61 protein-coding genes (2 of these 61 cut by a window edge) are annotated in these 57,313 nt (G+C 39.4%); 37 read left to right on the forward strand and 24 right to left on the reverse strand.

The window, feature by feature from the left end:
- From QHT84_RS04715 to QHT84_RS04730, 4 genes are all read right to left on the reverse strand, one after another.
- A protein-coding gene (locus tag QHT84_RS04715) for a hypothetical protein (RefSeq protein WP_407649233.1) crosses the window boundary here: on the reverse strand, positions 1–691 show its 5' portion. It extends 149 nt beyond the left edge of the window; 691 of the gene's 840 nt are visible here — the first part of the coding sequence; it begins with the start codon at positions 689–691; its stop codon lies off the left edge, out of view.
- Between the two features lie 20 nt (positions 692–711).
- Complete coding sequence (gene kdsA / locus QHT84_RS04720; protein WP_283238399.1) at positions 712–1,530, reverse strand: 3-deoxy-8-phosphooctulonate synthase; 819 nt, start codon at positions 1,528–1,530, stop codon at positions 712–714.
- A 68-nt stretch (positions 1,531–1,598) separates the two neighbouring features.
- The gene (locus tag QHT84_RS04725; RefSeq protein WP_407649235.1) at positions 1,599–2,054 is read right to left on the reverse strand and encodes a 2-dehydro-3-deoxyphosphooctonate aldolase; all 456 of its coding nucleotides are present in this window, start codon (positions 2,052–2,054) and stop codon (positions 1,599–1,601) included.
- A 44-nt stretch (positions 2,055–2,098) separates the two neighbouring features.
- Positions 2,099–2,590: a DUF4199 domain-containing protein gene (locus QHT84_RS04730; RefSeq protein ID WP_283238401.1), complete on the reverse strand. Its 492-nt coding sequence runs from the start codon at positions 2,588–2,590 to the stop codon at positions 2,099–2,101.
- Positions 2,591–2,681: 91 nt separating this feature from the next.
- On the opposite strand from QHT84_RS04730, the gene QHT84_RS04735 reads away from it, so the two are divergent.
- Both QHT84_RS04735 and QHT84_RS04740 read left to right on the forward strand, forming a co-directional pair.
- On the forward strand, positions 2,682–3,239 hold the full coding sequence (locus QHT84_RS04735) for a YeeE/YedE family protein (protein WP_283238402.1): 558 nt from the start codon (positions 2,682–2,684) through the stop codon (positions 3,237–3,239).
- 3 nt (positions 3,240–3,242) lie between these two features.
- The gene (locus QHT84_RS04740) at positions 3,243–3,656 is read left to right on the forward strand and encodes a DUF6691 family protein (RefSeq protein WP_283238403.1); all 414 of its coding nucleotides are present in this window, start codon (positions 3,243–3,245) and stop codon (positions 3,654–3,656) included.
- 14 nt (positions 3,657–3,670) lie between these two features.
- Here QHT84_RS04740 and QHT84_RS04745 read toward each other — a convergent pair whose 3' ends face one another.
- Positions 3,671–4,357 (reverse strand): lysoplasmalogenase, encoded by a 687-nt coding sequence (locus QHT84_RS04745; protein ID WP_283238404.1) that lies wholly within the window; start codon positions 4,355–4,357, stop codon positions 3,671–3,673.
- Positions 4,354–5,622, reverse strand: coding sequence for a sterol desaturase family protein (locus QHT84_RS04750; protein ID WP_283238405.1), 1,269 nt, complete (start codon positions 5,620–5,622; stop codon positions 4,354–4,356). Before QHT84_RS04750 ends, QHT84_RS04745 begins: the two co-directional genes overlap by 4 nt.
- Positions 5,623–6,033: 411 nt before the next feature.
- Between QHT84_RS04750 and QHT84_RS04755 the strand changes: the two genes are divergently transcribed.
- Positions 6,034–8,856 carry an Ig-like domain-containing protein gene (locus QHT84_RS04755; protein WP_283238406.1) on the forward strand — a complete coding sequence of 941 codons (2,823 nt, stop codon included), beginning with the start codon at positions 6,034–6,036 and terminating at the stop codon, positions 8,854–8,856.
- A gap of 69 nt (positions 8,857–8,925) precedes the next feature.
- Here the strand turns inward: QHT84_RS04755 and QHT84_RS04760 are convergent, their stop codons facing one another.
- Positions 8,926–9,606, reverse strand: coding sequence for a Crp/Fnr family transcriptional regulator (locus QHT84_RS04760; protein ID WP_283238407.1), 681 nt, complete (start codon positions 9,604–9,606; stop codon positions 8,926–8,928).
- A gap of 108 nt (positions 9,607–9,714) precedes the next feature.
- On the opposite strand from QHT84_RS04760, the gene QHT84_RS04765 reads away from it, so the two are divergent.
- The 9 genes from QHT84_RS04765 to QHT84_RS04805 all read left to right on the forward strand — a co-directional run bounded on the left by QHT84_RS04765 (position 9,715) and on the right by QHT84_RS04805 (position 18,623).
- Positions 9,715–12,090 (forward strand): heavy metal translocating P-type ATPase, encoded by a 2,376-nt coding sequence (locus QHT84_RS04765; protein ID WP_283238408.1) that lies wholly within the window; start codon positions 9,715–9,717, stop codon positions 12,088–12,090.
- 71 nt (positions 12,091–12,161) lie between these two features.
- Entirely contained in the window at positions 12,162–12,356 is a 195-nt protein-coding gene (ccoS, locus tag QHT84_RS04770) for a cbb3-type cytochrome oxidase assembly protein CcoS (protein ID WP_121313422.1), read from the forward strand.
- A 2-nt stretch (positions 12,357–12,358) separates the two neighbouring features.
- Positions 12,359–14,536: a cytochrome-c oxidase, cbb3-type subunit I gene (ccoN, locus tag QHT84_RS04775; RefSeq protein WP_283238409.1), complete on the forward strand. Its 2,178-nt coding sequence runs from the start codon at positions 12,359–12,361 to the stop codon at positions 14,534–14,536.
- A gap of 8 nt (positions 14,537–14,544) precedes the next feature.
- Positions 14,545–14,712 carry a CcoQ/FixQ family Cbb3-type cytochrome c oxidase assembly chaperone gene (locus tag QHT84_RS04780; protein WP_283238410.1) on the forward strand — a complete coding sequence of 56 codons (168 nt, stop codon included), beginning with the start codon at positions 14,545–14,547 and terminating at the stop codon, positions 14,710–14,712.
- A 24-nt stretch (positions 14,713–14,736) separates the two neighbouring features.
- On the forward strand, positions 14,737–15,678 hold the full coding sequence (locus QHT84_RS04785) for a cbb3-type cytochrome c oxidase N-terminal domain-containing protein (RefSeq protein ID WP_283238411.1): 942 nt from the start codon (positions 14,737–14,739) through the stop codon (positions 15,676–15,678).
- Between the two features lie 74 nt (positions 15,679–15,752).
- On the forward strand, positions 15,753–17,174 hold the full coding sequence (gene ccoG, locus QHT84_RS04790) for a cytochrome c oxidase accessory protein CcoG (protein ID WP_283238412.1): 1,422 nt from the start codon (positions 15,753–15,755) through the stop codon (positions 17,172–17,174).
- A 12-nt stretch (positions 17,175–17,186) separates the two neighbouring features.
- The gene (locus QHT84_RS04795) at positions 17,187–17,633 is read left to right on the forward strand and encodes a FixH family protein (RefSeq protein WP_283238413.1); all 447 of its coding nucleotides are present in this window, start codon (positions 17,187–17,189) and stop codon (positions 17,631–17,633) included.
- A 33-nt stretch (positions 17,634–17,666) separates the two neighbouring features.
- A complete protein-coding gene (locus tag QHT84_RS04800; RefSeq protein WP_283238414.1) occupies positions 17,667–18,368 on the forward strand; it encodes a sulfite exporter TauE/SafE family protein in 702 nt (233 codons plus the stop codon).
- 24 nt (positions 18,369–18,392) lie between these two features.
- Positions 18,393–18,623 (forward strand): YdcH family protein, encoded by a 231-nt coding sequence (locus QHT84_RS04805; RefSeq protein ID WP_283238415.1) that lies wholly within the window; start codon positions 18,393–18,395, stop codon positions 18,621–18,623.
- Positions 18,624–18,671: 48 nt separating this feature from the next.
- Here the strand turns inward: QHT84_RS04805 and QHT84_RS04810 are convergent, their stop codons facing one another.
- From QHT84_RS04810 to hemN, 4 genes are all read right to left on the reverse strand, one after another.
- Complete coding sequence (locus QHT84_RS04810; RefSeq protein WP_283238416.1) at positions 18,672–19,403, reverse strand: sulfite exporter TauE/SafE family protein; 732 nt, start codon at positions 19,401–19,403, stop codon at positions 18,672–18,674.
- 224 nt (positions 19,404–19,627) lie between these two features.
- Positions 19,628–19,819 (reverse strand): cold-shock protein, encoded by a 192-nt coding sequence (locus tag QHT84_RS04815; protein WP_283238417.1) that lies wholly within the window; start codon positions 19,817–19,819, stop codon positions 19,628–19,630.
- A gap of 307 nt (positions 19,820–20,126) precedes the next feature.
- Positions 20,127–20,543: a hypothetical protein gene (locus QHT84_RS04820; RefSeq protein WP_283238418.1), complete on the reverse strand. Its 417-nt coding sequence runs from the start codon at positions 20,541–20,543 to the stop codon at positions 20,127–20,129.
- Between the two features lie 34 nt (positions 20,544–20,577).
- Positions 20,578–21,942 carry an oxygen-independent coproporphyrinogen III oxidase gene (hemN, locus tag QHT84_RS04825; RefSeq protein ID WP_283238419.1) on the reverse strand — a complete coding sequence of 455 codons (1,365 nt, stop codon included), beginning with the start codon at positions 21,940–21,942 and terminating at the stop codon, positions 20,578–20,580.
- Between the two features lie 191 nt (positions 21,943–22,133).
- On the opposite strand from hemN, the gene QHT84_RS04830 reads away from it, so the two are divergent.
- A complete protein-coding gene (locus QHT84_RS04830; RefSeq protein ID WP_283238420.1) occupies positions 22,134–25,046 on the forward strand; it encodes a T9SS type B sorting domain-containing protein in 2,913 nt (970 codons plus the stop codon).
- A 286-nt stretch (positions 25,047–25,332) separates the two neighbouring features.
- Here QHT84_RS04830 and QHT84_RS04835 read toward each other — a convergent pair whose 3' ends face one another.
- A complete protein-coding gene (locus QHT84_RS04835) occupies positions 25,333–25,863 on the reverse strand; it encodes a YceI family protein (protein WP_283238421.1) in 531 nt (176 codons plus the stop codon).
- 120 nt (positions 25,864–25,983) lie between these two features.
- Positions 25,984–26,334, reverse strand: a complete 351-nt coding sequence (locus tag QHT84_RS04840) for a hypothetical protein (RefSeq protein ID WP_283238422.1) — start codon at positions 26,332–26,334, stop codon at positions 25,984–25,986.
- A 251-nt stretch (positions 26,335–26,585) separates the two neighbouring features.
- Between QHT84_RS04840 and QHT84_RS04845 the strand changes: the two genes are divergently transcribed.
- From QHT84_RS04845 to QHT84_RS04870, 6 genes are all read left to right on the forward strand, one after another.
- A complete protein-coding gene (locus QHT84_RS04845; protein WP_283238423.1) occupies positions 26,586–27,689 on the forward strand; it encodes a sensor histidine kinase in 1,104 nt (367 codons plus the stop codon).
- Positions 27,686–29,023 (forward strand): sigma-54-dependent transcriptional regulator, encoded by a 1,338-nt coding sequence (locus tag QHT84_RS04850; RefSeq protein ID WP_283238424.1) that lies wholly within the window; start codon positions 27,686–27,688, stop codon positions 29,021–29,023. Before QHT84_RS04845 ends, QHT84_RS04850 begins: the two co-directional genes overlap by 4 nt.
- A gap of 171 nt (positions 29,024–29,194) precedes the next feature.
- On the forward strand, positions 29,195–29,422 hold the full coding sequence (locus tag QHT84_RS04855; protein ID WP_283238425.1) for a hypothetical protein: 228 nt from the start codon (positions 29,195–29,197) through the stop codon (positions 29,420–29,422).
- A 7-nt stretch (positions 29,423–29,429) separates the two neighbouring features.
- Entirely contained in the window at positions 29,430–30,704 is a 1,275-nt protein-coding gene (locus tag QHT84_RS04860) for a Glu/Leu/Phe/Val family dehydrogenase (RefSeq protein WP_283238426.1), read from the forward strand.
- Positions 30,705–30,730: 26 nt separating this feature from the next.
- Complete coding sequence (locus tag QHT84_RS04865) at positions 30,731–31,135, forward strand: GreA/GreB family elongation factor (protein ID WP_283238427.1); 405 nt, start codon at positions 30,731–30,733, stop codon at positions 31,133–31,135.
- Positions 31,132–31,551: a hypothetical protein gene (locus QHT84_RS04870; RefSeq protein ID WP_283238428.1), complete on the forward strand. Its 420-nt coding sequence runs from the start codon at positions 31,132–31,134 to the stop codon at positions 31,549–31,551. The genes QHT84_RS04865 and QHT84_RS04870 overlap by 4 nt, the downstream gene beginning before the upstream one ends.
- Before the next feature lie 351 nt (positions 31,552–31,902).
- Here QHT84_RS04870 and QHT84_RS04875 read toward each other — a convergent pair whose 3' ends face one another.
- Together QHT84_RS04875 and QHT84_RS04880 are read right to left on the reverse strand one after the other, a co-directional pair.
- Positions 31,903–32,535, reverse strand: a complete 633-nt coding sequence (locus tag QHT84_RS04875; protein WP_283238429.1) for a hypothetical protein — start codon at positions 32,533–32,535, stop codon at positions 31,903–31,905.
- Positions 32,525–32,989 (reverse strand): DoxX family protein, encoded by a 465-nt coding sequence (locus tag QHT84_RS04880; RefSeq protein ID WP_283238430.1) that lies wholly within the window; start codon positions 32,987–32,989, stop codon positions 32,525–32,527. The genes QHT84_RS04875 and QHT84_RS04880 overlap by 11 nt, the downstream gene beginning before the upstream one ends.
- A gap of 121 nt (positions 32,990–33,110) precedes the next feature.
- Here QHT84_RS04880 and QHT84_RS04885 point away from each other — a divergent pair, with 121 nt between their 5' ends.
- A complete protein-coding gene (locus tag QHT84_RS04885) occupies positions 33,111–33,692 on the forward strand; it encodes a Crp/Fnr family transcriptional regulator (protein ID WP_283238431.1) in 582 nt (193 codons plus the stop codon).
- On the opposite strand, the gene QHT84_RS04890 is transcribed toward QHT84_RS04885, so the two are convergent.
- The 5 genes from QHT84_RS04890 to QHT84_RS04910 form a co-directional block, all read right to left on the reverse strand.
- A complete protein-coding gene (locus QHT84_RS04890) occupies positions 33,689–34,159 on the reverse strand; it encodes a RidA family protein (RefSeq protein WP_283238432.1) in 471 nt (156 codons plus the stop codon). The genes QHT84_RS04885 and QHT84_RS04890 overlap by 4 nt on opposite strands.
- Positions 34,160–34,199: 40 nt before the next feature.
- Complete coding sequence (locus QHT84_RS04895) at positions 34,200–35,378, reverse strand: helix-turn-helix domain-containing protein (RefSeq protein WP_283238433.1); 1,179 nt, start codon at positions 35,376–35,378, stop codon at positions 34,200–34,202.
- A 40-nt stretch (positions 35,379–35,418) separates the two neighbouring features.
- Positions 35,419–37,110, reverse strand: a complete 1,692-nt coding sequence (locus tag QHT84_RS04900; RefSeq protein WP_283238434.1) for a T9SS type A sorting domain-containing protein — start codon at positions 37,108–37,110, stop codon at positions 35,419–35,421.
- Between the two features lie 125 nt (positions 37,111–37,235).
- Entirely contained in the window at positions 37,236–37,658 is a 423-nt protein-coding gene (locus QHT84_RS04905; RefSeq protein WP_283238435.1) for a hypothetical protein, read from the reverse strand.
- Between the two features lie 25 nt (positions 37,659–37,683).
- Positions 37,684–38,871 (reverse strand): T9SS type A sorting domain-containing protein, encoded by a 1,188-nt coding sequence (locus QHT84_RS04910; protein ID WP_283238436.1) that lies wholly within the window; start codon positions 38,869–38,871, stop codon positions 37,684–37,686.
- Positions 38,872–39,205: 334 nt separating this feature from the next.
- On the opposite strand from QHT84_RS04910, the gene QHT84_RS04915 reads away from it, so the two are divergent.
- From QHT84_RS04915 to QHT84_RS04940, 6 genes are all read left to right on the forward strand, one after another.
- Positions 39,206–39,604: a hypothetical protein gene (locus QHT84_RS04915; RefSeq protein WP_283238437.1), complete on the forward strand. Its 399-nt coding sequence runs from the start codon at positions 39,206–39,208 to the stop codon at positions 39,602–39,604.
- Positions 39,605–39,873: 269 nt separating this feature from the next.
- Positions 39,874–40,137 (forward strand): hypothetical protein, encoded by a 264-nt coding sequence (locus QHT84_RS04920; protein WP_283238438.1) that lies wholly within the window; start codon positions 39,874–39,876, stop codon positions 40,135–40,137.
- 3 nt (positions 40,138–40,140) lie between these two features.
- On the forward strand, positions 40,141–41,889 hold the full coding sequence (locus QHT84_RS04925; RefSeq protein WP_283238439.1) for a tetratricopeptide repeat-containing sensor histidine kinase: 1,749 nt from the start codon (positions 40,141–40,143) through the stop codon (positions 41,887–41,889).
- Positions 41,886–42,632 carry a LytR/AlgR family response regulator transcription factor gene (locus QHT84_RS04930; RefSeq protein WP_283238440.1) on the forward strand — a complete coding sequence of 249 codons (747 nt, stop codon included), beginning with the start codon at positions 41,886–41,888 and terminating at the stop codon, positions 42,630–42,632. The genes QHT84_RS04925 and QHT84_RS04930 overlap by 4 nt, the downstream gene beginning before the upstream one ends.
- An 11-nt stretch (positions 42,633–42,643) precedes the next feature.
- The gene (locus tag QHT84_RS04935) at positions 42,644–43,348 is read left to right on the forward strand and encodes a CPBP family intramembrane glutamic endopeptidase (RefSeq protein WP_283238441.1); all 705 of its coding nucleotides are present in this window, start codon (positions 42,644–42,646) and stop codon (positions 43,346–43,348) included.
- 7 nt (positions 43,349–43,355) lie between these two features.
- Entirely contained in the window at positions 43,356–43,862 is a 507-nt protein-coding gene (locus QHT84_RS04940; RefSeq protein WP_283238442.1) for a nuclear transport factor 2 family protein, read from the forward strand.
- 540 nt (positions 43,863–44,402) lie between these two features.
- Here the strand turns inward: QHT84_RS04940 and QHT84_RS04945 are convergent.
- From QHT84_RS04945 to QHT84_RS04960, 4 genes are all read right to left on the reverse strand, one after another.
- A complete protein-coding gene (locus QHT84_RS04945; protein WP_283238443.1) occupies positions 44,403–44,843 on the reverse strand; it encodes a hypothetical protein in 441 nt (146 codons plus the stop codon).
- A gap of 686 nt (positions 44,844–45,529) precedes the next feature.
- Positions 45,530–45,904, reverse strand: a complete 375-nt coding sequence (locus tag QHT84_RS04950) for a hypothetical protein (protein ID WP_283238444.1) — start codon at positions 45,902–45,904, stop codon at positions 45,530–45,532.
- A gap of 157 nt (positions 45,905–46,061) precedes the next feature.
- Complete coding sequence (locus QHT84_RS04955; RefSeq protein WP_283238445.1) at positions 46,062–46,514, reverse strand: hypothetical protein; 453 nt, start codon at positions 46,512–46,514, stop codon at positions 46,062–46,064.
- A 306-nt stretch (positions 46,515–46,820) separates the two neighbouring features.
- Positions 46,821–47,216, reverse strand: a complete 396-nt coding sequence (locus QHT84_RS04960; protein WP_283238446.1) for a hypothetical protein — start codon at positions 47,214–47,216, stop codon at positions 46,821–46,823.
- Between the two features lie 759 nt (positions 47,217–47,975).
- Between QHT84_RS04960 and QHT84_RS04965 the strand changes: the two genes are divergently transcribed.
- The 11 genes from QHT84_RS04965 to QHT84_RS05015 all read left to right on the forward strand — a co-directional run.
- On the forward strand, positions 47,976–48,143 hold the full coding sequence (locus QHT84_RS04965) for a hypothetical protein (RefSeq protein WP_283238447.1): 168 nt from the start codon (positions 47,976–47,978) through the stop codon (positions 48,141–48,143).
- 225 nt (positions 48,144–48,368) lie between these two features.
- On the forward strand, positions 48,369–48,839 hold the full coding sequence (locus tag QHT84_RS04970; protein WP_283238448.1) for a TlpA family protein disulfide reductase: 471 nt from the start codon (positions 48,369–48,371) through the stop codon (positions 48,837–48,839).
- A 3-nt stretch (positions 48,840–48,842) separates the two neighbouring features.
- Positions 48,843–49,361, forward strand: a complete 519-nt coding sequence (locus tag QHT84_RS04975) for a heavy-metal-associated domain-containing protein (protein ID WP_283238449.1) — start codon at positions 48,843–48,845, stop codon at positions 49,359–49,361.
- A 1-nt stretch (position 49,362) separates the two neighbouring features.
- Positions 49,363–50,196: a hypothetical protein gene (locus tag QHT84_RS04980; RefSeq protein WP_283238450.1), complete on the forward strand. Its 834-nt coding sequence runs from the start codon at positions 49,363–49,365 to the stop codon at positions 50,194–50,196.
- Positions 50,197–50,214: 18 nt separating this feature from the next.
- Positions 50,215–50,760 carry a DUF3347 domain-containing protein gene (locus tag QHT84_RS04985; RefSeq protein WP_283238451.1) on the forward strand — a complete coding sequence of 182 codons (546 nt, stop codon included), beginning with the start codon at positions 50,215–50,217 and terminating at the stop codon, positions 50,758–50,760.
- Positions 50,761–50,778: 18 nt separating this feature from the next.
- A complete protein-coding gene (locus QHT84_RS04990) occupies positions 50,779–51,051 on the forward strand; it encodes a heavy metal-binding domain-containing protein (protein WP_283238452.1) in 273 nt (90 codons plus the stop codon).
- Positions 51,052–51,164: 113 nt separating this feature from the next.
- Positions 51,165–53,654: a multicopper oxidase domain-containing protein gene (locus QHT84_RS04995; protein ID WP_283238453.1), complete on the forward strand. Its 2,490-nt coding sequence runs from the start codon at positions 51,165–51,167 to the stop codon at positions 53,652–53,654.
- A gap of 6 nt (positions 53,655–53,660) precedes the next feature.
- The gene (locus QHT84_RS05000) at positions 53,661–54,167 is read left to right on the forward strand and encodes a GNAT family N-acetyltransferase (protein WP_283238454.1); all 507 of its coding nucleotides are present in this window, start codon (positions 53,661–53,663) and stop codon (positions 54,165–54,167) included.
- A gap of 57 nt (positions 54,168–54,224) precedes the next feature.
- Positions 54,225–54,788: a helix-turn-helix domain-containing protein gene (locus QHT84_RS05005; RefSeq protein ID WP_283238455.1), complete on the forward strand. Its 564-nt coding sequence runs from the start codon at positions 54,225–54,227 to the stop codon at positions 54,786–54,788.
- Positions 54,789–54,869: 81 nt separating this feature from the next.
- Positions 54,870–55,466 carry an AraC family transcriptional regulator gene (locus QHT84_RS05010; protein ID WP_283238456.1) on the forward strand — a complete coding sequence of 199 codons (597 nt, stop codon included), beginning with the start codon at positions 54,870–54,872 and terminating at the stop codon, positions 55,464–55,466.
- A gap of 61 nt (positions 55,467–55,527) precedes the next feature.
- A protein-coding gene (locus tag QHT84_RS05015) for a heavy metal translocating P-type ATPase (RefSeq protein WP_283238457.1) crosses the window boundary here: on the forward strand, positions 55,528–57,313 show its 5' portion. 473 nt of this gene lie beyond the right edge of the window; 1,786 of the gene's 2,259 nt are visible here — the first part of the coding sequence; its start codon is at positions 55,528–55,530; its stop codon lies beyond the right edge, outside the window.

Consider the following 57,313-nt stretch of genomic DNA (forward strand, 5'->3'; position numbering starts at 1 on the left):
AAAAGGTGAGGTTTAATCCTATTTTAGCCGACACACCATATCCGGAAATATGGAAATCGTCATGACGTTCTTTACCCATTAACATGGCATTTGTCTTCGGATATAAAAATCCGGCACCGATTCCTTCGGTGATGTTAACTTGAAACTTATCGGTGTTTCTGATTTTAAAGATTTTTGAAATATCATCCACCCGACAAAACTCAGTGTTTACATAATTTAAACCGTCTGTATGTTCAAATGTTAAAAACTCTTCGGTTAAAACAATCGGATCATGGTTGTACACACCGTCAAAAGGGCCGCCTTCATTGATGGTGCCGGTTATGTTAACAGTTTGATTTTGTTGCATAACGTACTTCATATGATCTAATCCTATAGATATGTTGTAGTGATCACTTACATAATATCCTATTCTGAAATTCGTCTGGGGAATAGTCATTCTCAACGGATTAATATAATCTATTTGCCATCCCTTGGGTTTGTCTCCGGCTCCCACATTGTCAAGAGTAAAATCATAATTGTCTCCTTTAAAACGAATGTCTGATTTTGAAAAACTCTCTCGATTTCCTCCCCAGTAAATATAAAATTTTCCTTTGTTGTGTGCTGTATACTTATCAGGCTTTATACTTTGTTCTTGTGCTGTTATGTTTTGTGTTAAGGCATAAAAAATAACGAATAAAAATATCTTTTTCAAGGCTTGGATTGTCTAATGTATTAAAATGAGTTTATTGTTTTTCGGATTGCGGTTAAACGTGTCATTAATCCTTCAAAATAGTCCAAATGCAACATATTAGCGCCATCACTTTTGGCATTGGCCGGATCAAAATGGGTTTCAATAAAGATACCGTCAACACCAACAGCAATTCCTGCTTTGGCTATGGTTTCAATCATATCGGGTCTACCGCCGGTAACTCCGGTTGTTTGATTGGGTTGCTGTAACGAATGAGTAACATCCAGCACAGTGGTAGCGTAGTTTTGCATGGTTGGTATACCTCGGAAATCTACAATCATATCTTGGTAGCCAAACATAGTTCCTCTGTCGGTTACCATCACATTTTCGTTTTGGCAATCCAATACTTTTTGAACAGCATGCTTCATGCTTTCCGGACTCATGAATTGTCCTTTCTTCAAATTAACGGTTTTTCCTGTTTTGGCGGCAGCGACTACCAAGTCGGTTTGTCGGACTAAGAAGGCCGGAATTTGTAAAACATCCACATATTGAGCCGCCATGGCTGCGTCTTCATTAGTGTGAATGTCTGTTATGGTAGGAATTTGAAACGTTTCAGAAACTTTTCGGAGTATTTTCAGCGCTTTTTCATCGCCTATGCCCGAAAAACTGTCAATTCGAGAACGATTTGCTTTTTTGAAAGATCCCTTGAAAACATAGGGGATTTGGAGTTTGTCGGTAATACCGACTAATTTTTCGGCAATTTTCATTGCCATTTCTTCGCCCTCTATGGCACAGGGTCCGGCTAGGACGAAGAAGTTTCCACTCTCAATATGCTTGATTTGTGGAATGTTACTGATATTCATAAACTTTTAGATTTAAAAATCGCTAAGTTATGAAATTTTTTAGTAAATTTTAAAGATATTTTTTGAAGCTATTTTTTGGCTGAAAGGCCCATTGGAATTAACAAATATCCTCTTTCATAAATATTTAGATAAAGACGGATCGGATTTTTTTGTCCATCCCAAGTTAGTTCATAGATGTCCAGGAAACCGGCTCCCATTTCAAATCTTTTGGTAGGAAACGGGCAGCAACTTTCTACTTTAGTGTATGTGATTTTTTCACCATTGGGTCCGGCCAATGCTCTCAAAAAACGCTCGGCATTGAGGTTTTCGTCTTTGGCATTTTTGTAAAAAACATTAATCGGATAATCGGGGTCATAGCCGTATTTTTTGTCTTTGCTGTATTCGGTAACCAAAAAGGCATTGTCTTTTGTTAAGGTAGGCGTTGGGGCATTGTCATCTACATTTTTGAGTGTTGATTTGGTGCTGATACATGAAGTACAAAGTAAAATCAATAGGCTCAATGCGACTGCTTTAGACGGATTCATCATGATAAAAGACTTTTTTAAAAGAATAGCAATAACCGTGCAAATTATTTTTTGTTTTTAATCATCAGGGAAACCAAAGCTCCTGCGGTGCTTCCCATGGACAAGGTGTTGAATATACTTTGGATAATATAGCTTTTTAAATTAAAATAGCTTTCGGCATCTTTCTCTGAAATATGGAATTTGAGATTCTGACTTTTCGTTTTGTACTCGATTATCGTTTCAAAAAAATGTGGTGTGATACTTTTGTAAATAACCAATTGGGCAACCGGCATGAGTATGGCAATAAAGAAGGACAAAATGATACCGCTCACAAACCCTTGCCGCCATGTAATTTGATTGTTGAAAAAGTATTTTTTCTTTTCGGATAGTGCCAAATAGTAGAACAAAAAAGCAGGAAGTGCAAATAGATTGGTATACAAGGCATATCGGTCAATGTATTGATCGTGCAAACCGGTAAATTTTTCTCCGATAGCCCAAGCTAAGACCAATAATATAAAGCGAAGTGTCCATCTTATTTCGGTGCTGAAGTTTTTCATTGGTGCTGAAATTTGAATCCAAAAGTACTTCATTTCACTTAAAATAGTGGTAAACATTTTTATATTTCTATTTTTGTAAAAAAAATCATTTATGGAACTGATAACACATACTTGGCACTGGGCACTGTCCGGTTTTTTAATCGGTATGATTATGTTGACCCTGACTTATTTCGGAAAAGCCTTCGGGATGTCTTCTAATTTACGCTCACTTTGTGCCATGACCGGTATCGGAAAGCGTTTTTCTTTTTTTGATTGGGATTGGAAGTCACAGCGTTGGAATCTGGTGGTTGTTTTTGGAGCCATGATTGGCGGTTATGTGGCTGTACATTTTATGAGTGATGCTTCCAATGTAGCTCTCAATCCGAAAACCGTAATGCAGTTAAGTGACATGGGTATCGAGGCCCCAAATGGGAAATTATTACCTGAAAAACTCTTCGGAGAATCTGTTTTTAAATCTCCCAAAATGATTTTTATACTGGCTTTGGGTGGAATCTTAATCGGCTTTGGGTCTCGCTATGCGGGTGGTTGTACTTCCGGTCATGCTATTTCGGGACTGAGTAATTTACAATGGCCTTCTCTGAAAGCCGTTATCGGATTCTTTATAGGGGGCTTGCTCATGGCTCATATGATTTTACCTTTAATTTTTTAAGCGATGAATTTTATTAAATACATTATAGTGGGTTTTGTTTTTGGTGTGGTTTTGACCAAAGCCGAAGCCGTTTCCTGGTACCGAATTTATGAAATGTTCCAATTTCAGTCGTTTCACATGTACGGTATCATTATGACGGCCGTTGCTACGGGTTTGATTGGGATACAAATCATCAAGCGAAAACAATTGAAAGATATTAAAGGAAATCCGATAGTGATTTTAGACAAAGAAAAAGGAAATGCCCGATACTGGATTGGCGGAACTTTGTTTGGTCTGGGATGGGCTATGGTAGGTTCGTGTCCGGGTCCTATTTTTATATTATTTGGTTCCGGTTTTTGGAGTGTGGGAATTATATTGTTGGGCGCTATCTTCGGCACTTTTTTATATGGCGCCATCAAAGACAATCTGCCACATTAAATAACAAGTTCTTCTTAATGAAGCGTTATTTGTTTTTTGTTCATTTTTAAAATGCCGTAGGTCAGCAACAATTGTGCCGTGAGGTAGGTAGTCATAATCCAAAAAGTGGCTAAAGGCACGGTCACATAAAATTTGTCGACGGCCAAAATACTATCGGACAGCACAAATAAAGCGGCACCGATGAGAATAAAATATTTGGATTCTTTTTTCCATCTGAGCCAACCTTTCAAAGCACTCAGCAACATGATTGAAATGGTTAAGGCATAGATAATTACCGGAAGTTTTAATTTTCCTAGCTTGGGCAAGAGCAAGGCCAGAAATCCAAAAAGATAAGCAGATACAGCGACAAAACCCAACCAAAATCCTGATTTGTTTCGAAGTAGCGGTTGTGATTTTTGTTTGGTAAACAGTAGGATGTAAAAAAAATGAGCGATTAAAAACAACACCAATCCGATGATAAAATAGAGGTCTCCCTGGTCGGAAAAAAGCAACACACAATCGCCCAGCCACGAAAAAAATAAAGCGGTAAGCAACAGCTTTTTGGTCTCAAAAATTTTATGGATGTAAACGGTGTAGAGTAAAAAAGGAAGTAATAACGGCTTCAGATACATCGCAATGTCTTCTAATCGCAGGGCTATAACGAGAAGATAGCCCAAACAAAAAGCAATAAAAATTTTTAAGATACCATTACTTTTTCTCATCGTATTTTTTGTGTTTTAAGTGCGTTAAATTCTATTGTAACAAAATAAAAAGACATCAAGAGCGACAGGCAGAAATAGGATACCAAAATCATTGAAGCAAAGGAATAAAATCGATTCAAACCGAACCAATCGCCATAATAAAATAAAATGGCTATGGCGAGAGAAAACCGAATCGTTTCCCATAAAAGAGAAAACTTTTGAGTATCCATTAATTCGGTGTAACTGTATATGGTGATAAACACAAACAAGCCGTACACAAATATGTGCGGCAACCCAATAACGGCTATATTTCCGAACAAATAACTAATCAGCCCTAATGTGCTGAACAATTGGATTAATGCCCAATACAACAATATTTTGGAATACGGTTTGTCGTATTTTTTAAAATGATACACATCGTTTATTTTTTCAACCGGATATTTTTCATCGAAACCTTCCGGGCGCCATCCGGTTGGTTTAAACCAAATGGTTAATTTGTCTTTCCAATTCTCGGCGCGATAGGCATCTTTCAGTAACAGCCATAAATGTTGGAAATTTATTTTTATGGGATTCCAGGTATGTGCCGGACGCGTGATTCCGAACACGGCAGGAACATCTTCTTTTTCTTCTTGAAATGTGCCGAATAATTTATCCCAAACAATAAAAATCTGACCGTGATTTTTATCCATATATTCCGGATTGATGGCATGATGCACTCTGTGATGGGAAGGTGTAACGATTATTTTTTCCAAAAACCCAAGCTTTCCGATATATCGGGTATGGTACCAAAATTGTAAAAAAAGATGAATCGGCAAGGTAATGGCAATGACGGTCGACGGAACTCCCAAAATAGCCGCAGGCAATAATAAGAAAGTAAACAAATTGATAAAACTCGAAATCGGTTGGCGCAGAGCACAAGCCAAGTTGAATTCTTCACTACTGTGATGAATGGCGTGTTTGTTCCAGAACAAGTTTATTTGATGTGCCCAGCGGTGGCTCCAATAGCCGTAAAAATCAATCACGATAAAAGCAATGGCATACGTCATCAACGAGTTTTGAATATGCCAAATGGCCCAATGCGACTCCATCCATTCATACGATATGATGGCGATACTCAATCCCAATGCATCCTTTACCGCATTGGTCATCCCCGAGCTGATACTCGAAATACTGTCCATCATCGGCGCATGGTCAATGCCCTTGAAATAGCCGTATGCTTTCTCAATAACAATCAACAATAGAAAAAACGGCATGGCTATGAGTAATATCTTTCCGTATTGTTCCATTTGCGTTCTTATTTGTGTATCAAATATATAAATTTCAGAACAGTTTATCTTTTCAAAATAAAATGTGCTTTAAATTCTTTCCTGTTTACCTCAAACTTGTTCCTCGACAAGATTGTGGAACAAGACGAAATTAGTACAAAATTATTATTGTATTCATTTTTTTAAGAATACGTTCTTTTTTGAGTTAAAATTTTTGGAATTTAAAACCGAAAGTGCCATTGAATCGTAATTTATCCAGGTTTACCCGGTTTTATTCCTTTTAAAATCGATAAAAAACCAATAAAATCAACGAATGGCAGTGCGGATGCATTTAATAGAGTTTTTTGGTAACACATCGGAAAAAATGGTTTGCTACTGTTATCGAAATTAATTTTGCCCTGTTATTAGTTTCCAAATCTAAAAAACGACTACATGAAAAGAAGACTATTATTATCGATTTTGATATTGTGTTTTGTTACAGTAGTAAAGGCACAATGTACTTTGACCGGCACACCAAATGTAAACTCCAGTACGATTACCTGTAGTACTTTTTCGGGATGTACCACCATCTATATCGGAGACGGAACGAATCCGACAAACTTGGTGATGAATCAAAATTTGAATTTGAGCTGTTATGGGGTTATTCAATTTGTTATCCGAAACAATGCAAACATTGATTTCTCTAACGGTAACTATGACATGACGCTAGCAGCCGGTTCGTCAATAGTAATTGAAAACGGCGGAAATATCAGCGCAGGAAGTAACTGTAGCGCTTCCGACTTAATTAAAATCGGTTCTATTAAAGTGGCTTCATGTAATGGAAGCGGCGGGGCCATAACTGATTTCCCAACATTAGTTAATGATGGTGGATTTAACGTTGTGATTGCTTCTGCTACAGCTGTTTGTGGTTCGGGAACCTCTACCATTACGGCTTCTCAAAATCCGGCACCGACTTCTTCTACTACATTCAAATTCTATACAGTAGCTTCGGGCGGTACTCCGGTGTATACCACAACGGCTTCATCCAGCCCGTATACAGTAACGTACACCACACCAACCATTTCTGCTTCAACTACATATTATGTTGAGGCGGTAACTGTTTCCAGTGGTGCCACTACACCCAGAAAAGCTGTTGCCATTACAGTAAATCCACTTCCTGCAGCACCTACAGTTTCTACAACGCAACCCACTTGTACTGTGGCCACCGGAACGATTACGATTTCGAATCCAACGGGAAGCGGAATGACATACAGCATTAACGGCACAACCTACACCAATACCACAGGAATTTTCAGCGGTTTGAATGCCGGAACTTATAATGTAACAGCCAAAAGTGCTGCGGGATGTATTTCATCGGCAACAAGCGCTGTCATTAATGCACAACCATTCGTACCTGCACAACCTACATTGGGAAGTTTGGCTCAGCCAACCTGTACTATTGCCACCGGAACTTTTTCAATTACGAATTACAATGCCTCTTACACTTATACCGCTTCACCAAGCACCGGAGTTACTATTTCGGGCTCCTCTGTAACGGCACCGGCCGGAACTTATACAATCACAGCAACTTCGGGATCATGTAGTTCTGTGGCTTCCAACAGCATCGTAATTTCATCGCAACCAACGAATACTTGGAATGGTTCCGTTTGGTCAAATGGTGCTCCGACTTCAGCTCAGAAATTAGTGTTCTCCGGTAATTATTCTTCAACCGGAAATGTATCGGGTTGTACATGTCAGGTAACTTCGGGATCCGTAACATTTAACTCAGGTCACACCTTGAGTATTGTAAATGAGGTATCGGTAAATCCGGGGGGATCCTTAATTTTTGAAAATAATGCTTCTTTGGTTCAAACCAACAATGCTTCGGTGAATTCGGGTAATATAACGTACAAGCGCAATTCCACGCCGATGAAACTTTATGATTACAGCTATTGGTCTTCACCGGTGAGTGGTGCTACATTAAGCCAGGTTCCCGGAGATTCATATTTTTATTCTTTTAATCCTACCGCTAATACTTATGTGGCTCAAACAGCGTCAACAGTTATGGCTGCAGGAGTGGGATATTTGTCGAGAACTCCAGAGAATTTAACGTATAGCCCTTCATTAATCTTACCGGCCATATTTCACGGAGTGCCTAATAACGGAGTGATTTCAACTCCGATAATCAAATCGGCCGGGACTAACAATCTGATAGGGAATCCTTATCCGTCGGCTATTGATATCGATTTGTTTATTACGGATCCTTCAAATTCTGCTATCGTTAACGGTACTATATATTTATGGACACACAATACCGCAATTGTGAGCGGAAATTATTCGGCTAACGATTACGCTAAGTATAATTTAACGGGTGGAGTTGGTACCGGCTTCGGAACGGCAGCCTTATCAGGTGGTGCCGTACCTACCGGAAAGGTTGCTGCAGGACAAGGCTTTTTCATCGAGGCTAATACTAGTGCCGCAAACGGAACCTATTCGGCGGTGTTTAAAAACTCCATGCGAATTGCAGGCAATAACAGTCAGTTTTTCAGAACTAATTCTCCATCCGAGAATAATGAAGGTGGTTTGGTATCTCAAGGCTTGGAAAAACACCGTTTGTGGATTTCCTTAACAAACGATGAAGGCGCTTACAACCAAATGTTGTTGGGATACATCGAAAATGCTACTGACGGTATGGATCGTTTATTTGACGGAAAAACAACCCCGGTTGGTAACCCGGTTGCGATTTACACTCAAGTGGATACTATCGATTTGTCCATTCAAGGCAAAGCCCTTCCGTTTTCCTCAAATGATATTGTGCCTTTGGGATATTCAACAACTATCAACGGTAATTTAACCATATCTTTGGAAAACTTTGATGGTTTATTTGATAACCAAGAGGTGTATCTTTTGGACAAAAACACCGGTTTGTATCACAATTTAAAAAATGCTAATTATACTTTTAATACTTCAGCCGGAACTTTTAATGACCGATTTGAATTGCGATACAGTACCGAAGCTTTAGGAGTGAACCATCCTGTTGTTTCAGAAAGCGATGTAAAAGTAGTTTCCAATGCCAACGGGATTTCGGTGTATTGCAGTGCTGCTGCTATTACCAAAGTGGAAATGTTTGATGTGTTAGGGAAAATAGTATACCGAAACGAGGCACTTCAAACCAATGCTTTAGAGTCGGTTTCAATTCAAAATAACGGAATGTTGTTGGTGAAAGTAACGCTTGACAACGGATTGACCTATACAAAGAAAACGTTGATACAATAACTAACCCTGTTATCATGTCAACTGCCACCTAATCGAAAGATTCAGGTGGTTTTTTGTTAATAGAGAAAGTTAATCGGCCAGACGGCGCAGTTTATTTTTGTCGATAATCTTAATTTTTTTACCTATTAAGTCTATCAGTCCTTCTTTTTTGAGTTCAGAAAGTAATCGAATACAACTCTCGGTAGCCGTTCCGATCATACCGGCCAATTCTTCACGGGACAATTGAAGACGCAAAGCGCCTTCTGTATCGGTATTAAAGTTTTCTTCAAGGTAAATTAAGGTTCCGGCTAAGCGCTCTTTTACGTTTTTTTGGGCCAAATTCACCATGTGGTCGTCGGCCTCTTTTAAGTCACCGCAAATGGTGCGCATCACATTCATGGAAAATTGATTGTTTTGGGTGAAAAATTGCAAAACTTCGCTTTTGGGAATAAAACAAACCTCCATGTCTTCCATAGCTACGGCACTCAGATTGGCAGGTTCTTCACTAATCATGGAGCGTTGTCCCAATAGTTCACCGGGTTTTACCAATTTTACAATTTGGTCTTTGCCGTTAGAGCTTAATTTAGATAATTTACAAACCCCGTCTTTCACACAATAAATACCATTCGTAACCTCGCCTTCCTCAAAAATAGGTTCGCCTTTTTTTATGGTATACGACGTTTTGCATTCGGCCATTTTAAGCAGTTCGTCTTTGCTCAATGCCTTCAGAGAACTGAATTGCCTCACGATACATTGTTCACATTTACTCATACGGTTTAGGTTTGCTATTACAAATATATTTAAAGTATGACAAATATCATATTTTAATTTTAGCCATAGTGCCAACTTTGCCAAAGGTAAATGAGCAAATTATAAATTATGAATCCATCACAGTGTTTCCATTGTGGTAATGAAATTGTAGAGAAAGACCGAATTGTTTTTGAGGCTAAAAGTTTTTGTTGTAACGGTTGTAAAACGGTTTACGAAATTTTCAGTCAGAATGACTTAACGTGTTACTACGATTTTCAATCGGCACCGGGTGCCACACCACTTGATATTAAAGGTAAATACGATTTTTTAGCCAATGAGGCCATTGTCAACCAACTCCTCGATTTCCAAGAAAATACAACCGCTATTGTTTCATTGTATATTCCTCATATACACTGTAGTTCGTGTATTTGGATTTTGGAGAATCTACAAAAGCTTCAGCCGGGAATCATAGCTTCTCAGGTAAACTTTCCCAACAAAAAAGTCCGCATTACGTATCATTCTGAAAAGACCCATCTCAAAGCCATTGTGGAATTGCTCTGTTCCATAGGATACGAGCCTTACATTAGTTTAGAAAATTTCGGAGAGAGTAAAAAGAGGGTTGACCGCTCTTTGATTTACAAATTGGGTGTCGCTTTTTTCAGTTTCGGAAATATTATGTTGCTTTCTTTTCCCGAGTATTTTGAAGTAGGGGAATTTTGGATTGAACAATATAAAGATTTCTTCCGTTGGCTCATTTTCGCATTATCGTTACCGGCTTTTATTTATTCGGCTTCCGGCTATTATGTGGCGGCTTGGAAGAGTTTAAAACAAGGGTTACTCAATATCGAAATTCCTATTGCTTTGGGAATTGTAGTAATGTTTATTCGAAGCACAGTGGATATCATTTTTGGCTTCGGACAAGGTTTTTTCGACAGCATGTGTGGGTTGATATTTTTTATGTTGCTCGGTAAGTTATTTCAACAAAAAACCTACGATTTTTTGTCGTTTGAACGCGATTATAAATCGTATTTCCCGATAGCCATTACAAAAATACTGCCCGATGGACAAGAAGAAGCCATACAGGTATACGATATTAAAAAAGGAGATCGTCTGTTGATTCGGAACCAAGAATTGATTCCGGTTGACGGGATTTTGATTTCCGAAAAGGCTTCAATCGATTATAGTTTTGTGACAGGTGAAGCAGTTCCGATTGAAAAAGAATCGGGAGACAAAATTTTTGCCGGCGGCAAGCAATTGGGTAAGCTTATCGAAATGGAAGTCCTGTTTTCGGTATCGCAAAGTTATTTGACCCAATTATGGAGTAATGATGTTTTCCAGAAAAAAGTAGAACAAAAACACAAATCCATTACCGATAAAGTCAGTCATTATTTCACGCCGGCTTTGTTGCTACTCGCCGTTCTGTCTTTCGGATATTGGATATTCATAGATGTGAGTACTGCTTTCAATGTATTTACAGCCATCCTTATTGTAGCTTGTCCGTGTGCTTTGGCGCTCACAGCTCCGTTTACGCTGGGTAATGTGCTGCGCATCATGGGGAACCGAAAGTTGTATCTTAAAAACGCCATCGTAATAGAGCAACTGGCCAAAGTGGATACCATTGTATTCGATAAGACGGGAACCATAACCACCAATAAAAAAACGTCAATTACTTATGAGGGCGAAATCTTGAACGATTTTGAGTTAAAACTAATCAAGAATGCGCTCCGGGGTTCCAACCATCCGTTGAGTCGTCGCTTGTATGATTATTTACCGCCTCAAGAACTTGTTGGAGTCAGCCATTTTGAAGAAATAATAGGGAAAGGAGTTATTGCCGAATTGGAAGGCGGTACCGTCAAATTAGGTTCCTCTCAGTTCTTACAACATATGAGCGAAGCAACCCATAAGAAAACCAAAGTCCATGTCGAAATCAACGGTGTATACAAAGGCAGTTATGTGTTCAATAACCAATACCGTCAAGGTTTGGAGCAACTGTTTGAAGAATTGGCTAAGAAGTATGAATTGGTTGTATTGTCGGGAGATAACGATGGAGAGCGTAAAATTTTAGAAAAAATGTTACCTCCAAGTACACATTTGGTATTCAATCAAAAGCCGGAGCAAAAATTGGTTTACATCGATTCGTTACAACAACAAGGTAAAAATGTATTAATGGTTGGAGATGGTCTTAATGATGCCGGTGCCTTGGCACAGAGTAATGTGGGAATTTCCATTTCTGAAAATGTCAATGTGTTCTCACCGGCATGTGACGGTATTTTAGATGCCGGCCAGTTTTCAAAAATTGCGTTCTTTCTGCGGTATTCTAAAAATGCAATGTTAATTATTTATATGAGTTTCGGATTGTCGTTACTGTATAACGTGGTTGGATTGAGCTATGCTGTAACCGGTAATTTATTACCCATAGTGGCCGCTATTATCATGCCGTTGAGTACTATAACTATTGTCAGTTTTGTAACCTTAATGAGTAATGTGTTTGCCGCCAAAAAATAAAAACAAGTATGACAAATGTCATATTTTAAGAATAACCACAACAGTAATTTTGTCTAACACAAATTAGAGGTATGAGTGTCATTTATATGTTAATCTCGATAAGTATTGTAGTTGCTGTATTCTTTCTCTACGCTTTCATTAAAGCGGTTAGAGGCGGACAATATGACGACGACTATACGCCATCTGTCAGAATGCTTTTTGACGACGAGCTCGTAAAAGAAACTAACAAAAATCAAATTAATATAACCGAAGAAAAACAATTATAATTATGGAAATGCAACAATTTCAGTATGACAACAAAATTGTAAGGAACTTCATTTACGCCAGTATCGTTTTTGGTGTGGTTGGGATGTTAGTTGGGCTAATACTAGCATTTATGTTTTTATTTCCCAATGTAACCAGCGGAATTTCCTTTTTAAGTTTTGGACGACTCAGACCGTTACACACCAATGCGGTAATTTTCGCGTTTGTGGGGAATGCCATGTTTGCCGGAATTTATTACTCTATGCAACGCTTGCTCAAAGCCAGAATGTTTAGTGATTTTTTAAGCAAACTCCACTTTTGGGGTTGGCAATTAATTATTGTAGCCGCCGCCGTTACATTGCCGTTAGGCTATACGACTTCTAAAGAATATGCCGAGTTAGAATGGCCGATTGACATCGCTATAGCTTTGATTTGGGTAGTGTTCGGTATCAACATGATTGGTACCATTATTAAAAGGAGAGAACGTCATATTTATGTTGCTATTTGGTTCTATATAGCCACTTTTGTTACGGTGGCCGTACTTCATATTTTTAACAGTTTAGCATTACCGGTTTCTTTATCGGGTATGAAATCGTATTCGGTGTATGCCGGTGTACAAGATGCCTTAGTGCAATGGTGGTACGGACACAATGCAGTGGCTTTCTTCTTGACTACACCATTCCTGGGGATGATGTATTACTTTGTGCCGAAAGCGGCTAACAGACCGGTGTATTCTTACCGATTGTCCATCATTCACTTCTGGTCGTTAATCTTTATTTACATCTGGGCCGGACCACACCACTTGTTGTATTCTGCGCTACCGGATTGGGCTCAAAATCTTGGAGTAGTGTTCTCCGTAATGTTGATTGCGCCGTCTTGGGGTGGTATGATTAACGGCTTGTTAACCCTTCGTGGTGTTTGGGATAAAGTACGTACCGATGCCGTATTGAAATTTTACGTAGTAGCGATTACGGGTTATGGTATGGCTACGTTTGAAGGACCAATGTTATCCTTGAAAAACGTAAATGCTATTGCACACTTTACCGATTGGATTATTGCTCACGTTCACGTTGGTGCCTTGGCTTGGAACGGATTTTTATCATTCGGTATGATTTACTGGTTAATCCCAAGAATGACCAAATCCAAATTATATTCTGAAAAATTAGCCAACTTCCATTTTTGGATTGGTACTTTAGGAATTGTGTTGTACGCCTTGCCTATGTATGTAGCCGGGTTTACTCAAGCTTCAATGTGGAAACAATTCAAGCCGGATGGAACCTTACAATACGGCAACTTCTTAGAAACGGTAACTCAGATTATTCCAATGTATTGGATGCGTGCCATCGGTGGTACTTTGTATTTAGTTGGTGTTTTAGTATTGGTTTACAATATTGTCAAAACCATCAAACAAGGTGCGGCTATCGAAGACGATGCTGCTGAAGCTCCTGAGTTAGCCGTTATCAGCCCGAACCGCCTAAAAGGAGAAAAATGGCACACTTGGTTGGAAAGAAAACCGGTAAAATTCATGGTCTATACTACTATTGCCATCTTAATTGGTGGTATGGTACAAATTTTACCGACAATTTTGGTGAAATCAAATATCCCGACTATCGCCGCGGTAAAACCGTATACACCACTTGAATTACAAGGACGCGATATTTACATCAGAGAGGGTTGTGTAAGTTGTCACTCCCAATTAATCCGACCATTCCGTTCCGAGGTGGAGCGTTACGGGGATTATTCTAAATCAGGCGAATATGTTTACGATCACCCGTTCTTGTGGGGTTCTAAACGTACCGGACCGGATTTACACCGTGAAGGTGTACCGGGTAAACCATTCAACGGCGGTAGAGATGATGTGTGGCATTTTAACCATATGTACGATCCGCAAAGTATTTCCCCGGGTTCTATTATGCCAAGATACCAATGGTTAATTAAAAATCAGTTAGACAATTCGACGCTGCAAGCTAAGATGGAAACTATGGTAACCTTGGGAGTACCATATACCCAACAAGACATTGCCGAGGCATTAAAAACAGCCGATGCGCAAGCGTCTAAAATTGAAAGCAAATTACTGGCTAATCCGGACATCAAAAAAGCTTTTGGGGAAGCCAAAGAAGTGCCGTTGAAAGACCGAGAAATCATTGCTCTTATTGCTTACTTACAGCGTTTAGGAACCGATACCCAGGTGAAATCTAAATAATACAAGTTATGTTAAAGTTTGTCAAACACAATTTAGAAACCATTACCGGTGTAGAAATCTACCCGATAATATCGCTGACGATTTTCTTTACCGCTTTTGTATTGTTCACGGTTTGGGCGATGACCTACAGTAAAGAAACCATTGAAAGAGTTAGTGAGCTTCCTTTGGAAGACTAATCAATCACAATAAAAAATATAAAAATGAAAAAATTAATTCCTTCATACGTAAGAGTACCACTGATTTTCGCCTTTGTTTTCGGCGCTTTGGAATACTTCATTGATTCGGGCGATCGTCCGGCTTTTATCAAGTTCCCTATGGTCGGTTTGTTTTTAGTGGTTTTCCTTTTTTTACTGGTAGCCATTGAAATTGTAATAAGTGCTATCGATAAAGTAACGTATCATATGCTAACCGATGCGCAACGTCAACAATTAAAAGAAGCGCAATCGGTATCGTTTACAGAAAGTAAATGGATTCAAGGTCTCATGAAGTCCATGACACGTTCCAAAGCCATAGAGCAAGAAGCCGATGTAATGCTCGAGCACGATTACGACGGTATTAAAGAGTTGGATAATGTGTTACCGCCATGGTGGGTTTATCTTTTCTATATTACTATTATTTTTAGTATTGTTTACTTGGTACGTTTTCATGTAATGGGCGATTACAACCAAGCCCAAGAGTTCGATCAAGAAGTGGCTGCGGCTAAATTGGAAATTGAAAAGAATCAGCTTATCGCGCCTAAGGAAGAAATTACTTTAGACAAGGTTACCATGTTAACCGATGCCGAGAGTTTGGCTAAAGGAAAAGAAATATTTGCGAATGCTTGTGCGGCTTGTCACAAAGCAGACGGAGGCGGAGTCGTTGGACCTAACTTAACCGATGAATATTGGATTAACGGTGGCGGTATCAAAAATGTATTTAAATTGATTGCAGAAGGTAGTAAAAACAACCCTACGATGGTAGGATGGGCGAAAACCTTAGGCACTAAAGAAGTACAAAAAGTAGCCAGCTACGTTATGAGCTTACAAGGCACCAAACCGGCCGGAGCTAAAGCACCGGAAGGGGAAAAATGGGTTGAGGAAGCCGCTCCTAAAACGGAGGCTGCTCCGGTCGCTGATAGTACATCGGTAGTTCAAAAACAGTAAATTTATATAAAGGCTTTGAACTTAGGTTCGAAGCCTTTTAAACCCAAAGCATCCAATCGTTAATTCTACATACCATGTCAACCGTTAACCATGATGAAAGTTTTAGAGATAGTATAGCTACTATTGATGAAAAGGGAAAAAGAGCTTTTATTCATCCCAAAAAACCTTCCGGTCCGTTTTATGATAAAAGAAAATGGCTCAGTTATTTTTTGTTGGTTTTTTTGTTATCGGCGCCCTTTATTAAAATTAACGGCAATCAGTTCTTACTTTTTAATGTAGTTGATCGAAGATTTAACATTTTCAGTTTTCCGTTTTGGCCGCAGGATTTCCATCTTTTTGTGATCTCCATGATTATCGGAGTCGTAGGATTGGCGTTGTTTACCGTGGCATTCGGGCGTATTTTTTGCGGATGGTTTTGTCCGCAGACTATTTTTATGGAAATGGTGTTCCGACGCATCGAATTTTGGATCGACGGCGACAGAGCACAACAAATGCGCTTGGCAAAACAAGCATGGGATGCCGAAAAAATCAGAAAGAGAGTCGGTAAATGGATGATATTCTTTTTGATTTCTTTCATCATTGCGAATGTGTTTTTGGCCTATTTGATAGGAAGTGATGAACTTATCCAATTTATCAAAGAAGGACCAACACAAAATACCGGAACGCTCATTGCCTTGTTGATTTTTACCGCGGTATTCTACTTTATTTACGCTTGGTTCAGAGAACAAGTGTGTATTATTGCTTGTCCGTACGGCAGAATGCAAGGCGTTTTATTGGATAACAAAACCATTAATGTAGCTTACGATCATGTACGTGGCGAAGGAGAATCGGGCAGAGGAAAGTTTAATAAGAATGAAGATCGTAAAGCACTGGGCAAAGGCGATTGTATTGATTGTAAAGTGTGTGTACATGTGTGTCCAACCGGAATCGATATCCGTAACGGGGTACAATTAGAATGTATTAATTGCACCGCTTGTATTGATGAATGTGATGCCATCATGGAAAAAGTCGGATTTCCAAAAGGATTAATTCGGTATGCCAGTGAAGACGAAATTGTGAAAAAAGAACCATTCCGGTTAACTACCAGAATGAAAGGGTACATAGCCGTATTGGCTATTTTGGTTGGCGTATTCATCGGAATGTTATTCCTGAGAAATGAAGTTGAAGCTACGGTACTGCATACTCCGGGACAATTGTTTCAACGCGAAGGACATCACATTGTCAATATTTACAATTATGATATTGTCAATAAAACCAATCAGGATTTTAACAATGTCACCTTCAAGCTCATCGAGCCCAAAGGTGAAATTAAACTGGTTGGTAGCCCCACAGCCAAAGTGCCAAAGCAAGGTTTGGCGAAAGGAACTTTTTTTGTCAAAATATTGGAAAGCGATTTAGAAGACGAAAAAGTGGCGCTTAAAATAGAAGTTTACAGTAACAGTAAACACATCGAAACGGCGACTACCAATTTTGTAGGGCCGAGAAGTTTTAATTAAAAACAGCATATTATGAAAATCAATTGGGGAAAAGGAATAGTCATCGCATTTGCACTATTTATGAGTTTCATACTGTATTTTGTGTTTAAAGTACAGTCGAATGACAAATACAACAACGAACTGGTAACACAAGAATACTACAAAAAAGAAAAATTAGTACAACAAAATATTGAAAGCACAGAGAATGCCAATAGTTTATCGGAAAAAGTGCTGATTGCCAAAACCGAAAACGGCATCGTAGTCCGTTTTCCGAAAACATTAAACCCTGCTCTCATTCAAGGAAAAGTATCCCTATACAGACCGTCCAACCAAAAACTGGATTTTGATACCCCGATTTCATTATCCGGTTCCGATTTGCTCATACCTAAAAACAATCTGGTTGGCGGTCTATGGGATATTATTGTAGCTTGGGAATACGAAGGTAAAACCTATTTGAATAAAGAAGAAATCTATTTCTAAAAGGCTAAAATCTAAGAAATCTAATCATCTGATATGCTCTACACTGCAATCCTTTTTGGCTTACTCTCCAGTTTACACTGCATTGGTATGTGTGGACCCATTGCCATGATGTTGCCGGTAAATCACCAAAATCCAACCCGGAAAGCCGTACAAATTTTACTGTATCATGTTGGGCGATTAACCGCTTACGGCATGTTGGGTTTGTTGTTTGGTTTATTAGGTAAAGGGTTCTATATGGCCGGATTTCAACAGCAGTTATCCATTGTCGTAGGTGTTGGTATGATTCTTTTAGCGATAGTACCCGAGAAAACATTGGCGCGATACAATTTTTCCAGACCGGTTCATAAATTCATTGCATCCGTTAAAACCCGTTTGGGACAACAATTTAGACGAAAAACCGCAGACGCTTTTTTCACCATAGGCTTTTTCAACGGTTTATTGCCTTGCGGATTGGTTTATGCTGCGCTGTTTGGCGCCGTGGCCATGCAAAATAGTTTTTACGGATTGGCCTATATGGTACTCTACGGATTGGGAACGATCCCAATGATGAGCGCTGTCGTGTATGCCGGTTCTTTGTTGTCAATGCCAATCCGAAATAAATTGCAAAAAGTGGTACCCGTAATTACCGTTATTTTAGGGCTGTTGTTTGTCCTTCGCGGTATGGGATTGGATATCGCATATGTATCGCCGAGTCAAATGGACTTATTTGTCCAAGCGGCGGCAAATTGTCACTAAAAATCAACCCTTAAAATACACACCATGGAAAAACACGATTTATTACACGAGTTTCCTGAATTTCAGGAAAAAATACACGAGCTTAAGGTTTCTGATGCGCATTTCAGAAACTTGTTTGATGAATATCATGAAATTGAGCATCAAATTCATCGAATCAACATGGGCTCTGAAGTAGCCAATGATAATTTTTTACACGAATTAAAAGCCCGATTTTTATTCCTTAAAGACGAAATATACGCCCGATTGAATCAGTAATTTTTAAAGTTAATTGAGTTAGAAGCCACGTTGAAAAGCGTGGTTTTTTTATATTTTTTGAAAAGCGCTGAAAGCCGTAATGATTCCGGTTATAAAAATGAGCACTAAGACAATGTTTTTGAATTGCGCTTCCGATATTTTAGTCAAAATTTGCCTTCCTATATAGGTGCCAATAATACTTACTACAAACAAAATCGGAATCAGGTACAAATCATCCCGATGAATATAACCGTTGAGGCCGTAAACAATGGTTCTGCTGCTGTCTATCGCTAAATCAATCACGGCTGATGTAGCAATAAACACTTGCATTTTTAAGTTAAAAGCGGCCAGTGTCATGCCCCTGATGGCGCCACCGGTACCGATTATTCCGGCCACAAAACCCGAACTGATACCGCCGAGAATACTGTTAGGGGTTGTGGGTTTGATAACAGTATCTTTAAAAAGTAAAAAGAAAAGACTTAATATTATTAAGAAAAGGGATAAGGCTAATTCCAGCCATTTAGAATCGATAAACCGACTCCAATACGAGCCAATCACTACAAAAATAACCGCCGGTATGCCTAGGGTAATAATCAGTTTCCGGTCGACACCTCCACGGAAGAAACCGATTTTAGTTATATTGCTCAACACATGAAACAGGGCAGTAACACCTAAAACGGAGTGAAAATCGAGAAAATAACCGGCAATCGGCACAAAAAATAACGAAGAGCCAAAACCACCAACGGTGCCTAAAATTTCGGCCAACAAGGCTAAAAGAATAAAGTAAACCAGGTATTCCAAAGTTGGTGATAAAAGATAAAACGGTTGATAAAAGCTTTACAAAAATATGATACGGTTTACTGCCGTCGGTTTTTATTGTACATTTCGTTTTAAAGATAAACAAATTTTATCTGATAAAAAACATGATGGCTATGGTGTAGAATGGCTTTTACGGGTGTTGATTTTAAACAATAAAAAAGCCAGTCTCTTCAGACTGGCTTTTTTTGGTAAAGGTAAAATATATCTTAGATAACGTTTACATTAACAGCACTTGGTCCTTTTTGTCCGTTTTCTACGGAGTAAGTTACCGTGTCGTTCTCACGTACCGGTTCATTTAAACCGCTAGCATGTACGAACACATCATTGCCACCACCGTTTGGAGTGATGAATCCGAAGCCTTTCGCTTCGTTAAAAAACTTAATTGTTCCTTCGTTCATAAAAATATTGAATTAATAATAGAACAAAGATAATTGTTTTTTGCAAAAAGTTTATCTATTTTTCTGAAAAATTGAAAATATTTCAAAAATAATATTTAAAATAGCGATAAAATTTAATATTTTTTAAAAAGAAATGGTGTTGTTTCAGACTTTTACGCCTCAAATTTTAATGGCTTTTCTTATGCTCTTCTGTGTTATAGGTACCCTTGACAAGTTTTTCAATCTCAACTTTGATGGCGTAAACTCTTTTTCTGTTACCACTATTCAACTTTTTACAATAGTTTAAGCTGTGCATACCAATAAATCGTTACAAATGTGTTTTCTTTTGTTTTCTTGTGGTTTTTCTGATAAAAAAGAAGTAAGGCGCCACTGCTATCCAAACTAAAACGCAAATCCAGAGTCGGCCTTGCTCAATATGATAGTCCAGCATCATCGTGTTGAAACTTTTGCCCGAGGCATAACCGAGTCCGAATTCAAATGTAACGGTCAACAGCATCCAATAAATACCCAGCAGTAACGATTGAACAGTTGATGTCATGGGATGTTTTTTAAAAATGAAGTACATATATAACCCGAGCCAGGCGATGAGTACTACCGAGGCAACTTGGTGAGCTATTAAAGCACCGATATATTTCGCATATCCTAAATCACGAATAGTACCGTTTACCACAGCTATCGGTATCATAGGAAGCCAAAATATAAACCATCGGAATAGAAAATTCATTTATATTTTGTTAGGATTAGTGACCGCTTCAACCTTAGACAGTCATCGAAAAGAGTTGGGTTTCGGGTGTTTTGCGTTTTAATCTCAGGTCAAAAGCCATGCAAATATTGCGTACAAAAGGTTTTCCTTTTTCGGTAACGGTTACCTTGTTCTGCGAAATGACGAGTAAGCCGTCTTTTTCCATTTCGTGCAGTTGCACCAATACCTCAGGTAAGCCTTCAAAATACAAGGCATCATTTTGCCAAGAAGTATCAAATTGACACATTAAATTTAATATGTGTTTTCGAATGATTAAATCTTCTTCATTCAAACGATGTCCTCTGAATACGGGCAATTCGTTTTGGGCTAGTCGCGCATAGTACGCTTCTAATTCTTTTTCGTTTTGGGCAAAAGCATACCAACTATCACTAATGGAAGAAACTCCCAAGCCAATCATCAACTGGGTTTTCGAAGCGGTATAGCCCATAAAGTTACGGTGCAATTTTCCTTCTTTAAAAGCCACATACATACGGTCATCGGCCAGTGCAAAATGATCCATCCCAATCTCATGATACCCTTTGCTGGCTAAAAGCTTTTTGCCTACTTCATAGAGTTTGCGCTTTTCGTCGTCTTTGGGGACATCTTCATCTTTAAAGCCACGTTGACCGTTTCCTTTAATCCATGGAACATGCGCATAGCTGTAAAAGGCTAAACGGTCCGGACCTAATGATTTTGTTTTTTCAATAGTGTCAATTACATTGTCTAAAGTTTGGAACGGCAAGCCGAAAATTAAGTCATGCGAAACCGAAGTATAGCCAATTTCTCTGGCCCAAAAAGTGACTTTGGCCACATTGTAAAACGGCTGAATGCGATGAATAGCGGTTTGCACTTTTTCAGAATAATCCTGAACACCGAAACTTACCCTCCGGAATCCCAAGTCATATAACTTTTGCAGGTGTAATCGGGTAGTATTGTTAGGATGTCCTTCAAAGCTAAACTCGTATACTTTTGCTTTTTCGGCTTTACTGAGAATTCCGTTGATGAGTCGTTCTAAATTGTCAACCGAGAAAAAAGTTGGAGTTCCACCGCCCAAGTGAATCTCTTTAATGATAGGCTTTTGCGGGAGCAGTTCGCAATACATCGCCCATTCTTTGAGCACGGCATCAATATACGGATGTTCCACTTCGTGACGCTTGGTAATGCGTTTATGGCAACCGCAAAAAGTACAAAGACTTTCGCAGAAAGGGAGATGTATATACAAGCTAATGCCTTCGGCAGCATTACTTTCATTAAAACTTTTAATCAGTGTTTCTTTCCATATTTCAACCGAAAACGTAGTCTCATCCCAATAGGGAACCGTAGGATAACTGGTATACCTCGGACCGGGAACATTATATTTTTGGATTAAAGAAAACGACATAGCTACATTTTTTTCAAGATCAAATGTAAGATGCGAATGCATAAATAAAAATGACAATTGTCATGTAGTGGTATCGGTCTGATAATTTAACAGAGAATAAAAAATATTGATTTTGTGAAAAGAAATAAAAAAAAGTGTTCATTTGTAGGAATTTAGTATTTAATTTATATTTTAGTAAAAAAATCCCTCTCTTGAAAACATTAAGATTAGCTCTCGTTGCCCTGTTAACTCTTTTTACCTTATCCATTTCAGCTCAAAGTTCTTGTCCGAATTCCGATTTTGAATCGGGTGATTTATCAGGTTGGCAAGGTCAAACCGGTTACTGTTGTCCTATATTCACAGCGCCTTCGGGTATTGTTAACGGAAGACATACCATTATGTCCGGTACAGGAACCGATCCCCATACCTGTGGTGCCGTACCGGTGGTAGCTCCGGGTGGGTTGTATTCAGCCCGCGTCGGTAATGATAACTCCGGTGCGCAGGCCGAAACCTTGTCGTATACTATGACAGTAACGCCGTCATCTTCCTTATTTATTTATAAGTATGCCGTAGTGCTTGAAGATCCCGGTCATAGCCCATCAGAACAACCTCGTTTTCAGGTGAGGGTGCTCAATGCAGCGGGGCAATTGATTGATCCGGTTTGCGGAGTATATACCGTAGTAGCGGCTGCCGGACTGGAAGGTTTTCAAACCTGTATAAGTCCGATTAGCGGGGGAGAAGTTCGCTATAGGAATTGGACAACTGTTGGGCTTAACCTCAGTGCTTACATGGGACAAACCATTACCGTTGAGTTTGAAACCGGAGATTGTTCACCCGGAGCCCATTTTGGGTATGCATATGTGGATGCCTATTGTTCGCCTTTGCAGATTGGAGCCACGTATTGTACCGGCTCTTTTGCTGCCCAGTTAACTGCCCCTATAGGATTTACGTATTTGTGGAATACCGGAGAAACGACACAATCTATTGTGGTAACTAATCCGAATGCCGGTCTTACGTATACCTGTACTATGACTTCGGTTACCGGTTGTACGGTTAATATTTCTACGGTACTACAGTTAGAAGATCCCGTAGCCGATTTCACGATGACCAACACGTGTTATAATAATGCGGTTTTTGAAGATACAACTGTATTGGTAAATCACAGTTTATTGGATAGTTACTTATGGGATTTCGGTGACGGCACCACTTCTACCGAACACAATCCTACCCACGTGTTTCCTTCCAGTGGTACCTATACCGTTACTTTTACCACATTTAATGCTTTTGGTTGTACTACGACCAAGACACAAACCATTACGGTTTATATGGCCCCAACAGCACAAATCACCTATGGACAGAGTAGTTTTTGTACTTCGGATACCGCTGTTAAAACAGTAACGCTTACCGGAACCGACCTATATACAGGAGGTACCTACAGTGTTTCTCCGGCTACCGGCTTGAGTTTTAATGCGGCCACCGGAGAGTTCAACCCAAGTACCAGTACACCGGGAACCTATCAGGTTTCCTATACCATTCCAACCACTAACAACTGTACGGTACCACCGGTTACCATTACCATTACTATTTACCAATCGCCCTCAGCCTCAATTCAGTATACGGCACCGGCATTTTGTAATCTCATCAATTGGTCACAACCGGTTTCGCTTACCGGACTCGGACAAATTACAGGGGGTACTTATACTGCCACACCGGCAGGTCTCAGCATCGATCCGAATACCGGTTACATCACACCCTCTGCCAGTGCAGCCGGCTTGTATCAAGTAACGTATACCACACCTCAAGTAGGAGGGGTATGTAGTTCCGTAGTGGCTGCTACTCAAGTTACAATTATTGCGGCATCTACGGCATCCCTTCAATATGCTACCCCTTTTTGTAATTCACTGACCACTCCGCAATCCGTCACAATTACCGGAACGGGGAATTATTTGTCGGGAACATTTTCGGCTACGCCTCCGGGACTACAACTTAATGCCAATACCGGAGCTATCATCCCAAGTCAATCTCAAGTAGGAAATTATACGATTACTTATATCATTCCGGCCGGTGGCGGTTGTGCCGCAGTTACCGAATTCGCTACGGTTACCATCACCGAAATGCCTACCGCAGCTATTAGTTATGCCGATCCGTTTTGTATGTCGTTAAACACACCTCAAGCGGTATCCCTTACCGGTACGGCTGCTTTTGCGGGAGGGACTTACAGTGCACCGGCCGGACTTACTATTAATGCTTCTAACGGAGGTATTACACCAAGTACCAGTACTGCTGGATTGCATCAAATAACGTATACAATGCCTACCCTTGGCGGTTGTTCGCCGGCACCCGTTTTTACAACGGTCAGAATCGATCCTTTGCCGGCTCCGCAATTGTCTAATTTTGCCATCTGCGAAGACCCGAGAGGACAGGTTTTCCGACCGGCAATTTTGAATACCGGTCTGAGTGATTTACTTTACAGCTGCCAATGGTTTTTAAACGGCACGCCGGTGTCACCCCCGATTACGTCAAATATTTACACTGTTGCGGCTCCGGGTAGTTACTCGGTGGTAGTGACAGACAATCAAACCGGTTGTGTAGCACCGTCGGTTTCTTCTACAGTTTCTACGGCTGTAACAGTGGAAGATTTCTACGCTTACATAACAGATACGTTCAATCAAAATAATACCATGACGGTAGTTGTACAAGGAGGAACGGGACCTTATTTGTATTCGTTAGACAACGGACCATTTCAGGAGTCTAATGTATATACCAATTTATCCTCAGGCGTGCATCAAGTATCGATTACCGATGTGAATAATTGTACCGATGTTACTAAAAGTGTTATGGTGTTAGGGTATCCTAATTTCTTTACTCCTAATGGTGATGGAGCCAACGATTTTTGGAATATCTACTATTTTGATAATCAACCCAATGCCAAGATTTATATTTTTGATCGTTACGGTAAATTGTTAACCCAATTGAGTCCGCAAAGCCCGGGGTGGGACGGTACTTACAACGGAAAGTTGTTGCCGTCGACTGATTATTGGTTTATGGTGGAATTTAAAGATTATAATGCCGAAGGGGAAAAGGTTTGGCAAACTTTCCGTTCACACTTTTCAATGGTGCGATAAATACCTCTCCGTTTTTTTCAAGAAGTTAAAACAAAAACCGCCACGATCCCTCATGGCGGTTTTTTTACTTTATGTCAAAGCATTACTCGTATCGGTTAGGACCAAAATAACGTTTGGTGAATGACTTTCTTCTCTTGACTCGATACGATTGCTTTTACAAAATTGGTAGTTCTCTTTCAAAAAACTGTTGCACAATTATTATAAAATGTTATAAAATTGTCATGTGTTGATTTAGATGTTCAGTTGTTCGTGAGCAAGGACCGAAAACGGTTAATCTAAGCGCTGTTTATTGTTTTACAAATTGTACTTCAGCACTTAGTTTGATATCTTCACCTACCAAAACACCACCGGTTTCTAAGGCAGCATTCCAGGTTAAGCCGAAATTTTTACGGTTGATGCTTCCGTTTAATGATAGCCCGATTCGGGTATTTCCCCATGGGTCTTTCATTAAGCCACTGTATTCCGCACCTAAAGAAATATTCTGGGTAACATCCTTAATTGTTAAATCGCCTTTAATTTCGTATTGCCCCTCATTTACTTTTGTTATCGAGGTGCTTTTGAAAGTCAGTGTACCAAAAGTATCGGTGTCAAAAAAATCGGCACTTCGCAAGTGATTGTCACGATCGCTGTTACCGGTATTGATAGATTTTACCTCGGCTGAAAAGCGAATTTCCGAAGTTTCAAATTGTGTTTCCTCGTTTTGGATATCCGCCGAAAAGGAATCAAATTTTCCTGATACATTAGTAAACATCATGTGTTTCACTTTGAAACCAATTTCTGAATGGGTTGGGTCTATAGCCCAGTTAGCTTTTGCCATAATTTTATTTTTTAGTTAAACGTTGTTATTGCTTTTAAACAAGACAAAATTACTGCGGTCACCAACAGTTATCACTTAATCTAGGTTAAGAAATGGATTTTTTTTCAAAAGAGAAGCAACTCATTTGTATGATTTACCGCTGTCTTTGAGTGTTTTGAAATACCGAAAAACCGTGAGATCATAATGTAATGCCTTACCGCCTTTGGTTAAATACCAACTGTAATCGTCATACAATTTACGGTATTGTTGGTAAATGGCATACGAGTCGGGATTTGTTTTATAATAAGCTTCAAATTCGTGGATAACTTTTACAAGCCGTTCTTTTGATACGATATCGCCATTAACTGCTGCCGTAAATAATTTTTTCACAACACCCGAAATCATGTAATGGTCGGTGCGTTGCTTTTCTTTTTGATAGGCTTCGTCGGCTGCTGCAAAGGCTGCTTTTTTTGATTTGGCTTCGTCAATCATACCGTTTGCAATCAACAAGCACACAAGCAAAGCGACATTAATTTTATTATGATCTACAAAATGGAATAGGCTATGATATCAAAAAGAGCGTACTCCTGAAATCAGATTACGAAAAGCGGTTTTGTAATGAAATGGCAATACTATGGCTATTTCATATTTTAATTTTTGTAAAGAAATCACAAAAGGGAACCGAATATTCTTTTTAATCTTACCTTTGAAATCTGAAGCCACAATCCTAAAACTATCCCGTGATGAATCCGAGTTCGATAAAGGAAAAGCTAAAGGAACGCATTAAGGAATTGGAGTGTTTGTATGAGATTTCCAATTTGCTTTACCAACAAGAAGGCCCTATAGATGCTATTCTAAACGCCGTTGGTTTAAGTGTCCAAAAGGCGTTTCACTATTCTGATGACGCAATCGTTGAGCTTCGTCTAGATGACTATCACAATATTACAGGAACTTTACCCAAGGAAACCATTTTTTTAGAATCCCGCTTGGATGCACTTGATGGCAGCTACTATGGTTACATCAAAGTACATTATCCGAAATCCGCTTTTACTGAGAGTCATTTTTTGAAAGAAGAGTTGGTGTTATTAACCGAAGTGGCCAATAGTGTTGGCGCATTTTATGAGCGTCATCTCAATAAAGAGCGTGAGGCAGTGGTTCGTAAAAATGCAGCATTGGTAGAGCGGTTGTCGATATTGGCTGAAATTACAGCCGGCATTGCCCATGAAATCAATACGCCTTTGGGCAACATTTTGGGCTATGCCGAATTGTTAGCCGAAAAAAAATTGGATGACGAAAGTACCCAAGACGTCCAAAAAATTCGAAGTGCAGCCATTTACTCACGTGAAATTGTAAAGAAACTGATGTTTTTTTCCTGCGAAATGCCTCATACTTCAGAATGGGTTGAAATTAAATCGACCCTTATGCAAGTACTGTCTTTCGTAGAGCACAAGTTTACCAAACAATCTGTTTTTTACCGTTTGGAGTTTGAAGATGATCAACTCAAAGCCCGATTGGATTCGGTACAATTTTCTCAAATCCTGTTTAATTTATTGCTGAACGCGCTCTATGTATCTCCAAAAAACAGTACAATAGTTATTAAAGTTACTCGGGACAAACACTTTTTTTACATAATCATAGCCGATGAAGGACCGGGTATTCCCGATGTTATCAAAGCAAAGGTTTTTGAACCGTTTTTTACCACAAAGCCCCTGGGCGAGGGAACCGGATTAGGGTTGAGTGTAGTACACGGCATTGTAAAAAGTCACCACGGCGATATTTTGATTCGCGATAACCAACCTCGAGGAACCGTTTTTACAGTGGTTCTTCCGTTAGCTACTGAATTATGAAATGGAATAAAGAAAATGTACTGATTGTTGATGATAATTACGACATGTTGGAGTTGTTGCGCCGCCATTTAAAGTCGTTAGACTATCATACCTATAAAGCCTCTTCGGTAACGGAAGCCATCGGTGTTTTGGAAGAAACCAATATCGATTTGCTGATTACCGATTTGCAGATGCCGGGTATGAATGGTATCGAATTGCTCAAATATGCAGAGGAACATTTTCCTTCAATTCCTAAATTGGTTATCACCGGATTTCCTTCAGTGGAAAGCGCATTGCATGCGGTAAAAGCCGGAGCCCAGGACTATTTGATTAAACCGTTTACGGCAGAAGAATTTAAAAAAGCCATCAAGCAAATGCTGCAAAAGGCTGCTGCTAACCCACTGCAAAGAGCGAACAAATCAGACGCTAAATATCACCCAAAAGAGCATCATTATGCCGGCATGGTAGGATCTTCTGAGTCTTTTTTGAAGATGACGGATGTGATAGAAAGAGTGAAAGACCTTACCGCTACAGTACTGATTCAAGGAGAAAGCGGTACCGGTAAAGAGTTAATCGCCAGAGCCATTCACTACCAGGGCAACAGAGCGAACCGTCCATTTATACCGGTCAATTGTGGAGCTATTCCGGAACATTTGATGGAATCGGAACTATTTGGCTATGTCAAAGGGGCGTTTACCGGTGCTCATGAAAACCGAACGGGTTTATTTCAAGCGGCACAAGGAGGCACCTTGTTTTTGGATGAAATCGGTACCGCTTCTCCCGCGGTACAAACCCGATTGCTCAGGGTTTTACAAGAAAAGGAGGTGACCATGATAGGCGCGCAAAAGCCCCAAAAAGTAGATGTCCGAATTATATCGGCCACCAACGCTGATTTGACCACCTTATGTCAAAAAGGAACTTTCCGAGAAGATTTGTATTATAGGTTGAATGTGGTACAAATTGAGACTGTGCCATTGCGAGACCGAAAAGCAGACATTCTTCCGATTGCGCAGCAATTGTTGCAGAAATACGGAGCCGAATACAACAAAGTAGGCGTAACACTCACGGATAAAGCTATCGAAATTTTAGTGCGATACAGTTGGCCGGGTAATGTTCGTGAACTCGAGAATGTAATTCAGCGGATGATTATTTTGGGAGATACAACTTTAGACATCGATACAATACCCAATTACCTCAAATACGAGTTGCCTGAAACAGCGACAGCATTATTGCCCCTGAAAGAGATTGAAAAAGCCCATATTCTCAAAGTATTGGCAGCGGTGGAAGGGAATAAAAGTAAAGCGGCAGCAATTCTTCAAATCGACCGCAAAACCTTACGCCAAAAGTTACTCTGAAACCTCATTTTTTTTGAGTAGTTTCTCCCCACTTGGGGTACTATTCTCCGGCCGTTTTTCCTCACTGAAAACACTTTCTGCTTTTAGTCATTTGTAAATCAGTGCGTTATGTTTTAGTATTGTGTACTGGCATGCCCTTTGTCTTCCTGGGCATAGCTAAAACATTGCATTATGATGAAACCCGAAGAACTGCCTGTTACTAAGAGACACAAAAACATCTCTTACCTTCAACACAATGAGGGTAAGAATCAAGTTGAAGAAACCCCGATACCATCAACGCCCATAAACCGCATTACTCCGGTTAATATTCCGCTTTTGGGATTGTGCTGCAATTGTGAACAATGGCGTGATTGTTATTGGAAAGAAAACCATAAAGTATTTTGCGAACACTATTATTAATTTTAATATGAATACAACAGTTGTAAAAAGCAGCATGTATGATACCGTTATGCGACAATTTAATCAAATAGCGGACAACATCAACTTAGACCAAAACATCCGAAAAATTTTAGAAGCTACGACCAATGAAATTGTTGTGCATTTTCCGGTGAAATTAGACAATGGCACCGTTAAGATATTTACCGGTTACCGGGTTCAGCACAACAATGTTCTCGGACCATACAAAGGCGGATTGCGTTATCATCCTACGCTGGATATAGAGGATGCTAAGGCTTTAGCCATGTGGATGACTTGGAAAACAGCATTGGCCGGTTTGCCTTACGGGGGAGCCAAAGGGGGAATACAATTGAATCCCCGAGAGTATTCGATGGCCGAACTCGAACGTATCAGTCGTCGTTTTACGTATGCCTTAGGCGAAAATATAGGTCCGGAGTACGATATTCCGGCACCCGATGTCAATACGAATGAGCAAACCATGGCTTGGATTGCAGATACTTACATGTCGACCAAACCGGCTGCCGAAAGATCGTGTCATAAACATGTTGTTACCGGAAAACCGGTCGGAACCGGCGGACTCGAGGGAAGAGATCGCTCTACGGGGTATGGTGTGTACCTAACCATTAAATTGTGGTACCAAAACAAGAACGAAAATCTGAAAGGAAAAACCTTTATTGTACAAGGCTACGGTAATGTTGGTTATTGGGTATCACACTTTTTAACCCAGGACGGCGCAGTCTTATTAGCGGTTCAGGATGCTCATGCTACTCTGTACAACCAAGACGGAATTGATGCTGAGAATTTACGTGAACACAGTAAACCATTACAAGGTTCTATAAAAGGTTTTTCGGGTGCTGTTGAAATGCCGGCCGAGGATTTTATGGGATTGTCTTGTGATGTATTAATCCCGGCTGCTTTAGGAAATCAAATTACGGCTGATAATGCTTATGCCATAAAAGCCGAGTTAGTGGCAGAAGGCGCTAACGGACCAACCGATGTGGAAGGGGAACGCATTTTACGGGATCGAAACATAGCGATAATTCCGGATATATTATGCAATTCCGGGGGTGTTATCGGTAGTTATTTCGAATGGCTTCAGAACAGAAACGGAGAGATTTGGACTATGGATGAAGTGATGGATAAATTGGAACGAAAACTGACTGAGGTTTTCAAAAAGGTAGCTAACATCGCCAAGGAAGAAGACCTGGATTGGCGTTCGGCGGCCTATATATTGGCCATCAGTCGTATTGAGACAGCCTATAAACAACGCGGAATTTTTCCATAATCAGTACATAATTTAAAGAGAGAAACATGAGATACGGGAAATTAGTAGTCGAAAAAAGAGAATACGAAAAGGTAAAAAAAATATTGGCAGGAGCCGAGTATTTGAATGATGCCGAACAGAAAACAGCCATACGAAAGTTGCAAAACGAATTAAGAGTGGCTGAACTCAAGCCTGAATTAGATATGCCGGATGATGTAGTGCGTTTAAATTCAACCGTTATTTTTCGCATGCCCGAAATGAGCTTGAAACGTTTTAAGATTGTATCACCCGAAGAAAGCGATATCTCTCAAAAGCGACTTTCATTGTTATCCCCCATGGGATTAGCGTTATTCGGTTATGCTAAAGGCGATGAAATTGAATGGCAATTTCCATCGGGTACCCGAACCATATCCATTATTGAAGTAGAACAGCCTAAAAATGACTTGTCATGATGCAGTTTGATGAAGCAACACAAAAATTGTGTTTGGTCAATTTGGAGCAGATTTTTGTGGAGCGCGACTTGCGCTACTGGAAATCGGAATTGGCGATTGCCAAAGTTGAGATGGCTTTTTGCAATAACTTATTTACTTTGATATTGCAGGAATCAAAGGTTCATAAACCTTCCAAATACCGCAATATTCTCGGAAAGCTCTCACAACTTCAACAAGCCACAACGGTTTTTGAAGACCGATTGCAACATCTTACATTACAGTTTGAAGGGTATTCGGAATGTGATGATATGCAATGCGACCAGTTTTATATGAGCAATCATTTGGATTTCAGGGAAAAAATTGAAAAGCATTTTTTGCAGTATCGAAAACTGAAAAAGAAACTCCTTTCCGTGATACATTCCACCAAAAACAGTTGATAAATTCAGGGAAATTACAATAACGGCATATAAGTACTGTTTGCCTGCAATGCAACCTGTTTCCGGTACACTACATAACTTACTTTGTGACAAAAGAAATTAGCGGTGTTTATGAGAATGGAAGAAGTCAAGGTCTTCCTCATTTATAATCGGAGTAATCCGGAACAGGTTTGCTTTGTTTTACGATTGTTTCATTATCTGCGGCACATTCCTATTTTTTGCTTCAGGTTATTTATGAGTCGCGTTACGATTTTCAGAAGGTAATCACTCTATTTCCATGGAAAACCGTTTAGTCGGCCCTAATCCAATCATCCCTAGAATTCAAAATAGGGCTCCTTTTCCGGTTGAATTTTAAAGCTCGGACCGGAAGAACAAACCGTAATTATCCCGGACTTCGTATTTTTTGCCATAAGATTCTAATCCCGATGCCAAACCTAGTTGTATTTTTTTCAGATCGATACCAACTCTGATATGGTTATACCCTCTATTGTGTATTGAACCCGTGAAGTTTTCCATCAGTTGAATTCGAGTGTAAAGCCTTAACGTTTGAGAAAGCTGCGGTCGGTATTCCAACATTGCCATAACATCGTATGAAGGCTTTTCCTTGAGATCTATGCGCGGTACAATAATCCACATCCAGTTGGATTTCTTTTGCATAAATTGCAGATTAAGGGAAGGCGAAAATCCCGGTACTGAGGCATAAAAGGTACCCAATCCTAGCTTCACATTTTTTCCAAGAGAAAGCATGAGATAGGATTGCGTCATGATTTCGGTTTCTTTTTCTGTATAACTTTCCAAAAGTGTACTCGAATGCGATATGCCCAGCCGATGGTTGATTTGACCTGAAAAGTTGTGTTGGTAACGATAAGCCCAATGCCCGCTGAAAACTTCAACGGGAATCGATTGGGCTAAAACCTGATGCGAGAAACACAACCATACAGCTATCGTTTTCAACGTTTCAAAAGGTTTCATTTTAGGCTTCATTTTTTGCTTTGGCAATCGTATAACGACCACCTCCTTTTAGCATTAGAGCTAGCGTTATACCCAATACTAACAAGTGGTATTCGTAACCTTCCCCTTTTTGGTTTCCGAACCAATTCATGAAAAATCCGTGTTCTAAATGACTAGTTACAATCATTCCGATAAAGATGGTAAACATCGCCAGTGCATTGAGTCGAACGGCGATACCTAACAGCAGCATGAGAGTCCCGAAAAATTGGATACCAATCACAAGCATTCCAATCAAATAAGGCAGGTTTGCCACCGTGGTAAAGTATTTCATGGTTTCGGTGTAGCCGAAGCCGCCAAACCATCCTAACAATAATTGCGCTCCGTGCGGAAAGATAACCACCGCCAGGGTTAATCTCAGTAATAGCAAGGCTCCGTTATCGAAAAATTGGCTATTGCTTGGGTTGTTTAAAAAAGTTGCTTTTTTCATTTTAGTTGTCTTTAAATTAATACCAAGTATGATGTTATTTATCCCTGCAAATTTTCATACATTTGAGAAGTAGAGCAATGAAGTCAATCAAGTAAAAGCGTTGACCTACATCAATCGGCATATGGATAAAGACGTATTCAAAGCAAGTTTAGAGCGACACATTACCGTGTCATCCGAGATGGTTGAGGGGATCTTGGCTAAAGCTACTGTCAGAACGTATAAAAAGGGACAGTATTTAATTTACAACGGCAGCGTGGCGCGCAAAACCCATTTTGTAGCTTCGGGTACGGTCATCGCTTATTTTATTGATACCAAAGGCGAAGAACACTTGATACAGTTTGCCTTCGAAGGATGGTGGATTAGTGATATTTATTCTTATTTGTACGGGAAAGAAGCCTTGTTGAATGTACAAGCTTTGGATGATGCGGTAGTGTATGAGTTTGGGTATGAAGCGATTCAGGATTTGTACCGGCAATATCCCGGTCTTCAGTATTACTTTTTGACGATTACTCAAAATGCTTTTGCCGGCTTCCAACACCGCGTTTTGACCAATTTGTCGATGACCGGAGAGGAAAGATACCTGGCTTTTATTGCCAAGTATCCCGAAATTCATCAACGGTTAACCCAGCGATGGATTGCTTCATATTTGGGGTTTTCTCCGGAGTTTTTGAGTCGACTGCGGAAGAAACTGTTAAAGCCTTAAAGGTTGTCAGTAGGATATAAGGTAAAGGAACACGTTAAACCTACAGCAAAGTTTCGCGGTAAACCGGCCACTCCGAGTATGGTGCGACTGTGAGTGCCTTTTTCTTCCAAAACCATTTGAAATAAATCGGAAGCGCCATTAACGACTATCGGACCATCATCCCAATCGGTTGTAGATTGATAATAAGCCTCGATATGGTTTAGTCCCATCACTTTGTCAAATCCAATTTTGGTTTCAATTTGAGAAAGTACATTTAAGGCACAGTATTTCATGGCTTCGTAACCATGCTCCGTGGTGATTTGTTCTCCCAGTCGGCCTTGAAAGAGGTATTTTTCTCCCAATATGGGAAATTGGATAGCGACATAAGCGATGTTTCCTCTGATGTTAACAGATTGGTAATTGCCGCCGGGACGACTTACTTCGGATAGAGTCAACCCCAGTTTTTGAAGTTTAGAAATCAGATTCATGGTTTTGAAAGTAGTTTGGTTTTCGGTCCTTATGTTATTTTCAAATCGTTATTTCTCGTTGTAAAAAATGATGTTTATAATCTGAAGGCGATTGCCCTGTTTTTTGTTTAAAGATACGATTAAATGTGGCTTTTGATTGAAAACCGCATTCATTGGCCAATCCGACCAAGGTGTATTTTTCAAATTCAGGCAAGAACATACGCTCCAAAACTTCCTTTAAACGATATTCATTGATTAAATTGTAAAAGGATACTTGTAAATGTTGGTTGAGCAAAGAAGATAATTTTTTGGGCGAAATATTCATCTCTTCCGCCAAATCAGTTAGACTGAGCGACTCATTGAGGTAGGGTTTTTTGTGTTCGAGTATGTGGTATAATTTTTCTTTAAGCGCTTCAATTTGTTCTTGGGAATAGCCCTCTAAGTATGCACTTTTCTTTTTTACCTCATTCCTCCCCACAAAAAGTTGATGGTTCTCTTCCCGCAGTGTTTCCAGTAAATAATCAGGCAACAGAATTTGAGATTGAAACATGCCTTTGTAGCCCAAATACGAAAACAACAGGACAAAGCCAAAAGCAATTAGGGTACCTATATTCCAAGGGATAACCGGAAAAAACAGTTCATAAATGGTACACAATGTGTCTAGAATTACTATAACCTGCAACCCCAAAAGCAGGTGCTTGTACCAGGTTAAATCTTGTTTCTGTAATGAAGAATAATAATGATGCAGGTTGGTTTGTATGCGTTTGAGAAAACGTGCGGCTTTGTTGAGGTAGAAGAAGAAGAAAATGTTTTCAGGGATGTTAATCAGGTAATCATGATTAGCGTACCAACGTACAAATTCGCGATGCGAAGTGGCCATGCTGAAGGAAAGCGGTACGGTTACCAATGCCCAAACCGCAAAATAGGGGATGAGTTCCCGTAAGAGCGTTTTGTGCCACTTTTTGGAAGGAAAAATCCACGACCGTAGTTGAAAAACCAGTAGCGGTCCGAATAAAAATCCTATCCCATGACCAAAGAATACAGCTATGGCTCCCAATATTCTGAGGCGATGAAGATAGGCATAATAATAAAGAAGGAAGAACAACGCTCCGGCAAAAAAGAGGATAAGTATTTTGGAGTTACCGTTTTTTTTGGCCTTGGCCAAAAATACCATCATTAATGCCAGGAGCGAAATTCCTCCTATCAGAATAAAGTCAATCATCAAATACCAAATTTTCATAGCCTTTTTATTTTTCCGACTTTATTCCTTTTGGGGCTCTTTATATTTTTATCAATTTTTTACTGTGTTGACCTAGTGTGATGATATAGCTTCCTGCAGGAACCGCTGCCAAATGAATCGTTTGATTGTGGTCTAATTTTCCCGACAATACAATTCGGCCTGTCATATCGGTTATCGTATAGGCCGTTCCTACGAACGTAGTATCAGCATTAATAGTTACCCATTCCTGAACCGGATTCGGATAGATGGTAAACGCATGGTGTTCAAAAACCGGGTTAGACAAGACGGTATTATCCATTTTGATTAAGAAATTGTCTCGGTGATTCACAGAAGTAATTTCAAAAACCGCATTAGGCATAGGGTTAATATCTACCGTATGTTGGAATGCAGTCGAAAGGTATACGTTATCGTTTTGATCGATTCCGATAGGAAATCCGTCGATAAAATCGGCTCCTCCAAATTGATAAGCGGCCATTGTATTTCCGTTACTGTCTAATTTCAGCATGTAACTTTCCTGCGCATTTTGGGTATTTTGTTGGATTAGAGAAAGTGTCCCCGAGTTTAAAGTACCGTCAAAAAAGCCTCCGATAAATACTTCGTTTTGGGAGTTAGTAACCAATCCGAATGCTTCGGAACCGGCCGTTGCATCTATGCCTTTTACCCAAGCGATTTGTCCGTTGGCCAAGATTTTTACAACATAGCTGTTAAAAAAGTCGGACGCTGTTATGCTGGTGGTCGAACCATCAGCCATTAAAAATTCGGCTATTCCACCGTAATAACCCGAGAGTAATCGAGCACCTTGGTTGTCAATATCTAATCCAAAACCGAAAATTCTAAAGTTAGAATGCCCCACTTTAACTCCTTCTACGAAGGTTCCGTTGGTGTCTAATTGGACCAAGAAACAACCGTCATAATTGGTGGGTAAAGACAGTATAAATTCACCGGCAGGATCCGGATTTACATCCATATCCCCCGAAAAGGTTCCGATTACATGCATGTTTCCGGCTTCAGTTACTTTTAATCCTGTAACAAAGTCGAAATTGGTGCTGCCCCATTGTTTGGCCCAAACAAATTCCCCCGAGCTGTTTAGTTTCAGGGCAAAGCAATCATGAAAACCTATCGGCGTCATATTGAACTCTGCCACTCCCGGATCAAAATCGGCTGTGGCAAAGAAAAAACCGGCAAGGTAAACATTGCCTGCCCCGTCTGTGCCAATACCATTGGCTTGCTCGTAATCGACACCCGCAATGCTTTTCGCCCAAACAAAGTTGCCGTTGGCATCTAACTTTAATATAAAGGTATCTAAAAAACCGGCCGGAGTCATTAAGAACTCTCCAACACCCGGATCAAAGTCCATTTCATCCTGAAAGACACCGGTTACATAAACATTACCGGCGGCATCGGCTGTGATGGCAGTACCGTTTTCACCATTTGGCCCGCCAATATTTTTGGCCCATTGCAATTCGCCAATATGGTTGTATTTCGCCACAAAAATTTCAAAATCATTCCCGTGTTCGATAACTGAAGTGCCATCGGTAATGTCGAAATCGCAAAAATTGCTGAAATATCCGGTGGTATACGTATTTCCGGCAGCATCGGTGTAAATACTCACCGCTACATCTTCACCATTGCCTCCATAGGATCCGGCCCATTGTGTGGTTTGTGCGGCAACGATACTAAAAAAGCATTGCATTGTTGCCAGAAAAATAAAAAGAGACGTTTTTCTTTTCATAGTATATTTTTTTAAAAGTTAATGCTGCAAATAAATGCAGTGATTTTATTTTTAAGGTCTCAATGCATCCATTGAGACTAGTTTTAGTGATTTATTAACGGAATCGATTTTCGTTTTCCGAAACTTTAAAAGGTATAATCGGGTAGGATGTCGATGATTTGATTGGAGTTGGTAAAAAAGCGAATAATTACGCCGTCCTTGTTATTCCAATCCATAATTATATACAGTTTTTTGTCTCTGTCAAATCCTTGAAACGTTTGATAGTAGCAACCCAATTGTGGCTTTTCAGTTTTTAATTTTTGCTCTGTTTGGTAAATTTTTTCGAGGGGTAATTGCAGATTCGGATGGTTGGCTAATTCGAGCTCCATGTATATTTTCATGGTTTCTTTTAGTGGGGTACTGTATTCAAAAAACATCTGCTCTCTGAGAGAGCGAATCAATACCGACTGTTTTTTTTCATACCGGAATTGCTCTTTGTGGGAGCAACCCGGCAGAAACATCAATAAAAATAAACCTGAATAAAAAAGTAGCGCCGCTTTTGTTTTCATTGGGGAGAAGAGCATGGTATGGGTGTTATTGTACGATGGCTTTTTTGGTAATGATTTGTCCTTCCGTTTCCATTTTTATCAGGAACAATCCTTTAGACGGTAGCGTTACCGATTCGCTGGCGGAGCTCCCGTTTTGTGTCAGTATACGTCTGCCGTTGGTATCGTAGACTTCAATTTTGTCGATAATGGAATCGGCGGTGCAATAAATAATACCGTTAGCTGTAGGATTGGGCGCCAAAGTGACTCTGACCGATTGTGTTGGGTTTTCTACACCTAAAGATCCGGTTGCTTTTACAAAAACACCCTGACCGGAAGCGATATACATTTTGTTGTTGAATTCGGCCATAGCATAGGAATAAAACGGCAACTCTTCATTGAAATTACCCCATGAGGTTTGGCTCGACGAAGTAAGATTTCTTTTTTGAAAATAAGTATGGTTGGTGGAAGGATCTAATGTCAAAGCATACATGTATTGCGCTCCCGGGTATAAAAACCGACTGATACCGTTGATTAGTCCGATGTTATCGGAAATCCAATTGTCTCCCGTATCTTCTGAGCGCAGTAACCGATTGCCTCTGGCCATCAGTATTGTTCCGTTATAACTTACGGCATCATCAGCAGATAGTCCAGGTTGGTAACCGTTGGAATAATAGTCTTCAATCCATTTGAGGGTTGTTGGATCAAATCGATAAAAGGTACCGTTGGCTCCGGCAAAGGCCAGTAATTTCCCATCCTGAGAAATAATCTTATTCACAGTGTAAGAGTAGGTAGGTAAATTATAGGTCATGTTGTTCCAGGTACCCGACATGTTTCGCCATACTCCCGAGCCCTGACTACACAAGTGCAAACGACCTTCGTGCTCTGTAAAAGTGCTGATATGTAATCCCATTAAAGCATGTTGCCACACGCCCGAAGATAAGTTTCTGAAATAGACACCGTCGGCCATGGTTCCTACATACAATACATTGTTGTAAACGGTGATACAGCTCGGTGTAATAGCCACCGGATGAATATTTTCAACTTGCCAATTACTGCCGTCAGTAGTGGCGTACAATTTATTTTCGGTGGCAGCGTATAAACGACCGTTAAACGTATGTATGGCAGTGAACTCGGTTTCGGGCAGTGAAGTGACCAATTCCCATTGTTGTGCCTTTGCTTTGCCAAAGACCAGCAGCACAATTGCTACTATAGTTTTAGTGATTACTTTGCTCATGATTTTTTGATTTAATGATTTGATGATTCAAAAGTACCGGCTCTTTGTCACTTCAACGACAGCTAATGTAATGAGAGTGAAAAATGACTACATGAAAAAGGATATTTTGTTAAAGTGCTCTTTTTTAGTAGCATTACCACTTCAAACCACTCTTTTTCCCGGCAGGCTGTTTATGTCGCTAATATTCACTTTCGCAACAAAATCTGTTTCTCTGATTACAGTTGATAACAAGACTCCTACGGAATAGGAATACATTTGTTGCCATAATGTACTTTGAATCAGCCGAGTATCTTATATACAAAAACAATCATCAATTAAATCAAAAAAAAAAAAAATGAAACAGTTAATTTTAGTCCTGATGCTTAATTTGGCAGCGACTCACTTGGCGCAGGGACAGTCTTTGAAACCGATTGAAATTAAACCGATTGGAACTTCAAATCAAAGTGACGAACCTTATGTTAAAAACAATAAAGCGTCACAACAACAATTCGGATTGGTAGCTCATCAAGAAGCTACGGTAAGCTTGCAATTTACGCTGAAAAAAGAAGGAGCCGTTAGTGTGTTGGTTAAAGACAAACGCGACAGAGTCGTTTATGCGAAACAGTTCCATCGTTTGGGAAACAATACGATTGAGTTGACCATGGATGAGGAAGAAGAATATATTTTATCGCTGACTACTCAGGATCACGAAGCCATGACAGTCAATTTTCAGCAGAAAGGTTTAATTTATTGATTTCAAATCAGAAAGAAATTTGTTTAGGTTAAAAAAGTAATTTTTTGCTCCGCACCAGCGGAGTTTTTTTTTTGGTCTTTTTTCGATTTAATACAACCCTGGTTTCTTTGATGACACTAAAATAGTCTTTCATTACAATTATAAGTCCTTGGCGGTATCGTATCGATTAGCTTTGTTATCAATAGGACAACTTGTTATTGAGCCGAAGTGGAGAGAAGTCAGGACAACCATTTTTTTACTTATTTTTATAGAGTACTAAATTTATTTATATGAGAAGTGTGGTTCAACGAAACAACTTGGATACCGAGTTCTATCCTCAGCAAGCTGTCAGAGTAATCACGACAGTTAACATAGAAAATGAAGTACCGAAGTGGAAACAGCGTTTGGACTGTCGAACTGAATTTCAATCTTCAGGCGCCAAATCAGTGTCGGATTGGATTACTTTTATGGGGTATCAGATAAAATACATAACCGAAATGGAATGCATCACAGCCGGTGATACTTTGGGAAGCGAAGCAAAACTCAATACTTGATAGATGAAACAACCTTTACGATATGCCTTTTTATTTCTTTTGATTCCATTCCTTTTTTGGGGACAAATCCGAAAAGGAGATGCTTTCCGAAATACCATTGATTCTCTCAACAGGGTGGCTTTTGACGCGCCCGGACCGGTAGCCAAAATGGCCGATTCTATGTTGGTTATTGCCCGAAAGAAAAAACGTCCGATAGATGTTGGTTTGCTCTTATTGGTAAGGGGTATTACGGAAACTTGTCGCGGAAATAATGATCAAGCACTCAAGTTTCACATGAAAGCTTACCATTTGTTTGACTCACTTAAATCTAATGAAGGAAAAATTATTAGTCTTGGTAATTTAGCCACTGTGGAGTTGAATATGGAAAATTATACCAAAGCCCTTCAATATTTGAATACTTCCTTAAAGTTAACCAATCCTGCCGACTATAATAATTTAAAAGATATCTATGTAAACCTGGGTGTAGCAAATGACCATAGCGGAAATTACAAAGCAGCCATTGAATATTATAAAAAAGCGATACCACATTTAATTAAATCCGGGAATTACAATAGTTTGGCTATCAATTACCATAACATGTCATCCGCTTACAGTGAACTGAAAGACCTGAAGAGAGCGGAATATTACAGTCTAAAAGCTCTCGATTACCAAAAAAAATCAGGCAGTAAAAGAACTTTAGCTATAGTTACTTTAGCGCTGTCAGATATATATACTGATTTGAATCGTTTAAACGAATCAAAAAAGTATTTGGACATTTGTGGAAAAACAGCCAGAGATTTAAAAACACCGTATTATATCCAAGCCTATTATATTGAATATTATGAATGGCTCAAAAAGAGAGGTGACTTTGAGTTAGCAACAGTTTACAGTGATTCATTAATGGTAATCACCAATACTATCAATTCGGAGGACAAATTACAAGCTACAGCCGAATTGGAAGCTAAGTTTGAAAACGATTTGAAATCGAAAGAAATTGAACTGCTTAAGGTTCAAAAAAAATTGCAAGACACCGAAATGAAGCGGAACGAAGCGTGGAGGTATATATTGGCACTCATTACCGTGTTGTGTTTGGTGTTGATTTTTATTTTGTATCGAAACTACAAATTAAAGCAAAAGGCCAACCAATTGTTGAGTCAGGAAAAAGACGCTTTGGCCCAGCAAAACCTCCAGTTGGAGAACGAAAATATTTTGGTACAGTTTGAAACGCTGAAAAACCAAGTGAGCCCTCATTTTTTGTTTAATTCCCTTAATGCTTTGGCATCTTTAATTACTACCGATCAGCAAAAAGCATTAGCGTTTACCAATTTATTTTCCAAAATATTCAGAAATACACTGGAATTAAAAGACCGACATTTGATTACTTTATCCGAAGAATTACAACACGTGAATGCCTATTTGCAACTTCAAAAAATGCGTTTTCACGATAACTTGATTATCGATATTCAAATTGATTCGAAGGTCATGGCTTATTTTTTACCGCCTTTTTCGTTGCAAATGGTGATTGAAAATGCGGTAAAACACAATGTGATTTCTTCCGAAGCTCCTTTGTTTATCAGCATCAGCAACACCGAAGACTTTCTGCGCATTACCAACAATTTACAGCAACGGAATTATGTGGAAGATTCGACTAAAACCGGTTTGAAAAACATTATCTCTCGATACAAGTACATTACCGCACTCCGTCCTGTTTTTGAAATCAGAAACGATCAGTTTGTGGTAGAATTACCCATTATAAAAGAAGAAAGAGAATGAAAGTAATTATTATTGAAGACGAAAAGTTGGCTTCAGATAACTTGGTGGCCATGATTCAAAAAATAGATCCGACTGTTGAAATCGTGAAGATTATCGACAATGTGAAAAAGGCAATAGACTGGTTGTCGGAGCAACAACCCGATTTGATTTTTATGGATATTCATTTAGGCGATGATATATGTTTTTCCATCTTTGATAAAGTCAAGGTAACCGCGCCTATTATTTTTACAACGGCTTATAATCAGTATGCCATACGGGCTTTTAAACTCAACAGTGTGGATTATCTTTTGAAACCATTTTCGGAAGAGGATTTGCAGTTTGCCCTGGATAAATTCAAATCACAAACCGGAAAAACCGCATTCGATGTTAAGAAATTACTGGAAACGATTATCGATAAACCTACATTTCAGGAACGCTTTATGGTAGTGTCGGGACAAAAAATTAAAAGCATACTCATCGATCAAGTGGCTTATTTTTTGTCGGAAGGGCGGTATGTAAAGTTAGTGACCAAAACCGGCGAAAAGTATCTTTTAGACCAATCGCTGGAAAGTGTAGAGCATAAAGTAGATCCAAACCACTTTTTTAGGATTAATCGACAAGTAATAGTGGGCTTCGACAGTATTCAGCAAATGATTGTTTGGTCGAAGAGCCGCGTGAAATTGGAACTCAAACCCGCCACCGAGTTTGATGTAGTGGTGAGTATCGACAACTCGGGAGAATTTAAAAGATGGTTGAACCGATAAAAGAACACTTTATGAATACTGCATTTTTACATAGTATTTACGGCAAGATTTGGGCTTTACTCTCTATTTTGGCACTGAATGCTTTTGTGTTTAATCCGTGGACCAAATTTCCGTATACGTTTGTGATTTTGATTGCGGCTGTGTTGCTCATCTCTTACGGACAATACAACCGATTGACCGAATTGGGATTCCACTCGCGGTATTCTCTACCAAAGGTGTTGCTCATTGCCGTGGGTTTGTTTTTAGTGGTTGAGCCTTTTGTTGATTTTGTCCTCCAACCGTTCACCAATTGGATAACCAACAGTCCGCCCGATTACGGTGGTTTTGAAATCTTGAAAGGCAATACGCAAATGTACCAAAAGTACCTGCTTTACACTTGGATTAGTGCCGCTTTTGGAGAAGAGATTTTATATCGGGGTTTTTTATTCCAACAGTTGGCCATCCTGTTGCCTCAATCCAAATACACGTTGCCGCTTACCGTGCTGTTGAGCTCAGTTCTTTTTGCGGTGCCGCATTTGTATATGGGTTGGAGTGGTGTTGCCTTTACCTTTTGCTTCGGGGTTTTAATCGGACTCATTTACATTCGTTTTCATTATAATTTATGGATTACCATCCTTCTTCACGGTTTGGTGGATACCTTATTTATAACCCTGGCGTACACCGGCCGTTTGGAGTATTACGAATGGGTGAGTCGTTGGTGGACGCATTTGTTTTAAACAGTTTATGAGAAATACCCTTTTATTTTTGGCGGTGCTGCTTTCGTCTTTGGTTGTAGCGCAAAGCAATTTGTCTTCGGCGGATGAACTGTATCGCGATTTTTCGCGCGCCTATGCCGAGCTGCAACCGGAACAGATTGCGAAGTTGTATACTGTCGATGCCCATATCATCAATTTATACGATAATCAGCCTACAAGCGCTGTTACCGGGCAAAAAGCGATTCGCGCTTTTTATGAACACTATTTTCAATCCGTAACTCAAAACCAACAGCAATTGCGATTGTCTTTTAAAATGGCAAAGCGCCACCAAGATGAGTTCAATACCATTACCGATTACGGTTGTTTCTTGTTGGAGATTGTCCAAAAAGATACGGTTGTAGGCACTTTATACGGGCGGTTTTGTACCCGATTGCGCTATGAAAACAACCGCTGGCTGTTGCAAACCGATGCGGCTACCACTGCCACAAAGTCGGAATACGAGCTGAGTTCGGGAGCGGTGATTACCTACCCATAAAAAAAAGCACCCTATTAAGTACAGCATTCCTGTAAAGCACACACGCTCCGCGTACTGTGTAGCAACTTCGTTTTGTCATCGGGTATTATTGTTGAGGATCTTCTTTTTTTATTTGCTTTCAGCATCAAACGGTTAGAAAATTTTATACAAACTTTGCCGGTCTTCAGATTTTAAAACTTTTGTAACAAAATTTTTTGTTACAACTTTTTCGGGCGTTCTTTTTCCGGCTTTTTCCGGTTAAGGTTTCCAAAGACTCTGCTGCACAAAATTTTCTGCACAATTTGTTTTGTGTCATATTTTTTGTGCAACTTTTTCAAAGCGAACTTTACAACAAAAAAAAAAATTTAACGCTAACGGTCCATTATTTTTTAAATAGGATTTAGTTTAAAAAGAAAGTTCCGGCGATGGGAAACGCTGAGTTACAAAGTGCCGTTTCTTGCAGCAGTAGCATAGTTAATTGATTCGGTATAATGATAGTATAAGGCTCTGCTTTCGATTTTTCAGTTACATAAATCAAATGCAACTAGTACTGCATACCGCTTATATTGGCAGTTCTTTTGGTTCCATTTTCCATGTTCCTTTTCCGGGACTATAAATTATTGGAATTACATAAAATAGAAATCCGAGCCTTTTCTTAAATTTCCAATTTCCTTCAAAACCGTTTCCGTTGTCAGAGAACTTTCCGGAATAATAAATTATGGGATGACTTTTTTCTGAATACTTTCTATCACCATTAATATTAATTATTTGGCAATTTTTAGGCATTGATTTTTCAAAGTAAATTTCGTCATTTTCTATTCTGCCAATAATTTTGCCCGTCTCTTTCATTCCACCCGACTTTTCATCGTCGGTAACTTTTCCACTAAAGGTTTTTCCATCAAATTCTTCAATGACTATTTCAAATTCGGTTTGATCGTAACCGATTATTTTCCGAATTCTGTCATTTTCATAGCAGTATGAACCTTTCCAGTTTCCTAACATTTCTTTCCGGATTATAGTTGTATTTGAGCATTTTCGAAAAATAACCACTAAACGTACTGCGGCTTTGCGACAGTTGTGAAGCCAGCGAACTGATTATTTTCTGTTAAAGATAGCGTTTTCTTGTAAAGAAAAATCGTTAAGGGAACAAAGGAACCGGCAGTTACGTGAAACAGCTGTTAGCGGCAGGTTTTATATCAAACAATTTATTTTATTTTTTCGTTTTTCTGTAATGATTAGCAAAAGAATAACTTACAGCAAATACTATTGCACTGATAAAAGAATGATTCCAATTTATACCATCATTTTGCTCTTTACTGTAAAAAAAATATACGTTTAAAAGAATGACAGGAACAAAAGTTATTAAAATAGCAATAAAATTTCTCATTTATTATTATGTATTTATATTCTTAATTTTATCTCAACAATATGATTTAAATACGAAAATTAATAAGTTAAATCTAGAGATTATTTAATTATGCCTTAGTTTGTTTTCATTTATTTTCGTTAGGTTCGGCTAAACTTTCTGCGAACGTTTCGAAGCTTGCAGTCAGTGGCGACAATTAGCGGATTTGTTGTAAAGATAGCAAAAGCTCGACTTCCCATTTTCCGTCCAGAAAATTGAGTGTGGCCATTTCACCAAACTGTTGATATGTGAGGGGTACTTTCTAAGACTTCAATTTTTAAAACTACTTTTTGAAATCAAAGCCTGCATTAGAAATTTCCGCAGAATCAATAATCTCCTCATTCACGTATATTTCGCTGATGTCAGGTTTTATTTTGGAGAATCTTACTTTATAAAACTTACCAATAGAACATTTTTTTTCTGAGTCGATAGTCAGACAACCTTCAAATTTTTTGTTGTTCACATAATACTTATATTTTATACAATTCTTCCATCCTTTATTGAATTCATATTTTATTGTTTTGGCAACAGTAAAACTATACTCACGGCTAAGATAGTCTTGTCTTCTCAGACTACTGTACAATGAATATAAAATTACGATAGTATAAACTATCATTATGATATTCAATTCTTTTATTTTTTTGTCAGGCTTATTCAAGTATTTGTTTTTTGGGATAAGATGTTAATAACTTTCGCATAACAGCTAGTGTTTGGCGAAGTAGGGAAATATGAAAACCGAAACTTGGTACAAGTAATGAATAAAATTGATCCAAGGGAACCCCTATTTTGCCATACCCATATTGGTAGCGGCTATTTTAAAATTCATATAATAATTTTTTGTCAAGCTTATTTCTTATGTCATTAAATTCAAAAAAATTTCTTCTTTCTTTCCCATCATGAATTATCTCAAATTGTAATGTTTTTACTGAGTCATTTTTGTTTAGATAATATGTTCCGACTGCGTAAAAAGTTGTTGGGTTATACCCTATGCAATGATGTGTTATTTCATTGCCGTCTGTTTCCTTTACTAATGGTTTTTTATATATTTTATCGTAAGTAAACTTATTTATATAACCTATTCCATTTTTATCAATTTTAAGGATATTATTCTCAGTATTTGATAGTACTAGGTTTACTTGGCCTTCAAAATTTTTTGGAACAGTTATTTCTATTTTTGGAGAATATAATTTATACGATACTAATATTGTATTTATTACTAATGTAGAAACTGAAATTTTTAAATAATTTAAATTTGTTAATTTCTTCATTATTATTACTATAAGAGTACCAAAGAGTAGTAAAAGAAATGTACTTAACCAAATGGTTTTTAAAAATTTACCGGTCGAATACATTGATATACAATAAATAAAGTAAATGAGTGTGATTAGTATAATGTAGTAGATTATCTTTTTCAATGTTGTCATTTTTTATAATTACTGCTAACGTTTTTGGCTATCATTCTGTAACGAATCCAACGAACTGCCTACTTTTTGCTAAGATGATTTTTTACGTAAAAACCGGATTACAATTTAAGAAATTCCAGCTATAGCTGATAACCACTGTTAGCTTTAGCTCTAATGGGGAATTGATATTAATTTAGGCTGGTCAATTACGTCAGATTTTGTTTTAAAATTATACAAAGAGTCTGACGCTTTATTGGAAACATGATAAAATTTCTTTTTTACAATTTTTGACAATTGAATAATTCTATCATCTACTTTCATTTGCTGAACAATTTTTGTAATGTCGGAATCTATATTTATAATTAAAGAAAATGAATCTCCATCACAACAGTTTTTGTTCGACTTTAAGTTTGCGTTTTTAATTTTAAAAATTTGATTAAAAAGTTCTCTAAATTCTTTCTCAGACAATTTCCCTTTTAAAATTCTTCCTTGGTTTTCTATATAATACTCGCGATTATTTTTTATTGCAAATGAATACTCGCCCTGCCAACCATTGCTGTAACTCATTTCAAAATAGTTGAATTGTTTTACTTTGTCATTGCAGCAAATTAAAGCAAGCGAAACCAAAATTGTAAAATATATCCTCATTGATTAATCAGCGATGTTCATAAAATTACAGCTAACGTTACGCGGCTTCACGACTGTTGCGATGCCAACGAGCTGATTATTTATGTTAAAGATAAACGTTTTTCGTGATCACAGACAAAATAAAACCAGCAATAGCTTGAAAAAGCTGTTATAATTTGGCGTTTAATGTTGAATTACATTAGCGCGCTAAGTAACCACAAACCTCTTCCGTTTCCATTTCCTTTTCTGTTTCATTTTAGGTTTCCATTTTATACAAACTTTGCCTGTCTTCAGATTTTAAAACTTTTGTAACAAAATTTTTTGTTACAACTTTTTTCGGGCGTTCTTTTTCCGGCTACGTTTTCCAAAAATTTTGCTGCACAAAATTTTCTGCACAATTTATTTTGTGCCATATTTTTTGTGCAACTTTTTCAAAGCCAACTTTACAGCAAAAATTCCAACGCTAACGGTCCATTATTTTTTAAATAGGATTGAGTTTAAAAAGAGAGTTCCGGCGATGGGAAACGCTGAGTTAAAGCATCAAATCCTACAAGTGCTGTTGCCGGGCAAAAAGCGATTCGCGCTTTTTATGAGCATTATTTTCAATCCGTAACTCAAAACCAACCGCATTTGCGATTGCTTTTAAAATGGCAAAGCGCCATCTAGACGCGTTCCGCACCATTACCGATTACGGTTTTTTTGTTGGAGATTGTCCAAAAAGATACGGTTGTAGGCACTTTATACGGGAGGTTTTGTACCCGATTGCGCTATGAAAACAACCGCTGGCTGTTGCAAACCGATGCAGCTGCCACTGCCACAAAGTCGGAATACGAGCTGAGTTCGGGAGCGGTGATTACCTACCCATAAAAAAAAGCACCCTATTAAGTACAGCATTCCTTCAAAGCACACACGCTCCGCGTACTGTGTAGCAACTTCGTTTTGTCATCGGTTGTTATTGTTGAGGATCTTCTTTTTTTATTTGCTTTCAGCATCAAACGGTTAGAAAATTTTACACATCATTTCAGGAATTGTGCAAAAGCCAATCGGGCGTAATCCCGGTACTTTGCAGGGTTAGAATTAATTTCCTGAACAATGAAAAAAAGTATACTGTTGTTACTGCTGACGCTTTCTTTAAGTCTTTCCGCTCAAATCAAATTGGGAGACACGCTGCCGTCTCTGGTTTTAAATAATCCTGATGGGGTGAAAGATACGATTGCTGCCGGTAAAGGGAGCTATGTGCTTATCGACTTTTGGGCTTCATGGTGTGCCCCGTGCAGAAAGAAAAACAAAGAACTGGTTGCGTTGCAAAACAGCTATGACGTAACAGATTTTACCATTGTTGGCATCTCCTTGGATACCGATACCGAGAAATGGATAAAGGCGATTGAGAAAGATAAAATCAATTACCCGCAATTCCATGACCCCAACGGGTTTGATGCTACCACTGCAGTATATTTCGGTGTAGAGCAACTGCCGGCTTCATTCCTTTTTGACAGGGCAGGTACATTAATAGCTGTAAATCCAACGCTGCAGGACATTCGTAATCTTTTAAACTCTAAATAAAAAATGAAAACTAAATTAATGTTTGTGATGCTTTTGGTATTTTTTACCACAATAGCATCTTACGCTCAAATCACTAAGGTAGAAATAATGGCTACCGGTTTAACCTGTTCTATGTGTTCCAATGCGATTAATAAGCAATTGAAAACCCTCCCCGAGGTAGAACGTGTGAGCACCGATTTGAACACAAATACCTTTACGGTACACCTAAAAAAGGAAAACCAAATTACGCCGCTTATCCTAAAGCAAAAGGTGGAAAAGGCCGGATTCTTTGTAGGTTCCATGATTGTTACCCTAACCCTTAATCATTCGAAATGGGAGAATAGTGTGGCGATTACTCCGGAAGGTTCTACGTATGTTTTTCTGGATCAAAAAACCAATCCGGGAAAAGAGGAGGTTGCCGTAAAAGTAATGGACAAAGGTTTTATCACGCCAAAGGAGTATAAAAAAACGGCCAAAGCCTTGTCTAAATACCCTACATATGCTGCCGGTGATGCGAAAACGTTTCATGTAAAAATGATGTAAGATGAGGGCTGTTTTTATTTCTATTTTCATTTTACTAACCTATGCTGTTCGAGCACAAGAGTTATTTGTGGTTACTGAGCCCGCGAGTAATGTTCCTGCCGGTTCTGTAGGAATTAAATTGGGTGAGTCTTTGATGAAAGAACAATATAAAGAAGGTTATAATTATCACATGATGCCCGAAATTACTTGGGGCGTTGACAAGAATTTGATGCTAAGAGTTTCCGGGTTTATCAGTAATCGGAACAGTACCAGCAGCGAATTAAAAACCGAAGGGGGGTCGTTGTATGCCAAATACCGTTTTCTCTCTACCGATGATTTGCACAGTCATTTCCGCATGGCTGCCTTTGGACGCTATAGTTTTAACAACGCCGATATTCATCAGGAAGAGATTGAAACCATGGGACATAATTCGGGTTTTGAATTCGGGATGGTGGCTACCCAACTGATTCAGAAAGTAGCCATCAGTTCATCAGTCAGTGTTGAAAAGGCCTTAGACAATAAGCCGGATTATCCTTTTCCGGATACTCAAAGTGATGTAGCATTCAATTATACCTTATCAGTAGGGAAGTTAATGTATCCAAAGCGTTATTCCGATTACAAGCAAACCAATATCAATTTTATGTTGGAGTTTATGGGACAAACCTTAACCGAAAATCAAAGATCTTTTTTGGATATCGTTCCCTCGGTACAATTTATCCTTAACAGTCAGGCCCGAATTGATTTGGCTTACAAACAAGAATTGTACAGCTCCATGTTGCGCTCGGCACCAAACGGGTTCTATCTGAATCTTCAATATACCTTCTTTAGCCTAAGAGGTAACCAAAAAAATGATTAACTTTGAAACAAAATAATCATGAAAACAACTTTTTTTTCCATTACTACGCTGGCATTTGGCTTTTTATCCTTTGGAAAAGGCCAAAGCGATACCTATGGTTTCAAACCAAACCATTCGATTGTTATTACCCAAACTTCATTCTCTACGAATGAGATTGTTAACGGCTATTTGAAAATTAAAAATGCTTTAGTGAAAAGCGATTTCAAAGGTGCCGCACAATTCGGAGTTGCTTTGTCCAAAACCTTAGATGAAGTGACTCCCGAGGGTTTATCGGCTACCCAAAAAGCCAAATGGCAGGCCATCATTCAGCAGGCGCAAAAGCAAACTCAAATTATTACAGCTTCGGCCGGAAAGTCGGACAAACAAAGAAAAGCGTTTCAAGAGTTAAGCAAAAGTATGCAGGAGTTGATTACTACCTTCGGCGCTGGCCAAAAATTGTATCTCGACTTTTGTCCGATGTATGAAGGAGGCTCCGTTTGGATTAGTGAAAGCAAAGACATTAAGAATCCGTATTACGGAGCGCAAATGCTTACTTGCGGTAAAATTAAAGAAACGTTTGGATAAACGGTAAAGAGTACTACCATGAAAAATATTTTTTATATTGCTGCTGTAGCAGTATTAACATTGGTTTCTTGTAAACCCAAAACCGACAATGCCGAACACCATGTCGGCCACGAACATCATTCAGATTCCATTGTGATTTCCAAAGACACCACAACGGTAACGGGATCAAATGCCGTAAATAAAGATGCCATGGCGTTGTATGCTTGTCCGATGCACCCTGAGGTGCAAGGCAAAAAAGGAGAAGCGTGTTCGAAGTGCGGTATGGAGCTTACCGAACCGGTAACGAAATAAATACATTGTTCGGTTTCGGATACTTTATGATGTACCCAAAAGTCTTTAGCTACCAACCAGAAATGTTTGGTGGTGTCATAGCGTTTTATAATCAAAGTTAAATAGTATTACATATGAAAAAAATACTGCTGGTACTGTTGTTTTTTACTTCCGTTATTTTGGGTTCCACCAAAGAAGCGTATCCATCGGATGGGTTTGGTTTTCACCAACAATCCGGCACTTATACTTGCTTAATGCATCCTGAAGTCCGATCGACCCAACCGGGGAAATGCCCCAAATGCGGCATGACCTTGATCAAGGAGAAAAAAGCAAGAGTGAAGTCGACACCCAAAAGTAGTCCCTCGCCGGAAACCCCAAAAAAGACGGACAGTGATACGACAAAGAAATCCGCCTCTGTTGTGATTTCGGAAGCAGCTGTTGCCACTCCCAAAACCATTTCCAAAACGGTGCGGTATGATTTATACGTACGGGATACCATTGTAAATTTTACAGGAAAGCCCAAAAGAGCCATTGCGGTCAACGGCCAAATTCCGATGCCAACCCTAACCTTTACCGAAGGTGACATGGCAGAAATCTATGTGCATAACGAATTAGATGAGGAAACCTCCCTGCATTGGCATGGTTTGTTTTTGCCTAACAAAGAAGACGGGGTGCCTAATTTGACGCAAATGCCCATTCCGCCGCACTCGACGCACCTGTATCGGTTTCCGATTATTCAAAACGGCACGCATTGGTACCACAGTCATACCGAATTGCAGGAGCAAATCGGCATGTACGGTTCTTTTATTATGAATAAAAGACCCGAGGATCCGACTTTCAGAAAAGGCATCGATGATTTGCCTGCCATTCCGGTCATCTTGAGTGAGTGGACCGATATGAAACCTGAAAATGTACACCGCATGTTGCACAATGCGACCGATTGGTTTGCCATCAAAAAAGGAACCACCCAGAGTTATGCCGAAGCCATTCGCAGCGGGCATTTTATGACCAAGCTTACCAACGAATGGAAGCGCATGAATGCGATGGATGTGAGCGATGTGTATTATGATAGATTCCTCATTAACGGTAAAACCCAAAATGAGTTTCCGCAATTTAAGGCCGGAGATAAGGTACGTTTGCGTATCTCTAACGGTGGGGCATCGACCTATTTTTGGCTCACCTATTCCGGTGGAAAAATTACCGTTGTAGCCAGTGACGGCAACGATGTAGAGCCGGTAGAAGTAGACCGACTACTCATTGCCGTTTCCGAAACCTATGATGTGATTGTGACCATTCCCGAGGACGGTAAAGCGTATGAATTTCTGGCAACTGCCGAAGACCGGACCAAATCGACTTCTCTCATTTTGGGAAGTGGCGTCAAACAATTGGCCACCCCATTACCCAAGCTGAAATATTTTGAAGGAATGAAGATGATGAACGACATGATGAAAATGAACGGCGATTTGGACGATATGGGCATGCAGATGTCACTCAATCAAATGGATATGAATGTGGTCATGTATCCCGAGATTACCGGTCCCGAAATTCAAAAAACAAAGCGAAATAGTACGGAATCCAATCCGAATCAATACGATGGCAATGCACTTTCCGACATAGTGACGCTTAATTATGCCATGCTCAAAGCCCCGCAGAAAACAACTTTGCCTGAAGGTCCTGTTAAAGAATTGCGATTTGAATTATCGGGTAATATGAACCGCTATGTGTGGAGTTTGGACAATAAAGTAGTGTCGGAAACCGATAAAATATTGATTAGAAAAGGAGAGAATGTCAGGATAGTGCTCTACAACGGTTCCATGATGCGTCACCCGATGCATTTACACGGTCATGATTTTAGGGTGGTAAACGGTCAAGGCGATTATGCTCCGTTGAAAAATGTTATCGACATTATGCCGATGGAAACCGATACTTTAGAGTTTCATGCCAATGTAGAAGGCGATTGGTTTTTTCACTGTCATATTCTCTATCACATGATGAGCGGCATGGGACGCGTTTTTACGTATGAAAATCAGGCGGCTAATCCTTTAATCCCAAATCCGAAATTGGCGCAACGTAAGTTATTTGCCGATGACAGGGAATTTCACATCATGGCCGAAAATGATTTTGCGACGAACGGGAACGACGGCGGCTTGATGATTCAAAATACACGTTGGAGTATCGGTACCGAATGGCGTTTAGGGTATAACGACATGCACGGTTACGAAACCGAAACCCACATTGGTCGTTATATCGGCAAGATGCAATGGCTGATGCCATTTGTAGGGTTCGATTGGCGCTATCGCAAAATGGAAGCCGGTGAAATGGAAGAAAACCTCTTTGGGCAAACCAGTACTAAAGACAAAAGAGGTGTTTTCAGTTTGGGTGTCGAATACACGTTGCCCATGCTTATCAAAGCGCAAGCAGAAGCCTACGACGACGGTAATTTCAGAATCCAATTGGAACGCATGGATATACCGTTGTCCAAAAGATTGCGCATGAATGTGATGTGGAATACCGATAAAGAGTATATGGCTGGTTTACGCTACATCACGACGCGACATTCCGGCATCACCGTCCATTATGATAGCGATATGAAACTAGGTTTCGGGATACAATTAAATTATTAATATTATATGAATGAAAAGCAGTATGAAACCGCCCGACTTTGGTTTGAACCTTTACAAGCCAATGTAGCCGGGTTTATCCAAGAGTTACTGAATTCCCAAGGGTGGTTGCAATTTATCGGCAATCGAAATGTGAACACTTTAGCAGATGCTGAAGCCTATATTCAGAAAGTAACAACCCATCCCGATTTGGATTATTACACTGTGTTTTTAAAAGAAAATCGCCGACCAATAGGGATTCTTACGGTAATTCAGCGGGATTACTTAGATTTTCCCGATTTGGGTTTTGCCTTCTTACCGCAATATTCGGGAAAAGGGTACGCTTTTGAAGCGGCAGCTTGTTTGTTAACCGAATTGACGAAGACCCACGATACCCTATTTGCGGTTACCATGAAGGAAAACCAAAGCTCCATACAGCTATTGGAGAGACTTGGCTTTATCCGAGAACGGGAAGTGGAACAAGGTGGTGATTTTTTGTGGGTTTACACGTATTCGAAACCCTGCAGCAGTAAGTAAACCGAAGAGTCTTTATCTTTGTATGGGTTTCTGTATTTCAATATTTAAATTGTTCTTATGAAGATAGCGGTAAAAAATATGGTATGCCAACGTTGCATTATGGTGGTTACTCAGGAGTTAGCCAATCACGGTTTGGTACCCGAGCAGGTGCAATTGGGTGAAGTTACGTTTAAGGAGTCTTTATCGGAAGAGCAATTAGTGCTGTTAAAGCATCGGTTAGCGGCTCACGGTTTTGAGGTACTCGATGACCGCAAAGCGATGATTATTGAAAAAGTGAAGAATATTATCGTGGGCATCATTCACGGGAGTGATGAGGTGGTGTTGCAAAGAAACTTTTCAGACATTATTGCCCAACAAATCCCGGTGGAGTACAATTACATCAGCTCAATTTTTTCTACCACCGAAGGAATAACCATTGAGCAATTTATCATTTTACAGCGAATTGAAAGAGTCAAGGAACTTTTGGTATACAATGAACTTTCGTTGAGTGAAATTGCCTATAAGTTAGGCTACAGTAATGTACAGCATCTTTCTACACAATTTAAAAAAGTCACCGGACTTACGCCTTCCCATTTCAAATTGGTTAAAGAAAACAAGCGGCAATCGCTCGATCAATTATAAAATTTTACACATCTTATCCGGAATTTTATAACAATCTGTTCTGTACTCGGTTCTACCTTTGTTTCACTAAATCAAAAGGATATGCAAAGCACAAACAGACTTCAGATTAAAGGGATGGTATGCACCCGATGTATAGCCATCCTCTTTGAGGAACTTTCTCTCATTGGTTTAGAAATTACCTCAATTCAGTTGGGAGAGGTTTTTTTCAAAGGCGAACTACCGGCTCATGTGGATGAAGATACGATACAAAAGACCATTGAAAAGTATGGATTTGAATTGTTGTCTGATAAAAAAATCCAATTGGTGGCCGCTGTGAAGGAATGGGTAAAAACAGGAATCGATCGCCAAGCGGAAACCCGAAATACCATTAAGTTTTCCGATTATTTGAGTCGGCATTTACAAAAAGAGTATGCTTATCTGAGTGCGGTCTTTTCTGAAATTGAAGGTGTAACGCTCGAGAAGTACATTATTACCCAACGCATTTTAAAAGTAAAAGAGCAACTCATCCAAACCGATAAATCACTTACTGAGATATCCGATGAATTGGGATACAGCAGTGTTTCCCATTTGTCCCGACAATTAAAATCGTATACCGGTTTTGACACCAACTATTATAAAAATATACGAAAAACAGCTTCTTTTTCAGCAAAGGAGTTTCAATCATCATCAGGGGCGTAACTTCAGAAGTACCGCCCGATTTTACAAATCAATCCCTTGTGTTTAACACCCATTTTTAATTATGGAAACTACCAAAACAACAGTTCCGATACCCGACAAAAAGAATATTTTCACCAAGCAAACCTTTCCGGTTACGGGTATGACTTGTGCGGCTTGCGCCATTAGTGTGGAAAGTATTATCAAAGCGACCGAAGGCGTCAAAGATGCTTCGGTTAATTATGCCAATCAATCGGCTTGGATTGAGTATTCGGATGCGGTGACCATCGAAGAAATTCAAAACCGAACCCGATCCATCGGATACGACTTGATAGTGAATGAGGAGGATCCTTTTCAGGCGCAACAAGACCAACAGCAAAAGCATTATGAAGCTCTTAAAAAGAGAACCGTTTTAGCCATATTGCTATCGATTCCCATCACCATTATCGGGATGTTTTTTATGGATATGCCTTACGGCAACTACATCATGATGACTTTAGCGACGCCGGTGGTGTTTTATTTCGGAAGAAGTTTCTTTGCCAATGCGTATAAGCAAGCCAAACACGGTAAAGCTAACATGGATACGCTGGTCGCTTTGAGTACCGGTATTGCTTATCTTTTCAGTGTTTTTAATACTTTTTTTCCGGCCTTTTGGCATGAAAGAGGTTTACACGCCCATGTTTACTTTGAAGCGGCAGCCGTGATTGTGGCTTTTATTTCGATTGGAAAATTGTTAGAAGAAAAGGCCAAATCCAATACGTCATCGGCTATTAAAAAATTAATGGGTCTTCAACCTAAAACGGTAACGGTCATAACAGACGGTAAGGAAGCAGAAGTTCCGATAGCCTCAGTCGTTATTGGTGACATTATTGTGGTCAAACCGGGGGATAAAATTCCGGTTGACGGTGAAGTAACCCACGGCATCTCTTTTGTAGACGAAAGTATGATTAGCGGTGAACCGATACCGGTTGAAAAAAGTAAAGGAACCAAAGTATACGCCGGTACCATCAACCAAAAAGGCAGTTTTCAATTCAAAGCGGAAAAAGTAGGTGGGGATACCATATTGGCGCACATCATCAAAATGGTACAGGAAGCGCAAGGCAGTAAGCCACCGGTACAGAAATTAGTGGACAAAATTGCCGGAATTTTTGTGCCTGTGGTCATTGGGATAGCGATACTGACTTTTATAGCCTGGATGGTGTTTGGCACTGAAAATGCGTTGACGCATGCTTTGCTGACTTCGGTTTCGGTCTTGGTTATTGCGTGTCCGTGTGCGCTCGGATTAGCCACGCCAACCGCCATCATGGTAGGCATTGGTAAAGGAGCGGAGAACAATATCTTAATCAAAGATGCCGAAAGTTTGGAGTTGGGTCACAAGGTTAACGCTATCATTTTAGATAAAACCGGAACCATTACCGAAGGAAAACCGGTGGTTACCGATTTGGTGTGGAAAGCAGACCCAAAAGAGACCACATTGTTCAAACAAGTCTTGTACAGCATTGAGCTGCAATCGGAACATCCGTTGGCAGAAGCCGTAACCGAAATTTTAAAACGCGAAAATACAGCATCGGTAGTACTCGACCGATTCGAGAGTATTACCGGCAAAGGGGTAAAAGCCACTTATAGCGGCAAGTCTTACTTTATCGGTAATCCCAAGTTGATGACACAACACCAAATTGAAGTAGATGCGACCTTAGCCGAGCAGGCTTCCCAATGGCAAAAAGAAGCCAAAACGGTAGTTTTCTTTGCAGACGACCGTACTACCTTGGCAGCCATTGCTATAGCCGATAAGGTGAAAGCGACTTCTAAAGAAGCGATTCGAGCGCTTCATGACCGCGGAATTGAAGTGTATATGCTGACCGGTGATAACG

The organism is Flavobacterium sedimenticola, assembly GCF_030053345.1.
Taxonomy (GTDB): domain Bacteria; phylum Bacteroidota; class Bacteroidia; order Flavobacteriales; family Flavobacteriaceae; genus Flavobacterium; species Flavobacterium sedimenticola.

What these genes read in the sequence shown, in the direction of transcription:
- kdsA (WP_283238399.1), bottom strand. Translation starts at nt 1,530, where the DNA reads ATGAATATCAGTAACATTCCACAAATCAAGCATATTGAGAGTGGAAAC.
- QHT84_RS04725 (WP_407649235.1), bottom strand. Translation starts at nt 2,054, where the DNA reads ATGAATCCGTCTAAAGCAGTCGCATTGAGCCTATTGATTTTACTTTGT.
- QHT84_RS04730 (WP_283238401.1), bottom strand. Translation starts at nt 2,590, where the DNA reads ATGAAAAACTTCAGCACCGAAATAAGATGGACACTTCGCTTTATATTA.
- QHT84_RS04735 (WP_283238402.1), top strand. Translation starts at nt 2,682, where the DNA reads ATGGAACTGATAACACATACTTGGCACTGGGCACTGTCCGGTTTTTTA.
- QHT84_RS04740 (WP_283238403.1), top strand. Translation starts at nt 3,243, where the DNA reads ATGAATTTTATTAAATACATTATAGTGGGTTTTGTTTTTGGTGTGGTT.
- QHT84_RS04745 (WP_283238404.1), bottom strand. Translation starts at nt 4,357, where the DNA reads ATGAGAAAAAGTAATGGTATCTTAAAAATTTTTATTGCTTTTTGTTTG.
- QHT84_RS04750 (WP_283238405.1), bottom strand. Translation starts at nt 5,622, where the DNA reads ATGGAACAATACGGAAAGATATTACTCATAGCCATGCCGTTTTTTCTA.
- QHT84_RS04755 (WP_283238406.1), top strand. Translation starts at nt 6,034, where the DNA reads ATGAAAAGAAGACTATTATTATCGATTTTGATATTGTGTTTTGTTACA.
- QHT84_RS04760 (WP_283238407.1), bottom strand. Translation starts at nt 9,606, where the DNA reads ATGAGTAAATGTGAACAATGTATCGTGAGGCAATTCAGTTCTCTGAAG.
- QHT84_RS04765 (WP_283238408.1), top strand. Translation starts at nt 9,715, where the DNA reads ATGAATCCATCACAGTGTTTCCATTGTGGTAATGAAATTGTAGAGAAA.
- ccoS (WP_121313422.1), top strand. Translation starts at nt 12,162, where the DNA reads ATGAGTGTCATTTATATGTTAATCTCGATAAGTATTGTAGTTGCTGTA.
- ccoN (WP_283238409.1), top strand. Translation starts at nt 12,359, where the DNA reads ATGGAAATGCAACAATTTCAGTATGACAACAAAATTGTAAGGAACTTC.
- QHT84_RS04780 (WP_283238410.1), top strand. Translation starts at nt 14,545, where the DNA reads ATGTTAAAGTTTGTCAAACACAATTTAGAAACCATTACCGGTGTAGAA.
- QHT84_RS04785 (WP_283238411.1), top strand. Translation starts at nt 14,737, where the DNA reads ATGAAAAAATTAATTCCTTCATACGTAAGAGTACCACTGATTTTCGCC.
- ccoG (WP_283238412.1), top strand. Translation starts at nt 15,753, where the DNA reads ATGTCAACCGTTAACCATGATGAAAGTTTTAGAGATAGTATAGCTACT.
- QHT84_RS04795 (WP_283238413.1), top strand. Translation starts at nt 17,187, where the DNA reads ATGAAAATCAATTGGGGAAAAGGAATAGTCATCGCATTTGCACTATTT.
- QHT84_RS04800 (WP_283238414.1), top strand. Translation starts at nt 17,667, where the DNA reads ATGCTCTACACTGCAATCCTTTTTGGCTTACTCTCCAGTTTACACTGC.
- QHT84_RS04805 (WP_283238415.1), top strand. Translation starts at nt 18,393, where the DNA reads ATGGAAAAACACGATTTATTACACGAGTTTCCTGAATTTCAGGAAAAA.
- QHT84_RS04815 (WP_283238417.1), bottom strand. Translation starts at nt 19,819, where the DNA reads ATGAACGAAGGAACAATTAAGTTTTTTAACGAAGCGAAAGGCTTCGGA.
- QHT84_RS04820 (WP_283238418.1), bottom strand. Translation starts at nt 20,543, where the DNA reads ATGAATTTTCTATTCCGATGGTTTATATTTTGGCTTCCTATGATACCG.
- hemN (WP_283238419.1), bottom strand. Translation starts at nt 21,942, where the DNA reads ATGTCGTTTTCTTTAATCCAAAAATATAATGTTCCCGGTCCGAGGTAT.
- QHT84_RS04835 (WP_283238421.1), bottom strand. Translation starts at nt 25,863, where the DNA reads ATGGCAAAAGCTAACTGGGCTATAGACCCAACCCATTCAGAAATTGGT.
- QHT84_RS04840 (WP_283238422.1), bottom strand. Translation starts at nt 26,334, where the DNA reads ATGATTGACGAAGCCAAATCAAAAAAAGCAGCCTTTGCAGCAGCCGAC.
- QHT84_RS04845 (WP_283238423.1), top strand. Translation starts at nt 26,586, where the DNA reads ATGAATCCGAGTTCGATAAAGGAAAAGCTAAAGGAACGCATTAAGGAA.
- QHT84_RS04850 (WP_283238424.1), top strand. Translation starts at nt 27,686, where the DNA reads ATGAAATGGAATAAAGAAAATGTACTGATTGTTGATGATAATTACGAC.
- QHT84_RS04855 (WP_283238425.1), top strand. Translation starts at nt 29,195, where the DNA reads ATGATGAAACCCGAAGAACTGCCTGTTACTAAGAGACACAAAAACATC.
- QHT84_RS04860 (WP_283238426.1), top strand. Translation starts at nt 29,430, where the DNA reads ATGAATACAACAGTTGTAAAAAGCAGCATGTATGATACCGTTATGCGA.
- QHT84_RS04865 (WP_283238427.1), top strand. Translation starts at nt 30,731, where the DNA reads ATGAGATACGGGAAATTAGTAGTCGAAAAAAGAGAATACGAAAAGGTA.
- QHT84_RS04870 (WP_283238428.1), top strand. Translation starts at nt 31,132, where the DNA reads ATGATGCAGTTTGATGAAGCAACACAAAAATTGTGTTTGGTCAATTTG.
- QHT84_RS04875 (WP_283238429.1), bottom strand. Translation starts at nt 32,535, where the DNA reads ATGAAGCCTAAAATGAAACCTTTTGAAACGTTGAAAACGATAGCTGTA.
- QHT84_RS04880 (WP_283238430.1), bottom strand. Translation starts at nt 32,989, where the DNA reads ATGAAAAAAGCAACTTTTTTAAACAACCCAAGCAATAGCCAATTTTTC.
- QHT84_RS04885 (WP_283238431.1), top strand. Translation starts at nt 33,111, where the DNA reads ATGGATAAAGACGTATTCAAAGCAAGTTTAGAGCGACACATTACCGTG.
- QHT84_RS04890 (WP_283238432.1), bottom strand. Translation starts at nt 34,159, where the DNA reads ATGAATCTGATTTCTAAACTTCAAAAACTGGGGTTGACTCTATCCGAA.
- QHT84_RS04895 (WP_283238433.1), bottom strand. Translation starts at nt 35,378, where the DNA reads ATGAAAATTTGGTATTTGATGATTGACTTTATTCTGATAGGAGGAATT.
- QHT84_RS04900 (WP_283238434.1), bottom strand. Translation starts at nt 37,110, where the DNA reads ATGAAAAGAAAAACGTCTCTTTTTATTTTTCTGGCAACAATGCAATGC.
- QHT84_RS04905 (WP_283238435.1), bottom strand. Translation starts at nt 37,658, where the DNA reads ATGAAAACAAAAGCGGCGCTACTTTTTTATTCAGGTTTATTTTTATTG.
- QHT84_RS04910 (WP_283238436.1), bottom strand. Translation starts at nt 38,871, where the DNA reads ATGAGCAAAGTAATCACTAAAACTATAGTAGCAATTGTGCTGCTGGTC.
- QHT84_RS04915 (WP_283238437.1), top strand. Translation starts at nt 39,206, where the DNA reads ATGAAACAGTTAATTTTAGTCCTGATGCTTAATTTGGCAGCGACTCAC.
- QHT84_RS04920 (WP_283238438.1), top strand. Translation starts at nt 39,874, where the DNA reads ATGAGAAGTGTGGTTCAACGAAACAACTTGGATACCGAGTTCTATCCT.
- QHT84_RS04925 (WP_283238439.1), top strand. Translation starts at nt 40,141, where the DNA reads ATGAAACAACCTTTACGATATGCCTTTTTATTTCTTTTGATTCCATTC.
- QHT84_RS04930 (WP_283238440.1), top strand. Translation starts at nt 41,886, where the DNA reads ATGAAAGTAATTATTATTGAAGACGAAAAGTTGGCTTCAGATAACTTG.
- QHT84_RS04935 (WP_283238441.1), top strand. Translation starts at nt 42,644, where the DNA reads ATGAATACTGCATTTTTACATAGTATTTACGGCAAGATTTGGGCTTTA.
- QHT84_RS04940 (WP_283238442.1), top strand. Translation starts at nt 43,356, where the DNA reads ATGAGAAATACCCTTTTATTTTTGGCGGTGCTGCTTTCGTCTTTGGTT.
- QHT84_RS04945 (WP_283238443.1), bottom strand. Translation starts at nt 44,843, where the DNA reads ATGTTAGGAAACTGGAAAGGTTCATACTGCTATGAAAATGACAGAATT.
- QHT84_RS04955 (WP_283238445.1), bottom strand. Translation starts at nt 46,514, where the DNA reads ATGAAGAAATTAACAAATTTAAATTATTTAAAAATTTCAGTTTCTACA.
- QHT84_RS04960 (WP_283238446.1), bottom strand. Translation starts at nt 47,216, where the DNA reads ATGAGTTACAGCAATGGTTGGCAGGGCGAGTATTCATTTGCAATAAAA.
- QHT84_RS04970 (WP_283238448.1), top strand. Translation starts at nt 48,369, where the DNA reads ATGAAAAAAAGTATACTGTTGTTACTGCTGACGCTTTCTTTAAGTCTT.
- QHT84_RS04975 (WP_283238449.1), top strand. Translation starts at nt 48,843, where the DNA reads ATGAAAACTAAATTAATGTTTGTGATGCTTTTGGTATTTTTTACCACA.
- QHT84_RS04980 (WP_283238450.1), top strand. Translation starts at nt 49,363, where the DNA reads ATGAGGGCTGTTTTTATTTCTATTTTCATTTTACTAACCTATGCTGTT.
- QHT84_RS04985 (WP_283238451.1), top strand. Translation starts at nt 50,215, where the DNA reads ATGAAAACAACTTTTTTTTCCATTACTACGCTGGCATTTGGCTTTTTA.
- QHT84_RS04990 (WP_283238452.1), top strand. Translation starts at nt 50,779, where the DNA reads ATGAAAAATATTTTTTATATTGCTGCTGTAGCAGTATTAACATTGGTT.
- QHT84_RS04995 (WP_283238453.1), top strand. Translation starts at nt 51,165, where the DNA reads ATGAAAAAAATACTGCTGGTACTGTTGTTTTTTACTTCCGTTATTTTG.
- QHT84_RS05000 (WP_283238454.1), top strand. Translation starts at nt 53,661, where the DNA reads ATGAATGAAAAGCAGTATGAAACCGCCCGACTTTGGTTTGAACCTTTA.
- QHT84_RS05005 (WP_283238455.1), top strand. Translation starts at nt 54,225, where the DNA reads ATGAAGATAGCGGTAAAAAATATGGTATGCCAACGTTGCATTATGGTG.
- QHT84_RS05010 (WP_283238456.1), top strand. Translation starts at nt 54,870, where the DNA reads ATGCAAAGCACAAACAGACTTCAGATTAAAGGGATGGTATGCACCCGA.